Raw genomic sequence first — 57,165 nt, 5'->3', positions numbered from 1 at the left:
CCGTGCAATCGGCCGACGCCGTGAAGGTCATCACCGTGCGCACGACGGGCTTTGACGCCGTTGCCGCGCAAGGGGGATCGGCTACCGTGGAAGAGATCGCCGCTGTGGCCGATTCGGGCCTGTCCACGTTCGTGGGCCGCGAAGTCGCCAAGAGCGACCGTCCGGAACTGGCCGGCGCGCGCGTGGTGGTGTCGGGCGGCCGTGGTCTGGGCAGCGCCGAGAATTTCAAGATCCTGGATCCGCTGGCCGACAAGCTGGGTGCGGCGCTGGGCGCTTCGCGCGCTGCCGTGGACGCCGGCTATGCGCCGAACGACTGGCAAGTCGGTCAGACGGGCAAGATTGTTGCGCCGCAGCTTTACGTGGCGGTTGGTATCTCGGGCGCCATCCAGCATTTGGCGGGCATGAAGGATTCCAAGGTCATTGTCGCCATCAATAAAGATGCCGAAGCGCCGATTTTCGGCGTCGCGGATTATGGCCTGGTGGGCGATTTGTTCCAGGTCGTGCCTGAACTGACCAGCGCGTTGTAAACCGGCCGGTCACGCAATATCAAAAACCGCAGGCGATTGCCTGCGGTTTTTTTTCCCCTGATAATTTGCGTACGTTTGTCCCCGCAGTCGTATTTCTTTTGAATTTCCGAAAGATTCTGATAATGTGTTTCGCGCGCAGCAGGATTGTTGACGCACGTGCTCGACCTGTACAGAACGAAGGAGATTCGGGATGGAATGGTTCTTTGACACATTGCGGAAGTACCCTGAATTAGCGATCTTCCTGACCCTGGGATTGGGTTATTGGATCGGCGCCAAAAAGCTCTTCGGTTTTAATCTAGGCGCGGTAACGGGTACGTTGCTGGTGGGCGTGCTGGTCGGGCAACTCGACATCACCATCGCGCCAATTCTCAAGCAGGTGTTCTTCCTGCTTTTCCTCTTCGGTCTTGGCTACGGCGTCGGACCGCAATTCTTTCGCGGCATGAAAAGCGATGGCCTTCCCCAGGTCATCTTCGCGGTCATCATTTGCGTGATTTGCCTGCTGGTCACCTGGGCGACCGCCGTGGGCTTCGGCTTTGACGCCGGCACGGGTGCTGGCCTGCTGTCAGGGGCGCAGACTATTTCGGCGGTGATGGGCGTCGCCACCGACACGATCAACGGCCTGAGCGTGGACGCCGCGACCAAGAAGCAATGGATCGACAGCATTCCGGTCGCCTATGCCGTCTGCTACATCTTCGGCACGGTGGGCAGCGCGTGGCTGCTGGCCTCGCTGGGCCCGAAGCTGATGGGCGTGGACATCGTGAAGGAGTGCAAGGAATACGAAGCCAAGATGTCGGGGGCGTCGGATTCCATGGAACTGTCGGGCTACCGCAAGTTCACGGCGCGCGCGTATCGCCTGGACAATACCGAGCACGTGGGCAAGACGGTCGGCGATCTGGAGTCGAAGTTCGTCGAGGCCCGTGTCTTCGTCGAGCGGATCCGCCGCGGCGACCAGCTCCTGGACAATGACTCGGCCACCGTGCTGGAAGCGGGCGACGTCCTGTGCGTGACCGGCCGGCACGACGCGCTGGTCCTGCAGGCCTCCGGCATCATCGGCACCGAAGTCGAAGACCGCGACTTGCTGAGCCTGCCCGCCGAGGTCGTCGAAGTGGTGCTGACCAATAAGAACGTGGCCGGCAAGACCCTCAAGGAACTCGCCGAAAACGAGACCGTGCGCCAACTGGGCCGTGGCGTGTTCCTGCGCAAGGTCGTGCGCGGCGGCCACGAGATGCCGGTCAATTGGGGCCTGAAGCTGGACCGGGGCGACCGTCTTTTTGTGCTGGGCGCCAAGCGCGACGTTGAACGGGTGATAGACAAGCTGGGCTATGTCGACCGCGCCACCAACCAGACCGACATGGTGTTCGTGGGCTTCGGCATTTTGCTGGGCGGCCTGTTCGGTACCCTGGTGCTGACGGTCGGCGGCATTCCCATCACGCTGTCGACCTCGGGCGGCGCGCTGATCTCCGGCCTGATCTTCGGCTATCTGCGATCGGTGCATCCCACGTTCGGCCGCGTGCCGGAGCCTGTGCACTGGTTTCTGACATCGGTCGGGCTGACCGCGTTCGTGGCCGTGGTCGGCATCGTATCGGGACCAGGCTTCGTACAAGGCTTCCAGCAGCTTGGGGCCAAACTGTTCGTGGCCGGCATCATCGCGACCAGCGTGCCGATGATCCTCGGGGTGTATATCGCCCGCTACGTGTTCAAGTTCCATCCCGCCATCGTGCTGGGCGTCTGCGCAGGCGCCCGCACCACGACGGCTGCGATCGGCCAAATCACCGAAACGGCGAAAAGCCAGGTGCCCGCCCTGGGCTACACAGTGCCTTATGCGATCGGCAATACCCTGCTCATCATCTGGGGGATTGTCATTGTTTTGCTCATGACCTAGTGGGACGCCCGCCAAGCCACACGGCTTGCGGGCAGCACATCGGGGCGGCGGGCATGCCTGCCCGCGCCGCCCCGGCAAGCGCTTGTCAAAACGCAAACCAGGAGTACTGAATAATGGCTTCCACCACGCCCCTTACTGTCAGCCTGGCCTCGGCCCTGAAAACGACGCGATCTCGCCAGCGCGATCTGGAACAGTTGTCGCCCTTCGAATTGAAAGACTATCTGATCACGCTGGCCAAGGAAAACCAGCAGACCGCCGCGTTGACCATGTTGAACGCCGGCCGTGGTAATCCCAACTGGATCGCCACCGAGCCGCGCGACGCCTTCTTCCTGCTGGGCCAATTCGCCATGAAGGAAGCGCGCCGTGTGCGCGATGACGCCATCCTGGCGGGCATGCCGGCCAAGAAGGGCTGTGCCGACCGCCTGCGCAAATTCCTGTCCAAGCACAAGGGCGAGGACGGCTACGATTTCCTGGTGGGCGTGCTCGAGTACGGCGTGAAGATCAAGAGTTTCGATCCGGACGAGTGGATCCACGAGTTGACCGACAGCATCATCGGCGACAACTATCCCGTGCCGCCGCGTGCGCTGGTCCACATCGAACAGATCGTGCACGACTACCTGATCAAGGAAATGTGCGACGGCCGCCCACCCAAGGGCAAGTTCGACCTGTTCCCGGTCGAAGGCGGCACGGCCGCCATGTGCTACATCTTCGACTCGCTGATGCAGAACGGCCTGCTCAAACAGGGCGACACCATCGCGCTGTTCCTGCCGACCTTTACGCCTTATATCGAGATCGCTCACCTGGAGCGCTTCCAGTTCAAGATCGTCGCCATCAATGCCAGCAGCTTGCGCGCCGATGGCACGCACGACTGGCACTACCCGGCGTCCGAAATCGCCAAGCTGGAGAACCCGAAGATCAAGCTGGCCGTCACGGTGAACCCGAGCAATCCGCCTTCGGTCGCGTTCAGCCCGGTCGAGATGAAGCAGATCGTGCGCTTGATTCGCAAGAACCCGGACCTGGTGCTGGTGACCGACGACGTTTACGGCACCTTCGTGCCGAATTTCCGTTCGCTGATGGCCGAAGTGCCGCACAACACCATCTGCGTGTATTCCTTCTCGAAAAACTTCGGCTGCACGGGCTGGCGCCTGGGCGTGATCGCCACGCACGAGAAGAACACGATGGACCGCCGCATCGCCGAACTGCCGGCGTCATGGAAGCAGCGGCTGAACAAGCGCTACGGCGCCATGACGATGGAGCCCGAAAAGCTCAAGTTCATCGACCGCATGGTGGCCGACAGCCGCAACGTGGCGCTGAACCACACGGCAGGCCTGTCCTTGCCGCAGCAGGTGCAGATGGGCTTCTTCGCGTTGTCCCATTTGCTGGACCTGAAAGACGCCTACAAGCATCTGACCATGGAGATCGTGCGCGCCCGCCGCGACGCGCTGTGGAGCGGGTTGAGCATTCCGGTGCCGCCGGAAGATCCGATGCGCGGCTGGTACTACGTGGAACTGGACTTCATGGTCTGGGCCAAGGTCATGTATGGCGACGCCTTCTGCAAGTACATGACCAGCAACTACGAACCCGTGGACTTCCTGTTCCGTCTGGCCGAGAAGTCCGGCGTCGTGCTGATGGACGGGGGCGGATTCGGTGGGCCGCCGTGGTCGATCCGCATTTCGCTGGCCAACCTGGACGACGCCGACTACGCCAAGATCGGCAAGTACATGGTCGAATGCGCGACCGAGTACGTCGAGGCATGGAAGGCATCCGAGCTGGTGCGTTCGGGCCCGACGGCAGGCAAGGGCCAGACGGTGAAGGCCGGCGCCGCCAAGCGCGTGGCCAAGAAGGCCGTGAAAAAAGGAGCCAAGACGGCGGTCAAGAAGGCGGTGAAGCAAGCGGACACCGCAGCCAAATCGGCCAAGAAGTCTACGAAGTAGGCAACCACAGGGCGACCTGATCTTATGACATGTTCAGTCGGGTTTTTCAATAGCGTCCCCATCGCGGTTTTGTTTGTTACGGTGGGCTTGGGATACCTGATCGGCAAACTGAAGGTCGGGCCGATCCAGCTGGGCGGGGTGTGCGGAACGCTCATCGTTGCCCTGCTGATCGGCCAGACGGGTTGCCAGATGCGCGGCGACCTGAAAGAGGTTGCGTTCGCCCTGTTTATCTTTGCCATGGGCTACTCCGGTGGCCCGCAGTTCTTCGCCAACCTCAACCGGTCCAGCCTGCGCTACATCGTGCTGCCGATCATCGAGGCCCTGCTGGTGCTGACTATCGTGCTGGCGGCCGTGCCGTTGTTCGGCCTGGACGCCGGCACGGCGGCGGGCCTGGCGGCGGGGGCGGCCACGGAATCGGCCGTGGTGGGCACGGCGGCCGAGGCGCTCAAGCACCTGGGGCTGCCGGATGCCGAGGTGCAACGCATGGAGGCCAACATCGCCACGGCCTATACGCTGACCTATCTGGTGGGGTTGATCAGCATCGTCTTCTTCACCAGCCAAGTCGCGCCGGCGCTGTTGCGCATCAATCTGCGCGAGGCCTCCAAGGCCCTGGAGGAGAAACTGGGCGTGGCCTCGGGCGACGAGGAAGACGTCAATCTACCCACCTTGCCGCGGTTGGTGGGGCGTGCCCACGTGGTGAAAGACGCGGACGGCATGACCGTGGCCGATGTCGAAGCGCAACTGGGTGGGCGGACGGTGATCAGCCGCATCCTGCGCAATGGCGAGGCCGTCGACGCCACGCCGGAAGACACGCTGGCCACGGGCGACATCGTGGTGGTGCTGGGCGTGCGCCGCTTCGCGTTGCGGGCAGGGGCGGTGGTCGGCCCTGAAATCCAGCTGCCCGAGGCGCATGCGGAGGACCTGCAACTGAGCGAACTGGCGATCATCGTCAGCAAGAAGGCCATCAACGGACACACCGTGGGCGAATTGGCCAAGCGGCCCGGCGCCCGCCGCGCGCGCGGCGTCTTCGTCCAATCCATCGTGCGGTCCGGCCATGTGCTGCCGTTGACGCCCGCCACCGTCGTCCAGTATGGCGATCTGGTGACCCTGGTGGGCACCGAGCCGGAACTGTCGCAGGCCGGCGCGGCCCTGGGCAACGAATTGCGCCGCAGCGGCGTAACCGATCTGGTATTCCTGGCGTTCGGCATTCTGGCGGGCCTGATGATCGGCGCCTTGAGCGCGCGATTGTGGGGGATCCCGGTGTCCCTGGGCAGCGGCGGCGGCGCGCTGGTTAGCGGCCTGGTCTGCGGGTGGATCAACGCCAAGCGGCCCGCCATCGGCCATATGCCCGAGCATGGGGTGCAGCTGCTGAAGGACCTGGGCCTGGCGGTGTTTGTGGCGTGCGTGGGGTTGTCGGCGGGGCCCGAGGCGATATCGCTGATCCGCGAACACGGCGCCGTGCTGCCCTTGATCGGGTTGCTGGTATCGCTGGGGCCAGCTTGCCTGTCGCTATGGGTGGGCCACAAGATCCTGAAGATCGAGGGGCCGCTGCTGGTCGGCGCCATTGCCGGGCAACACGTCAGCACACCCGCGATCAGCGCCATTCTGGGGACCAGTGGCAGCTCCGTGCCGCTGTTGGGCTACACCGTGACTTACGCCATCGCCAACGTGCTGCTGCCGGTGCTGGGGCCGATCATCGTGTCATTGGCGTACCATCTGAGTTAGCGCCCGTCCGGCCACCCGCCGGGCGACGCGGCGCCTGTCACACCCCGACGCGCGCAATCAGACGCGCGTACCAAGAAACGCATCCGGCAGCCAGGCGCTTTGCGCCCGGCTGCCCCTTGCACACGGAGACACCATGCCTTACGTAACCCCGCTGCAGGACTTTCGCTTTGCCTTGAAAGAACTGGCCGGACTGGACGACATCCTGAAACTGCCCGGATTCGGCGACGTCACGCCTGACCTGGTGGACGCCATCCTGGAAGAGAACGGACGCTTCGTGGAGCAGGCGGTGGCCCCGTTGAACGTGTCCGGCGACACGCAGCCCCCCGTCTGGAAGGATGGGCAGGTGACGACGACGCCCGGGTATGCCCAGGGCTTCAAGGACTACGCGGCAGGCGGCTGGCAAGGCTTGCAACACCCCCAAGTCTGGGGGGGGCAGGGGCTGCCCAAGCTGGTGGCGGCGGCGCCCGGCGAGAACATCCAGGCGGCCAGTCTGGCGTTCTCGTTGTGCCCGATGCTGACCGACGGCGTGATCGAAGCCGTGCTGACCGTGGGGTCGGAGGCGCAGCGCAAGCAATACGTCCCCAACCTGATCGGCGGCAAATGGACCGGCACCATGAACCTGACCGAGCCCCAGGCCGGTTCGGACCTGGCCCAGGTCGCCACGCGCGCGGTCCGCCAGGACGACGGCAGTTTCCGCCTGTCGGGCCAGAAGATCTTCATCACCTACGGCGAGCACGACCTGGCCGAGAACATTATCCATCTGGTGCTGGCCCGCACGCCGGATGCGCCGGCGGGCGTGAAGGGCATATCGCTTTTCATCGTGCCCAAGTTCCTGGTCGAGGCCGACGGCAGCCTGGGCAAGCGCAATGACGTCTGGTGCGCTTCGCTGGAGCACAAATTGGGCATCCACGGCAGCCCCACGGCGGTGCTGCTGTACGGCGCCGGCAAGGGCGACGTGGGCGAGGGGGCGGTGGGCTATCTGGTCGGCGAATTGAACCGCGGCCTGGAATACATGTTCATCATGATGAACGCGGCGCGCTATTCCGTGGGGCAGCAGGGTATCGGCGTGTCCGAACGCGCTTACCAGCACGCGCTGGCATATGCGCGCGAACGCGTGCAGGGGCGTGCGGTGGAAGGATCGGCGGGGCCGGTGGCCATCGTGCGGCATCCCGACGTGCAGCGCATGCTGCTGACCATGAAAGCGCTGACGGAGGCCGCTCGCGCGGTGTCTTACGTGACGGCGGCGGCGCACGACAAGGGCACGCACCATCCCGATCCCGAGCAGCGGTCGCGCAACCGAGCATTCTACGAATACATGGTGCCCATCGTGAAGGGCTTCTCGACCGAGAGCGCGGTAGAGGTCGCATCCCTGGGCATCCAGGTGCACGGCGGCATGGGCTTCATCGAGGAAACCGGGGCGGCGCAGTACTACCGCGATGCCCGCATCCTGCCGATCTATGAAGGCACCACCGCGATCCAGGCCAACGACCTGGTCAGCCGCAAGACGCAGCGCGATGGCGGCGCTACCGCCTATGCCGCTATCGCCGCCATGCGCGAAACGCTGCGCGCGGTGGAAGCCGAGTCCACGCGCGCCGCCGCGGGGGAACGCGATGCGCTGCGCCTGCTGCGCGACAACCTGGACGGCGCGATCCAGGCCTACGAGGCGGGCGTGGGCTTCATTCTGGAACAGTCGGCCGCCAACATCCGCGCGGTCTACTCCAGCAGCGTCCCCTACCTGATGCTGGCCGGCGTGGTGCATGGCGGCTGGCAGATGGCGCGCGCGGTGCTGGTGTGCCGCAAGCACATTGCCGCCGGGTCCACTGACCCGTTCCACAAATCGAAGATCGCGACGGGATTGTTCTATGCCGCGCACATCCTGCCGCGCGCCTTGGCCCTGTCCGCCGCGGTGCGTTCCGGGGTGGTCGCAGAGGCCTGCGGCGCAGCTTCAGATATTGCATAAGGTTATATGGCTTGCGTATTTCCTCCGTCAAAGGTTTGATGGAAGAATCGCTTTACCCGCGGTACTCTCCGCATGAAACGACCTCCCGGCAGGCAGCGGTCGCGAGCCGCCGGCTCCCCAACTGAATCCGCATACAGGAGACACCATGAGTCATCTACGTCTGGGCGACACCGCCCCTGATTTCGAACAGGAATCCTCGGCTGGCCCTATCCGCTTCCACGAGTATCTGGGCAACAGCTGGGGGGTGCTCTTTTCGCATCCGGCCGACTTCACCCCCGTGTGCACGACTGAACTCGGTTACACCGCCAAGCTGGCGGATGAATTCGCCAAGCGCAACGTGAAGGTGCTGGCGCTGTCGGTGGACGGCACCGATTCCCACTCGAAGTGGATCGAGGACATCAACGACACGCAGTCGACCAAGGTCAATTTCCCGATCCTGGCCGACAAGGACCGCAAGGTCTCCGAGCTCTACGACATGATCCACCCCAACGCCAATGCCACCCTGACGGTGCGCTCGGTGTTCATCGTCGACCCGAACAAGAAGGTGCGCCTGATCATCACGTACCCGGCCAGCACCGGCCGCAACTTCAACGAGATCCTGCGCGTCATCGATTCGCTGCAGCTGACCGACAGCCACAGCGTGGCCACCCCGGTCAACTGGGAAGATGGCGATGACGTGATCATCGTTCCGTCCCTGCAGGACGAGGCCGTGATCAAGCAGAAATTCCCCAAGGGCTACAAAGCCGTGCGTCCGTATCTGCGCATTACGCCCCAGCCGAATAAGTAAATTCGGATTCCGGGGGGTAGCCCCGGCTTTCCGCAGGCGGTTTCCGACCGCCCGAACCGCCGCCTTCCCATAGGGGAACGCGGCGGTTTTTCATTGTTGGGACCCGCGTCCTATATGTCTGGGAGCGATGAGCAATCAAAAAATGATTCGTTCCGTTCAGAATGCGCTGCCCGCACACTTGCTTGCACATTGCCAAATACAGGGAGCAAGGGATGTCTTTCGGGAAAGCCGGTTGGTTGGCCGTTCTGGCGGCGGTGACAGTTTCGCTGGCGGCGGCCGCGCCGGCGCAGGCTCAACAAAAGCAGACGCTGCTGAACGTCTCGTACGATCCGACGCGCGAGCTGTACCGCGCCATCGATGACGCCTTCATCAAGCAATACAAAGAAAAGGCGAATGTCGACCTGACGATCCGCCAATCGCACGGGGGGTCCGGCCGCCAGGCGCGCTCGGTCATCGACGGGCTGGAAGCCGATGTGGTGACGCTGGCGCTGGCCTATGACATCGACGCCATCGCCGACCGTGGCCTGGTGCCCGAGAACTGGCAGACCCGCCTGCCGCAGAATAGCTCGCCCTATACCTCCACCATCGTCTTCCTGGTGCGCAAGGGCAACCCCAAGGCCATCAAGGACTGGGACGATCTGGTGAAGGAGGGCGTGCAGGTCATCACCCCGAATCCGAAGACCTCGGGCGGTGCGCGCTGGAACTATCTGGCCGCCTGGGCCTATGCGCTGGACAAGAACGGCGGCAGCGAAGAGAAGGCCCGCGCGTTCGTCGGCGACCTGCTCAAGCACGTGCCGGTGCTGGACACCGGCGCCCGCGGCGCCACCACGACCTTCGTCGAACGCGGCGTCGGCGATGTGCTGCTGGCCTGGGAGAACGAAGCCTTCCTGGCGCTTGAAGAACTGGGTCCGGACAAGTTCGACATCGTCGTGCCGTCGCTGTCCATCCTGGCCGAGCCGCCCGTGGCCATCGTGGACAAGATCGTGGACAAGAAGGGGACGCGCGCCGCGGCGCAGGCCTACCTGGAATTCCTGTACACGCCCGCCGCGCAGGAGATCATCGCGAAGAACTACTACCGTCCCATCGACAAGACGGTGGCCGCCAAATATGAAAGCAAGTTCCCCAAGGTCAAACTCGTCACGATCGACGACAAGATCTTCGGTGGCTGGCGAAAGGCGCAGAAGGACCACTTCAGCGACGGCGGCACGTTCGACCAGATCTATCTGCCGCAGAAAAAATAAACGGACAACGATCGGAAGATGGCCATGACCACTGCCTCGAACCCGGCGGCAAACGGCGCGCAAGCGCCTTTTGCCGTTCGGCGCAACAGCCCGGGCGTGCTGCCCGGATTCGGCATTTCCATGGGTTACGCGGTGCTGTACCTGAGCGTGCTGGTGCTGATCCCGCTGGCCGCATTGCCCCTGAAGAGCGCCGAGCTGGGGTGGCAGGGGTTCTGGGACGCCGTGACGGCGCCCCGGGTGCTGGCGTCGTATCAGCTGACCTTCGGCGCGTCGTTGCTGGCCGCGCTGGTGAACCTGGTATTCGGCACGGTGGTGGCCTGGGTGCTGGTGCGCTACCGCTTTCCCGGCAAGAAGATCCTGGATGCGCTGGTCGACCTGCCGTTCGCGCTGCCCACCGCCGTGGCCGGGATTGCGCTGACGGCGCTGTATTCCGAAAAAGGGTGGCTGGGCGCGCCGCTGTCCAAATGGTTCGACTTGAAGGTGGCGTTCACGCCACTGGGCATCGTGATCGCGTTGATCTTCATCGGCGTGCCGTTCGTGGTGCGTACCGTGCAGCCCGTGCTGGAAGACGTCGAGCGCGAAATCGAGGAGGCCGCGGCCAGCCTGGGGGCCAGCCGTTGGCAGACGATCCGCCGCGTGCTGCTGCCGACCATCCTGCCCGCGCTGATGACCGGCTTCGCCCTGGCGTTCGCGCGCGCGGTGGGGGAGTACGGATCGGTGGTCTTCATCGCCGGCAACATGCCCATGGTGTCTGAGATCACCCCGTTGCTGATCATTTCCAAACTGGAGCAGTTCGATTACGCCGGCGCCGCTGCCATCGCGACGGTGATGCTGGTGCTGTCTTTTGCGCTGCTGCTCGTCATCAACCTGCTGCAAGGCTGGCAGGCCCGCCGCAACCTGGGGAGGCTGGCATGAGCGCATCGGATCGTCCGCCACATCTGACCGAGCCGCGCTGGGTGCGCGGCATTTTGCTGTTCATCGCGCTGGGGTTCCTGGCGCTGTTCCTGCTGGTGCCCTTGGCGGCGGTTTTCGCCGAGGCGTTCAAGAAGGGCTGGGAACTGTACCTGGCCGCCATCGTCGAGCCCGATGCGCTGTCGGCGATCCGGCTGACCTTGCTGGTGGCCGCGATCGCGCTGCCGGTGAACCTGGTGTTCGGCGTGGCCGCCGCCTGGGCCATCACGAAGTTCCAGTTCCGGGGCAAGCAGTTCCTGATCACGCTGATCGATCTGCCGTTTTCAGTGTCGCCGGTGGTGGCCGGCCTGGTGTTCATCCTGCTGTTCGGCACGCAGGGCTGGCTGGGCGGCTGGTTGCAGGACCACGACTTCAAGATCGTCTACGCGGTGCCCGGCATCATCCTGGCCACGCTCTTCGTGACCTTCCCCTTCGTCGCGCGCGAACTGATTCCGTTGATGCAGGCGCAGGGCAGCGAGGAAGAGCAGGCCGCGCTGACGCTGGGCGCCAATGGCTGGCAGATTTTCTGGCGTGTGACGCTCCCCAACATCAAGTGGGGCCTGTTGTACGGCGCCATCCTGTGCAACGCGCGGGCCATGGGCGAGTTTGGAGCGGTGTCGGTCGTGTCCGGGCAGATACGGGGGCTGACCAACACGATGACCCTGCACGTCGAGATTCTTTACAACGAATACCAGTACTCCGCGGCGTTCGCGGTGGCCTCGCTGCTGGCGTTGCTGGCGCTGGTGACGCTGGTAGCCAAGAACGTGGTCGAGTGGCGCAACGCGCGCTTCCTGCGCGCTGCCGACCTGCCGGTCGAGTATCCCGGCGCGGCGGCGGCAACCCTCAATCCGGCCGTCGCCTGACGCGGCCGGTTCAGACGGAGACAAGCATGAGTATCGAAGTTCGAAATCTATCCAAGCAATTCGGCCAGTTCCGCGCGCTGAACGACGTGTCGCTGCACATCGAAACGGGCGAGCTGGTGGCGCTGCTGGGGCCGTCCGGATGCGGCAAGACCACGCTGCTGCGCATCATCGCCGGGCTGGAGGGGCCGGATTCCGGTAGTGTGCTGTTCGCCGGCGAGGACGCCACCTCGGTCGATGTGCGCCAACGCCAGGTCGGGTTCGTGTTCCAGCACTACGCGCTGTTCAAGCACATGACGGTGTTCGAGAACGTGGCTTTCGGATTGCGGGTCAAGCACCGGTCGCAGCGTCCTTCCGAAGACCAGATACAGCGCAAGGTGCATGAGTTGTTGACGCTGGTTCAGCTGGACTGGCTGGCTGATCGGTACCCGGCGCAATTGTCGGGCGGGCAACGGCAACGCATCGCGTTGGCGCGCGCGCTGGCCGTCGAGCCGCGGGTGCTGCTGCTGGACGAGCCCTTCGGCGCGCTGGATGCCAAGGTGCGCAAGGAACTGCGGCGCTGGCTGCGCCGGCTGCACGACGAACTGAACGTGGCCAGCGTGTTCGTGACGCATGATCAGGAAGAGGCGCTGGAAGTGGCCGACCGCGTCGTGCTGATGAACGCCGGCCGCATCGAACAGGTAGGCACGCCGCGCGACGTCTGGGAACAGCCGGCCACGCCGTTCGTCTACGGTTTCCTGGGCGACGTGAACCAGTTGCAGGGCGTGGCGGCGCGCGAGGTCTGGGAAGGCGCCGGCCTGTCGCTGCCCGCGCCCGGCTTGGCGCAAGCCGAAGCTCAGCGCGCGACCGCCTATGTGCGGCCGCACGAGTTCGACATCGAGCGCTATCGCGCGGGCGGCGAGGGCATTGCGGTGCGCCTGTCGCACGCCTATCTGGCCGGACCCAGTGCCTATCTGGAACTGGCCCGCGAGGATTCCGACGCCATCATCGAAGCCGAGGTGCCCGAATACCTGTACCGGGAATTGAACCTGCGCGACGGCGAGGTCCTGTTGGCGCGTCCCCGCCGCGCGCGTATTTTCGCGGTGCAGCCATGACGACGCTTGTCCCCCTTTCTCCTGATCTTTCCACCGGCCTTCCGGCGAACCTGGACGCGGCGCTGGCCCGTCGCTGGCGCGAGCTGGTCGACCGGCTGGCCGAAGTCCAGCGCCGCTACCCTGACGCGGCGCTCGCGTCCTCGCTGGCGGCCGAGGACATGGTGCTGACGCACGCCATCTACGATTCGGGCCTGGATCTGGAAGTTTTCTCGCTCGATACGGGCCGGCTGCATGCCGAAACCCTGGGCGTGCTGGACGCCGTGGACGCGCGCTACGGGCGCCGCGTTACGGTATACCGGCCCGATGCCGCCGCCGTCGACGCACACGTGGCCGCGCATGGCGCGTATGCCTTCTACGAAAGCGTCGACCTGCGCAAGGCCTGTTGCCAGATCCGCAAAGTCGAACCGCTCAAGCGCGCGCTGGCCGGACGCGGCGCGTGGATCACCGGCCAGCGCCGCCAGCAATCCACGACGCGCGGCGAACTGCCGCTGGAAGAGCGCGACGCCACCTTTGGCCTCCACAAGTTCAATCCGCTGGCCGAGTGGAGCGAAGAAGACGTCTGGGCCGTGATCCGCGCGCTGGACATCCCGTACAACCCGCTGCACGACCAGGGTTACCCGTCGATCGGGTGCGAGCCCTGTACGCGAGCGATCCGTCCGGGGGAAGACCTGCGGGCGGGGCGCTGGTGGTGGGAGTCGTCGGACTCCAAGGAATGCGGCCTGCATGCCGGCAACCGGGTCATCAGCGTCGTGCCACGCGGCGACTGATGCCAATCATGAATTCGAAATCTGTTTTAGGGGAATACCTATGTCTGCTGTGATCCAACGCAGCCACCTGGATTGGCTGGAATCGGAAGCGATATTCATCTTGCGCGAGGTCGCCGCTGAAAGCGAAAAACCCGTGCTGTTGTTCTCCGGGGGCAAGGATTCGGTGGTGCTGCTGCGCCTGGCCGAAAAGGCCTTCCGGCCGGGCCGCTTTCCGTTCCCGCTCATGCACATCGATACGGGGCACAACTTTGATGAAGTGATCGCCTTTCGCGACCGGCGGGCGGCCGAACTGGGCGAGACGCTGATCGTGCGCAGCGTGGAAGATTCGATCCAGCGCGGCAGCGTGGTGCTGCGGCGCGAAACCGATTCCCGCAACGCGGCCCAGGCAGTGACCTTGCTGGAGGCGATCGAGGAATTCGGCTTCGACGCCTGCATCGGCGGCGCGCGGCGCGACGAGGAAAAGGCGCGCGCCAAAGAACGCATTTTTTCGTTCCGCGATGAATTCGGCCAATGGGACCCCAAAGCCCAGCGTCCGGAACTGTGGAACCTGTTCAACACCCGCGTGCACCGCGGCGAGAACATGCGCGTCTTCCCGATCTCGAACTGGACCGAGCTGGACGTCTGGCAGTACATCCAGCGTGAACAGCTGGCGCTGCCGTCCATCTATTTCAGCCATGAACGCGAGGTGGTGCGCCGCAAGGGCCTGTTGGTGCCGGTTACGCGCCTGACGCCGCCGCAGGAAGGCGAGCAGGTCGAACGCCTGCCCGTGCGCTTTCGCACGGTGGGCGATATCTCGTGCACCTGCCCGGTGGCCTCCGATGCCGCCGACACCGTCGCCATCATCGCCGAGACGGCAGTGACCGACATCACCGAGCGCGGTGCCACGCGCATGGACGACCAGACTTCCGAGGCCTCGATGGAGCGCCGCAAGAAGGAAGGCTATTTCTGAATGCAGGACACGCCGGCTACGGCCGGCGGCAGGGGACGCAAATGAACGCACTGAACGACTCTTTTCTTTCCGGCGCCGGCAACGGCGTGCTGCGCCTGATCACGGCCGGTTCCGTCGACGACGGCAAATCCACTTTGATCGGCCGCCTGCTCTACGACAGCAAGGGCGTGTTCGCCGACCAGCTCGACGCGATCTCGCGCGCCAAGCACAAGCGCGTGGCCGGCGACGGGATCGATTTTTCGCTGCTGACCGACGGGCTGGAAGCCGAGCGGGAGCAGGGCATCACCATCGACGTGGCCTACCGCTACTTTTCCACGCCTGCGCGCAAATTCATCATCGCGGATGCACCGGGGCACGAACAGTACACGCGCAACATGGTCACAGGCGCATCGACGGCGGACGTTGCTGTCATCCTGATCGACGCCACGCGCGCCGCCGACGGCAAGCTGCTGGCGCAGACCAAGCGGCACAGCACCATCGCGCGCCTGCTGGGCATCCGCCATATCGTGGTGGCGGTGAACAAGATGGACTTGGTGGACTGGGACCGCGCCGTGTTCGAACGCATCCGCGAGGCCTACGCCGATCTGGCGGGCAAGCTGGGCATTGCGCATTTCGATGCGCTGCCGCTGTCGGCGCTCAATGGCGACAACGTCGTCACGCTGTCGCCGAAAACGCCATGGTACGAAGGGCAGCCGCTGCTGGCGCTGCTGGAGTCGCTGGACCTGGCCAGCGATGGCCGCGCGTTGCCGCTGCGCTTTCCCGTGCAATGGGTGGCGCGCCACGATGGCAACCGCAAGGAAGATTTCCGTGGCTACGCGGGCCGCGTGGCCAGCGGCGTGCTGCGCGCGGGCGATGCGGTCACGGTGCAGCCTTCGGGCGTGACGGCGGTGGTGCGTGAAGTGCGCGTCTTCGATCGCGTGCAGGAAGAAGCGGTGGCGGGGGATTCGGTGACGCTGGTGCTGGACCGCGATGTGGACGTGTCGCGCGGCGACGTGATCGTGCATTCGTCCTCGCCCGCCCAGGTCACGCGCGAGTTCGAGGCCGAGCTGTGCTGGCTGGACGCGCAGGCGTTGAATCCCGCGCGCAAGTATCTGCTGAAGTCCGGCACCCGCCTGACGTCGGCGAAGATCCGCGCCGTGCTCTCGCATCGTGACATCCACGAGTTGCAGGAAGTCGAAAACACCGAAGGCACCTTGCGCATGAACGACATCGGACGCGTGACATTCACCACGCGCGAAGCGCTGGCAGTCGATCGCTATGCCGATGTGCCGGCTACCGGCGCCTTCATCCTGATCGACGAAACCACGCATCAGACGGCGGCGGCGGGCATGTTGCGCTGACCCGCCGATGGGTTGGAAAACAACGGATTTTTCGCTCGGATTTTGTTGTTGTTTTTCTTCCAAATTCAATGCTGGTGCGGCTCTCCGGTCGATATCGCCTGATGAAATCGATTTGTTCAGACGGCGCCCGCGTCTTGCGGTAAAGTGGGGCTGTCTTACGAAAAGGTCTTTGGTGCTTGTCAAAACCACTGTGTTTTTGTACAGTAGTTTTTATGGCACGCACCGATCATTCTTTTCCCGCCGGTTCTGGGTCCCCGGCTGCCGCCCCCGCCGCCTTGCGCGGTCGGGGTGCGGTTACTAATGTTCGGCATCGCTTTCAGCGCGATGACCGCGTGCAGGTCGATGACGGCTGGTCCGCTTCCGGCTTGCCTGCCGATTACGTAGATTCCGTCCCCGAATTCTTGGCCGATGCGCCGTCCGGCGAACGGGTCATTCCGATCCTGCCGGATTCCCGCGTGGCGCCTGCCGCGCCCAAGACCACGGTCACGGCCGAAGAAGCGCGCAAGATGCTGTCGCGCAACGATTCGCCCGACATTCCCTTTGACGTCGCCGTCAATCCGTACCGGGGTTGTGAACATGGCTGCGTGTACTGTTATGCCCGGCCTACGCATTCCTACCTGGGGCTGTCCCCCGGGCTGGACTTCGAAACCCGGCTGGTTGCCAAGGCGAATGCGGTGCAGGCGCTGCGGGCGGAACTCAGCCGCCCCGGCTACCAGCCGTCACCCATCAACATCGGCTCCGCCACGGACGCCTACCAACCCATCGAACGCGAATGGCGGCTGACCCGTGGCCTGCTGGAGCTCATGCTGGAATCCCGGCATCCGGTCACGATCGTTACGAAGAACGCGCTGGTTGCCCGCGATGTAGACCTGCTGGCCGCGCTGGCCGAGCAGAAGCTCGTGGTGGTCTACATGAGCATCACCTCGCTGGATGCCGGCATGGCCCGCACGCTGGAGCCTCGCGCCGCCGCCCCCTGGCGCCGGCTGGAAACCGTGCGCACCCTGACTGACGCGGGCGTGCCCGTCGGCGTGCTGGTGGCGCCCGTCATCCCATTCATCAACGACGAATCCATGGAACACATTCTCCAGGAGTCCAAGGCGGCCGGCGCGCATTACGCCAGCTACACCGTCTTGCGCCTGCCCTGGGAGGTCAAAACCTTGTTCGAGGACTGGCTGAACGCCCATTTCCCGGATCGCGCCCAACGAGTGCTGCACCGCATTGAAGACCTGCGCAATGGCCGCCGCAACGACCCGAATTTCGGGTCGCGCATGCGCGGCACCGGCATCTGGGCGGACTTGCTGCGCCAACGGTTCGCGGTGGCCACCCGCAAGCTGGGCCTGAACCGCCATCGCCTTGCCCTGGACTGTGACCGTTTCCAGCCGCCCCTGGCCGCGAACGCGACACCGTCGCTGTTTGCCGCGGCCAAGGCTGACGCGCTCGCCGCGTCTTCTTCCGCCGCGTCTTCTTCCGATTTCCTATCCCCGGTTGGCGCGAAAGCGTCTTCAGGGGTCCCCTTTTCTGATGGGTTGCCTGCTGTCGGCGGCGCAGTGGGCCGCGGTACGCGCCAACTGCGTGCAATGGCTGCAGGCCAGTTGTCATTGTTCGACTGATTGCCGGTCGATGCCGCGGTGCCCGCCGCGGCATGGAATCGATTCTCCAAGGAGTTCCTATGAACACCGCTGATATTTCCGTTTTATCGGACGAGCTTGCCGTCACGCTGAACCCGTTGCGCCGCAGCGCGCATCGCGCCCGGGCGGCGTGCGCCAAATTGGCGGGCCTGGCGATGCCCTGGACCACGACCTCGGCTGACGCCCTGCCGCGCCATCGAGCACGTCCTGGCTCCATGCCCGCGCGTTGGCCGTTTCCGCCGGCGCCGGTCGAAGAGGGCGCCGCGGATCGCGGGGTGGTGCCGGCCCAGGCCCCGCCCCCCGTCGCAACGATTCGCCCCGTGGCACCGGTTGCCACCAGCGTGCTCCCGGCCTCCGTTGTGCGCGAGCGCAGCTTGGGCAACGCCACGGTCGAACCCGTGACGTCTCAGGTCACCATGAAGGCCATGGTGATCGATGTGGCGATGGTGTTGGCTTGGGGCGCAATCATCCCCGGTCTGATGTGGCTGGGCGCGGCCGCCGGATTCTAAGCGGCCGGGTGTTCAGCTCGGGGGTTCAACTGGAGCCCAGCAGGATGACGCCCGCCAGAATGGACAGGCAGCCGGCCAGACGTCCGGGTCCGACCTTCTCGCGCAGCAGGAACATGCCGGCCAAGGTGCCCAGCATCATGGACATTTCGCGCGCAGGGGCTACCAGGCTTAGCGGCGCGCCGTTGCGCAAGGCGTAGAGCACCAGGATGTAACCCAGCGGTGACAGCAGGCCCACGGCCAGCGCCAGGTGCCAGTGCCCGCGCATGGATTCCCAGGCTTGAGCACGGCGGCCCAGCATGTGGGGAGTCATCATGGCCGTGCGGGTGACACAGGTGAACCAGTCGAACAGCACCGGGCTGATCAGCAGGACCTTGACGCCGTAGGCGTCCACCACGGTGTAGGCGGCGATGAACAGGCCGATCACCACGCCCCAGCGTACGCCCACCCAGGCCTGCGCCTGCTTGAAGATGGTCAGCCGGCCCTGAGTCGCGATCAGCAACACGCCGACCACGACGCACAGCATGCCGATGATGCCGGTGCTGGTCGCGGGTTCACCCAGCAGCAGGAAGGCGCCTGTCGTCGAAAGCAGGGGGCCGGTGCCCCGGGCGATGGGGTACACCACGGACAAGTCGGCCACCTGATAGCCGCGCTGCAGGCACAGGCTGTAGCCCAGATGCAACAGGCTGGACGTCAGGATGGCGGCCACGACCGGCCAGGTCCACGTCATACCGTCGTGCATCAACACCCAGATCACCCAAGGCGCATACAGCACCGAGGCGCATAGTCCGTACGCGAAGACGAATGGGGCGCCCACCATGGCCGCTCGCTTGGCAAGCAGGTTCCACGTTGCGTGGGCCATTGCCGCCAGGACAACCAATAACAGGGACGTATACGACATGAGGGAACAGCGTCAGATGACGTGTTTGTTACAGAAGTGGCAAGGGTACAGCAAAGCCACCGGAAGGTCGCCATTCTACCCGACGCTCAAGCGAATTTTTGGTGTAGAATCATTGGTTTGCCAAATCTCATCCTCTGCTTGCGGTACGAGTATTGTGCGTTGACCCTCCGGGTTGCCGGCAATACACACGCGTAGTCAGCCCCGCGGCTTACCCCAGTGGTGCGCCTCGATGGTCCAGCTTCACGTGAACAACATCGAACGGCAAAAGTTTTAGTCCGCAAAGACATGATGATCTAGGAGTTCTAATGAACCTTATCGCTATCCTGGAACAGGAAGAAATTGCCCGTCTGACCGGCGGCCAAGCCAAGCCTGAATTTGCTCCTGGTGACACCGTCATCGTGAGCGTGAACGTCGTTGAAGGCACCCGCAAGCGCGTGCAGGCTTTCGAAGGCGTTGTCATTGCCAAGCGCAACCGCGGCCTGAACTCCGCGTTCACCGTGCGCAAGATTTCGTCGGGTGAAGCCGTGGAACGTACGTTCCAGCTGTACTCGCCGCAAATCGCCGGCATCGAAGTCAAGCGCCGCGGCGACGTGCGCCGCGCCAAGCTGTACTACCTGCGCAACCGCTCGGGCAAGTCGGCGCGTATCAAGGAAAAGCTGGTCAGCAAGCAAGCCCCGTCGGCTTGATCGCTTATCGGCACACGGCCCTACCAGTGTCGGACGTCCGCGCCATCCAGCGTTTCCGTCCGGCACAGGTTTCCGGGTTAAAAAGGCACCTGCGAGGGTGCCTTTTTCTTTTTGCAAAGCCGTATGTCTGATTCCTCGTATTCCGCGCGGCCTAGAAGGCCGCTTGCACGTCCCGGCTTCGATCCCGCGACGCAACCGTGGGTGGTGGCCAACGAGTCCTTGCCGGCCGTGCCCTCCAGCCTGCTGACCCCGGATTCCCTGCGGGGCACGCTCAGCCAACCGGCCACCTGGACGCTGGAGCTTTCTCGCGACAACGACCTGCGCTATCCAGGCCGCGAAGGCACGCCCGTGCCCGCCGCCGTGCTGATTCCGCTGGTCACCCGCGACAACGGTGTGCACATCATGCTGACCCAGCGGGCCGCGCACCTGCACGACCATGCCGGCCAGATCAGCTTTCCGGGCGGGCGCATCGAGACCAGCGATTCTACGCCGGTGGCCGCTGCCCTGCGCGAGGCGCAGGAAGAAACGGGACTGCCCTCCAACCATGTGGAAGTGCTGGGCAGCATGCCGCCTTACCTGACGGCGACGGGCTTTTCGATCATTCCGGTGGTGTCGCTGGTGCGCCCGGGGTTCGATCTGGCGCCCGACGCGTTCGAAGTGGCGGAAGTGTTCGAGGTGCCGCTGTCTTTCCTGATGGACCCCGCCAACCACCGCCTGTACGAAGCGCGGCTGGAGGACGGGCGGGTGCGCAACTACTACGGCATGCCTTACGGCGACCACTTCATCTGGGGCGCTACCGCTGGCATGCTGCGCAATCTCTACCACCTGCTGCGCAACGGGTTCCGGCCGCGCTGACGCCGCCGGCCCGCCGCGTCCAATGAAAAACGGCTCCTCTCGGGGCCGTTTTCATGCCAGGGCGACCGATATCAGGTCGTACTCAGGTCGTACTTATGGTGGGTCGCCCCTTACCGGGCCGCGGCTTGCATCGGCCTTCAATAGCGTTGCTGGCCAGCCAGGTTCTCTTCCAGGATGCGTTCGTAAAGCGCATAGCGCAGCGGATTGATCTCGCCCGCCTGCAGGGCCGCCAGGACGCCGCAGCCGGGCTCCTGCCGGTGCGTGCAGTTGTAGAAACGGCACGCTTCGATGGGCTTCGTGAATTCCGGGAACCCGCGGATGATGTCTTCGCGGGTCAGGTGCTGCAAACCGAAGGCCTGGAATCCGGGTGAATCGATCAGATCGCCGCCCGGCTCGGGCAGGTGATAGAGCCGCGTGCTGGTCGTGGTGTGCTTGCCCATGTCCAGCGCGGTGGAGTGTTCACGCGTGGCGGCGCCGGCGGTGGGTATCAGCGCGTTAAGCAGTGTGGATTTCCCCATGCCGCTTTGGCCCAGCAACAGGTTCGTGCGGCCCGCCAAGTGTGGCGCCAGCAGCGTATGGACCTTTTCGGGTTCCAGCGCGCTGAGTTCGATGACCGGTACGCCCAGCGCGGCGATCGGCGCCAACCGTGCGCGCGCAGCGGGCAATTCATCGGTCAGGTCGGTCTTGTTCAGGATGATGAGCGGCGAGATGCCTGCGCTCCAGGCGCCGGCAAGCGCGCGGCCCGTCAGATCATCCGAGAAGGTCGGCCGCACGGCGATCACGATCAGAAGCTGGTCCACGTTGGACGCAAACTGCTTGGAGCGCATGTCGTCCGAGCGGTACAGCAGATTGCTGCGGGGCAGGATGGTGTCGATGGCGCCTTCGTCGTTGCCCTGCGGCGTGATCTGGACGCGGTCGCCCACGGCGGCGCCGGCCTTCTTGCCGCGCGGAAAGCACTTGCGCACCGACCCGTCGACCAGTTCCACCGTGTAATGGCGCCCATGCGCCGCGATGATGCGGCCTTCGAGCCCGGTTTCTGCCACGGGGGCGCCGGCCGGCGCCGTATTGGGGGGTTTCCTGCTGCTGTTGTTGCGCGCGTTCATGCGGCGGACGCCATCAGGTGGCGGATGCGCTCGGCGGCGGGGGGGTGGCTATCGTAGAAGGCGGAGTGCACGGGATCGGGGGTCAGCGTAGAGGCGTTGTCGTCGTAGAGTTTGACCAGCGCGGAAACCAACCGTTCCGCGGAAGCTTGTTCGGCCGCGTAGCGGTCCGCTTCAAACTCGTTCCGGCGCGAAAACCGGCTGATCAAAGGCGTAAGAATGAAAGTGAAGACGGGCAGGACCAGGACGAACAGCAACAGCGCCATGGCGTCATTGCTGCCGCCCAGTTGCGGCAACACGCCCAGGCCCACGTAGAACCAGGGTTGCTGCGCGACCCAGCCCAAAATCGCGAAGAACACCAGTGTCACGGCAAACCCGATGATGATCTGTTTGGTGATGTGCCGTTTGGCGAAGTGGCCCAATTCGTGCGCCAGTACGGCTTCGATCTCGTCGCCGTTCAGCCGCGACAGCAAGGTGTCGAAGAACACGATGCGGCGCGACCGGCCGAATCCGGTGAAGTACGCGTTGCCATGGCCGGAGCGGCGCGATCCGTCCATCACGAACAAACCGTTGAGCGCAAAGCCGCAGCGCTTGGCCAGGCCTTGGATGCGCTCGGCCAGCGCCGGGTCGGTAAGCGGGGTGAATTTGTTGTAGAAGGGGGCGATGAAGCGGGGGTAGATGACCTGCATGGCCACGCTGAACGCCGACCAAAGCGCCCAGGCCCAGATCCACCAATACGTGCCTGCGCTACCCATGAGCCACAGCACGGCGGCGATCAAGGGCAGGCCGAGCAGCAACGCGAAGAACGCGTTTTTCGCGCAGTCGCTGATGAACAGTTCGGGTGTCATCCGGTTGAAGCCAAACCGGGCTTCCAGCCTGAACTGGCGCCATATCGCGAAGGGTAGTCCCAGCAGGCCCAGCAGCACGCCCATGACCGTCAGCAACAGCAACTGCCGCAGGAAGTCATTGCTGGTAAGCTGGCCTACCGCCTGGTCGATGAATTGCAGTCCGCCCAGCAGCGTCAGGCAAACCAGCACGATCGCGTCGAAGGTATGTTCAAGCATGCCCAGCTTGACCCGCGCCACCGTGTAATCTGCCGCGCGCTGGTGGCTGGCCAATCCGATTCGGTGTGAAAATTCGGCGGGCACCTGGTCGCGATTGCGCACGACGTGGCGGATCTGGCGTGTCGCCAGCCACATGCGCACGGCAATATCGGTCAGCAGGAAAGCAACGAACAGCAATGTGAACATGGGCGAAGCGGTCGGCTCAAGTAGGGATGTGCGAAAATCGCGCGTTTTATAGGCAAATTATATGGCTGTGAACGAAAATCGCCTGGTTTGGCTCGACATGGAAATGACGGGCCTGGAACCTGAGAAAGAACGCATCATCGAGGTGGCCGTCGTGGTGACGGAGCCTGATCTCACGGTCGTGGCCGAAGGCCCCGTGCTGGTGATCCATCAGCCCGACAGCCTGCTTGACGCCATGGACAACTGGAACAAATCCACGCACGGCAAGAGCGGCCTGATCGACAAGGTCAAGGCATCGACGGTGTCCGAGGCGCAGGCAGAGGATACGCTGTTGGCGTTTCTCGCGCAGCATGTGCCGGCCGGAAAATCGCCGTTGTGCGGCAATACCATCAGCCAGGACCGTCGCTTCATGTTTGCTTACATGCCGCGCCTGGAACAGTTCTTCCACTACCGCAACCTTGACGTCAGCACGTTGAAGGAACTGGCGCGCCGCTGGGCGCCGGCGGTGTACAAGGGCTTCGAGAAGAAAAGCCGCCACGAAGCGCTGGCGGATATCTACGAATCCATCGACGAACTCAAGTACTACCGCGAGCACTTCCTGAAGGTGTAAGCGGCGGGCCGGGCAGCGGCGTAAACTGGAAAAGGCCTGCTCTCTGGGTAAGGCCTATCTGCCGTGTCCTGTCCGCAGGGCAAGGCCCACTCGCCGCACTTTCGCCATGCCGTCCTACTCCGTCGCTCAGATTCGTCGCGCCGAACAGCTTGCCCTGGCCTCGGGCCGGGCGCTGATGCCATTGGCCGGCCGGGCCGCTGCCGAATTCATCGCCGCCCGCTTCCCCCCTGACCGTACCGTCCTGGCCCTGGCCGGCCCCGGCAACAACGGGGGCGATGCGCTGGAAGCCGCGACGCGCCTGCTCGCCCTGGGATATGCAGTACGCGTGCTGCTGCCCTCCGGTCCGGCCGGGTTGCCGCCGGACGCGGCCCGCGCCTGGGCAGGCTGGCATGCCGCCGGCGGCGAGACGCAGACGGCGCTTATGCCCGGAGCCGCCCCCGACGTCGTCATTGATGGCTTGTTCGGCATCGGCTTGAACCGCACATTGGACCCAGACTGGCAGGCGCTGGTCGATACGGTCAACGGGTGGAATGTGCCGGTGCTGGCGCTGGATGTGCCCAGCGGTATCGACGCCGACACCGGCGCGGCGCTGGGGCGGCCGATCCAGGCGCACTGGACGCTGTCCTTCATCGCCGCGACGTGCGGACTATCGCGCCCCGGGCCCGGCCAGATGGCCGCCGGTGAGCGTCATGTCGAGACGCTGGGTGTGACCTTGTCCGCGCCCGACTGAGGCGGAACGTTCAGGCGGGCCTTCCGCCGAAGCGCGCCGCAATGTCCCCCGCCAGCGCGCCAAAGCGTTCGTTGTCTTGTCCGGCCAACGCCTCCAGGTGCGCTTCCGACGCGTCGAACACCTTCCAGTAGATCCGCCCGCACAACTCGCGTGCAGCGTGGCCGGGCCAGTTGTCGGGCAGCATCGGGCCGGGCAGTTGCGGATCGTGCAGCACGATACGCCGCCAATTGTGCAGCAGCATGACGCGGATGACGAACGCCTCGGACGGAGAGGGCGCTTCTTCCAGCAGCTTTTCCAGCGGGCCGAAGTTCCGGGAGAACTGGCGGTATTGCTCGGCCACGTCGTCCAGGTTCCAGCATTGCGACGCCAGGCTGGCGATCGGCAGGCCGCCCGCGCCGGCCAGGTCGCGGGCCGATAGCACCAGCGCACGGTCCGGGATGCCCAGTTTTTCAAGGATGTCGTGCGCCGCGCGCGCCTCGGTGTGCGGATGGGCGAACAAGCCCGGCGCGATCATGCCGAAGCCTTCCCAGACCAGCTCGCGGCGCAATTCCGCCCGCTCGGCCAGGCCGTTGCCCGTGCGCGGCAGCGCCACCAGCGTCCATTCCCCGTTCCAGTCTTGCGCCGCGCCCTCGTAGATGCGCTGCGAGGCATGCGCGGTATGGCGCAGGCCTTGTTCGGAAATCAGGTAGAGGCTGCGGCGGCCATGGCGTTCGGATTGCAGCCAGTTCTGGGCGACCAGCCGGAATACGCTGGTGCGCAGCAGCCGTTCGTTGATGCCCAGCGGCGCCAGCAGCGCGATCAAGTCGCCCAGCCAGATGGCGCCGCCGTGGGGCGCGAGCGCGTCGCCCAGCAAGCTGACGCACAGGGATTTGGCGCGGGGCGGATCGCTTTTCAATAAGCGGGACAGGAAGCGGTCCAGGGGCGACTGAGGGTTTGCCATAAGGGGGGCCGCAAGCGGCCGATATCGGGATCCGCAATATGATACATAAATCCAATGTGATACAGATTTGAGTTTGACAATGGTTTTTTTGTATTAAATAATCCGCCTATGACATGACGGCACTGCGGAACGTTTGCTTTGCGTTTTCGCAAACCGTCTCTAGGAGACAAACATGTACGCTCAACTCGTCGAAACCGGCGTCAAGCAGGTCAAGACCGCGGACCAGCTTGAAGGCCGCGACCAGACGTTCCAGCGCCGCATTGACGACGGCGTGCGCATCGAGGCCAAGGACTGGATGCCGGACGCCTACCGCAAGACGCTGGTCCGCCAGATCTCGCAGCACGCGCATTCGGAAATCGTCGGGATGCTGCCCGAAGGCAACTGGATCACGCGCGCGCCGTCGCTCAAGCGCAAGGCGATCTTGCTGGCCAAGGTGCAGGACGAAGCCGGCCATGGGCTGTACCTGTATAGCGCCGCGGAAACGCTGGGCGTGTCGCGCGACGACCTGATCGACGACCTGCATGCCGGCCGCGCCAAGTACTCCAGCATCTTCAACTACCCCACCCTCAGCTGGGCTGACATCGGCATGATCGGCTGGCTGGTCGACGGCTCTGCCATCATCAACCAGATCCCGCTGTGCCGCTGCTCCTATGGCCCGTACGCCCGGGCCATGGTGCGCGTCTGTAAGGAAGAGTCCTTCCACCAGCGCCAGGGCTACGACCTGTTGATGCAGATGTGCCTGCACGGCACGCCGGAACAGAAGGCGATGGTCCAGGATTCGCTGAACCGCTGGTGGTGGCCCGCACTGATGATGTTCGGCCCGTCGGATGCCGACTCGCCCAACAGCGCCCAGTCCATGGCGTGGAAGATCAAGCTGTTCTCCAACGACGAACTGCGCCAGAAGATGGTGGACCAGACCGTGCCGCAGGCCGAATACCTGGGCCTGACCGTGCCGGATCCCGATCTGAAGTGGAACGCCGAGCGCGGCCACTACGACTTCGGCGAGATCGACTGGAGCGAGTTCTACGCGGTGCTCAAGGGCCACGGCCCTTGCAACCGGGAACGCCTGGCCGCGCGCGTCAAGGCGCACGAGGATGGCGCCTGGGTGCGTGACGCGCTCGTTGCCTACGCGGACAAGCAGGCGCAGCGCAAGGCCGCCTGATGAGTTCGACCTCGAAGCGCTGCGCGCGGCCCCGTCGAGGGGGCGCCGCTACGAACCGGCCAAGCCGGCTCCGCACGGCCGCGCCGCTCCGATAGCCGAGTTTCCAGGTTCACTCTTCTAACCATTGCAGATCAGGGCGCGCGGCGCGCGCCCGGTATTCCAAGGATATCCATCATGAGCAAAGACTGGCCTCTGTGGGAAGTGTTCATCCGCAGCCAGCACGGCCTGGCGCACAAACACGTCGGCAGCCTGCATGCGTCCGACGCCGAAATGGCGATCAACCACGCCCGCGACGTCTATACCCGCCGCAATGAAGGCCTGAGCATCTGGGTCGTGCGCGCCTCCGATATCTCGGCCAGCAGCCCCGGCGACAAGGAACCCCTGTTCGAACCGGCCAACAGCAAGGTCTACCGGCATCCCACGTTTTTCCCGATGCCCGAAGAAATCAAGCACATGTAAGGCGGCGGGGGAGACATGGACAAGACTCTGTTTGAATATCTGCTTCGCCTCGGCGATTCGTCGCTGATCCTGTCGCAGCGCCTGGGCGCCTGGACGGGCCACGGCCCCATCCTGGAAGAAGACCTGGCGCTGACCAACACCGCGCTGGACCTGCTGGGCCAGGCTCGCATGTGGCTGACGCTGGCCGGCGAAGTCGAAGGCGCAGGCCGCGACGAAGACGCGCTGGCCTACCACCGCGACGCGCACCAGTTCCACAACGTGCTGCTGGTCGAACGCGCCAACGGCAACTACGCCGACACCATGGCGCGTCAGTTCCTGTTCGACGTGTGGCACTACTTCCTCTTGCAGCGCCTCGCGCAATCTTCTGACGAACGCGTGGCCGGCATCGCCGCCAAGTCGATCAAGGAAGTGACGTATCACGTGCGGCGCTCGTCGGACCTGGTGGTCCGCCTGGGCGACGGCACGGCGGAAAGCCACGCCAAGATGCAGGTCGCCATCGATGACGCCTGGCGCTTCACCGGCGAACTGTTCGCTGATGACGCCGTGGATCAGGACGTGGCCTCCCGCGGCATCGGCTGTGAGCTGGCCGCCCTGCGCCAGCCTTGGCTGGCCCACGTGCGCGAAGTGCTGGAAGAAGCCACGCTGACCGTGCCGGACGAAACCGCCGCCAACCATCTGGCCTACCGCGGTGGACGCCAGGGCAAGCACACCGAAGAACTGGGCTACGTGCTGGCGGAAATGCAATACCTGCCGCGCGCCTATCCAGGAGCCACGTGGTGAACGCGCTGGCGCCCATTTCCGCCGACCAGGTCTACGCCTGGCTGCAGGAGGTCCCCGATCCGGAGATCCCCGTGCTGTCCGTGGTGGATCTGGGCGTGGTGCGGGACGTGTCCTGGGATGGCGAGGCCTGTGTCGTCGTCATCACGCCTACGTACTCCGGCTGTCCGGCCATGCGCGAGATCACGCAGGACATCCAGCGGACGCTGGCGCGCCACGGCATCGACGAGGTCCGTGTCGAAACCCGCCTGGCGCCCGCCTGGACGACAGACTGGATGAGCGAGAAGGGGCGTGAAGCGCTCAAGGGTTACGGCATCGCCGCGCCTGCCGAACGCGCCATCGACATCTCGGGCATCAGCCGCCGCGCCGCCACCCCCGCCATCGCATGCCCGCGCTGCGGTTCCCGCGACACGCGGATGGTCAGCAACTTCGGGTCCACGTCATGCAAGGCGCTGTACCGCTGCGTTGCGTGCCGCGAACCCTTCGACTATTTCAAGACTCACTGAGAGCGGTTTCGAGATGAGCCAGAACCAATTCCATTCGTTGAAGGTGGCCTCGGTGGCGCGCAACACGCGCGACGCCGTCGTCGTGACCTTCGACCTGCCCGATGCGCTGACCGAGGAATTCGCTTTCCTGCCCGGCCAGTACCTGACGCTGCGTACCCAGTTAAACGGCGAAGAGCTGCGCCGCTCGTACTCGATCTGTTCCGCGCCGCATGACAAGCTCTTGCGCGTGGCGATCAAGAAGGTGGACGAAGGTGCGTTCTCCTGCTGGGCCAACCAAGAGCTGCAACCGGGCCAGACGCTGGAAGTCATGGCGCCGGCGGGCAACTTCACGGTCGATTTTTCTCCCGAAAACAAGCGCCACTATGTGGCCTTCGCCGTGGGCAGCGGCATCACGCCGGTGTTCTCGCTGGTCAAGACCGCGCTGTCCACCGAGCCGGGCAGCAAGTTCACGCTGTTCTTCGGCAACCGCGCATCGTCGGCGGTGCTTTTCCGCGAAGAGATCGAAGACCTGAAGAACCTCTACATGGACCGCTTCTCGCTGGTCTACGTGATGAGCCGCGAGTCCCAGGACATCGAACTGTTCAACGGCCGCCTGGACGGCGACAAGGTCGATCAGCTGATGTCGGCCTGGATGAGCCCCGAAGATATCGATTACGCTTTTGTCTGTGGTCCGCAGACCATGACCGAAAGCGTGGTGGAGCGGCTGCAGGCCCGCGGCATTCCGAAGTCGAATATCAAGTTCGAGCTGTTCGGCGCGCCCAAGGGGCCGCGTGCGTTGCGCACTGGCCACGAGGCCCGTCAGGCGCCCGGCAAGGGACAGTGCGAAGTCACCGTGGTGCAGGACGGCCACAGCCGCAAGTTCGTCATTGAAAAGAATAAAGACAGCGTGCTGGATTCGGCGCTGGCGCAAGGGATCGAGTTGCCGTATTCGTGCAAGGGCGGAGTGTGTTCCACCTGCCGTTGCAAAGTGGTCGAAGGCGAGGTGGACATGGATGCCAACTTCGCCCTGGAAGACTACGAAGTTGCGCGCGGTTTCGTCCTGAGCTGCCAGAGCTTCCCGGTCAGCGACCGCCTGGTCATCGACTTCGACCAGGAAACCTGATCCGGCGCACGCCAGGCAGATATCCCTAATTCATTGGAGAGACACAGTGTCCCAGAAATTCTTCGAACGCCATCAGCCCCTGCTGGAACAATCCCTGGCGGCCGCCGCGCTGCGCGGCTACTGGAGCCCGTTTGCCGAATCGCCCAGCCCCCGCAACTATGGCGAGACCGCCAACGACGACGGCCGTGCCGCCTTCGAAGCGCTGCAAGGCAAGCCGTTCCCGCTGAACCTGCATGACGCCGACGGCACCGTGGGGGGAGAGAAATCCCCCTACGGCTTCGACCTGGGCATCACGTATCCGCACGTGCCCGTGGACAAGCTGATCGCCGCCTCCAAGCGCGCGCTGGAAGACTGGCGCCGCGCCGGCCCGCAGGCATGGGTGGGTGTGTCGCTGGAGATCCTGGCGCGCCTGAACAAGCTCAGCTTCGAGATCGCCTACGCGGTCCAGCACACCACCGGGCAGGGCTTCATGATGGCCTTCCAGGCCGGCGGTCCGCACGCGCAGGACCGCGGCTTCGAGGCCGTGACCTACGCGTGGCAGGAAATGTCGCGCATTCCGGGCGTGTCCATCTGGGAAAAGCCGCAAGGCAAGAACGACCCGATCCGCATGGAAAAGCAGTTCACCGTGGTGCCGCGCGGCGTCGCGCTGGTGATCGGCTGCTCGACTTTCCCGACCTGGAACGGCTACCCGGGCATGTTCGCCAGCCTGGCCACCGGCAACACCGTCATCGTGAAGCCGCACCCGGGCGCGATCCTGCCGCTGGCCATCACGGTCAAGGTGGCGCGCGAAGTGCTGCAGGAGGCGGGCTTCGATCCCGACGTCGTGCTGCTGGCCGCGCACGAAGCCGGCGACGACACCGCGCAGAAGCTGGCGCTGGACCCGGCGGTCAAGATCGTCGACTTCACGGGCAGCACCGCCAACGGCGACTGGCTGGAAAACAACGCCCGCCAGGCGCTGGTCTACACCGAGAAGGCCGGCGTCAACCAGGTCATCATCGATTCCACGGATGACTTGAAGGGCGTAGCGCGCAACCTGGCGTTCTCGCTGGCGTTGTATTCCGGCCAGATGTGCACGGCGCCGCAGAATATCTACGTTCCGCGCGACGGCATCAACACGCCGGAAGGCCGCCTCAGCTTCGACGACGTCGCCGCCGCCCTGGGCATGGCGCTGGAGAAGGTCAGTGCCGACGCCGCGCGCGCCGTTGAACTGACGGGCGCCATCCAGAACGAGGGCATCGTCGAACGCATCGAAAAGGCCCGCGCCCTGGGTCTGCCGGTCGTGGCCGAGAGCAAGACGCTCGTGCACCCGCAGTTCGAGAACGCCCGCGTGCGCACCCCGTTGCTGCTGCGCACGGAAGCCGGCAATGCCGCCATCAGCCAGGAATGGTTCGGCCCCATCGCTTTCGTGGTGGCCACCGACTCCACCGCGCACAGCATCCAGCTGGCGCGCGACAGCGTCGTCCAGCACGGCGCCCTGTCGCTGTCCGCCTACACGACGGATGCGCAGGTGGCCGAGCAGGTGCAGGACGCCGCCGAAGTGTCCGGCGTGTCGCTGTCGCTGAACCTGACGGGAGCGGTGTTCGTGAACCAGACTGCGGCTTTCAGCGACTTCCATGGTACCGGCGCCAATCCGGCCGCCAATGCGGCACTGTCCGACACGGCGTTCGTGTCGAACCGCTTCCGCGTGGTGCAAACCCGCCGTCATATTTAAGCCCCCCGAAGCGCTACGCGCTTGCCCCTCGAGGGGGCGCCGCTGCGGTCCGGCAAAGCCGGCTCCGCGCGGCCCGGATAGGGCGTTACCGATTACCTTTGATGCCAGTAGCGTGCCCGCAATGGATAACTGATATGAGCTACCAAGATATTCAATTCGACCTGTCCAACGGTATCGCGCGCCTGACGCTGAACCGCCCGGACAAGCTGAACAGTTTCACCGCCAACATGCATGGCGAAGTGGCCGACGCGTTGACGCGCGTTGAAACCGAAGGCGCGCGCGTGCTGGTCCTGACCGGCGCGGGCCGCGGCTTCTGCGCGGGGCAGGACTTGAGCGAGCGCAAGCCCGCCGAAGACGGCACGCCGCCCGATCTGGGCGAAACGGTCGACAAGTTCTACGGCCCGCTGGTGCGCCGCATCAACGCCTTGCCCCTGCCTGTCGTGGTGGGCGTGAACGGCGTGGCGGCGGGGGCGGGCGCCAACCTGGCGTTCGCCGGCGATATCGTCATTGCCAAGGCTTCAGCCAACTTCATCCAGTCGTTCTGCCGTCTGGGGCTGATCCCCGACACCGGCGGCACCTTCGTGCTGCCTCGCTTGGTCGGCCGCGCGCGCGCCATGGGGCTGGCGATGCTGGGCGACAAGCTCAGCGCCAAGCAGGCCGAAGAATGGGGCCTGATCTGGCAATGCGTGGCGGACGAGGAATTCGACGCCACCCTGGACCATCTGGCCCAGCACTTCTCCACGGCGCCCACCAAGGGTCTGGCATTCACCAAGCGGGCCATGCAGGCCAGCCTGGGCAACGACCTGTCCACGCAGCTGGACCTGGAACGCGACATGATGCGCGAACTGGGCCGCAGCGCCGATTACGCCGAAGGCGTGGCCGCCTTCCTCGGCAAGCGCGAACCGCAATTCAAGGGGCAATGATGAACGCGCACGTTCCCGCTGTTGAAGTGCCGGCTGATCCCCAGGAACTGGCTCAGGCCGTCGGTACCGTGATGTACGCAGGTGATGCGGCCTCGCAGGGCCTGGACATGAAGGTCGAGGAAATGGCGCCGGGCTATGCGCGCCTGACGATGCGCGTGCGCGCCGACATGCTGAACGGGCACAAGACCTGCCATGGCGGCTTCCTCTTCGCCCTGGCCGACAGCGCCTTCGCGTTTTCGTGCAATTCGCGCAATGTCAGCACGGTGGCGTCCGGTTGCACCATCGATTACCTGGCGCCGGGTTTCGAAGGCGATCTGCTGACCGCGGTGGCCCAGGAGCGGTCGCTGGCTGGCCGCACGGGCGTGTATGACGTGACGGTGACCAATCAGGACGGCCGCAATGTGGCGCTGTTCCGCGGGCGGTCTTATCGCATCAAAGGCCAGATCGTCGGCGTTCCCGCCGACGCGTAAGGCAACCTACCAAAGACAAGGCCGCCGGCAGGGCGGCGAGCGCCCGGGGCTCAGGCCCCCGTCGCCGCCCCGACCGGCGTAGCGAGAATTTCAGGAGAGAGATAACCATGTCCAACACCATGAGCAAGCCGGGGCTGGACCCCATCGAGCATGCCAGCGAGGATGAGCTGCGTGCGTTGCAGCTGGCGCGTCTGAAGTGGACGCTGAAGCATGCCTACGAGAACGTCGCGCACTACAAGAAGGCGTTCGATGACGCCGGCGTGCATCCAGACGATCTGAAGCAGCTGTCCGATATTTCGAAGTTCCCCTTCACGACGAAGAAGGAACTGCGCGATAACTATCCCTTCGGCATGTTCGCGGTTCCGCGTGACCGGATCTCGCGCATTCACGCGTCCAGCGGCACGACGGGCAAGCCGACGGTGGTGGGCTACACCAAGGGCGATCTGGACAACTGGGCCAATCTGGTGGCGCGTTCGATCCGTGCGGCCGGCGGCAAACCCGGCGACACCGTGCACGTGGCCTACGGCTACGGCTTGTTCACGGGCGGCCTGGGTGCCCATTACGGTGCCGAGCGCCTGGGGTGCACGGTCATCCCGATGTCGGGCGGGCAGACCGAAAAGCAGGTGCAACTGATCAGCGATTTCCGTCCGGACATCATCATGGTCACGCCCTCCTATTTCTGCAATATTCTGGAAGAACAGCGTCGCCAGGGCATTGATCCGCGTCAAAGTTCGTTGCGCATCGGCATCTTTGGCGCCGAGCCGTGGACAGGCCAGATGCGTGCCGACATCGAGACCGAAGCCGGCATCGACGCGGTCGACATCTACGGCCTGTCCGAAGTGATGGGTCCGGGCGTGGCCAGCGAATGCGTCGAGACCAAGGACGGTCCGGTGGTTTGGGAAGACCATTTTTACGCCGAGATCATCAATCCGGATACGGGCGAGCCCGTGGCCGATGGTGAACCTGGCGAACTGGTGTTCACGTCGCTGACCAAGGAAGCGATGCCCATCATCCGCTACCGCACGCGCGACCTGACCCGCCTGTTGCCGCCAACCGCGCGCAGCATGCGCCGCATTGGCAAGATCACCGGCCGCAGCGACGACATGCTGATCGTGCGCGGTGTGAACATGTTCCCGACGCAGGTCGAGGAGCTGGTCCTGAAGATCGCCCAGCTGGCGCCGCATTATCAACTGGTGCTGTCGCGTACGGGCAATATGGACGAGCTGGAGATCCTGACCGAGGTGCGAGCCGAGTTCTCGGGCCTGTCGGATGCCGAGCGCAATGACCTGGGCAAGCAGCTGCAGCATGCCGTGAAGACGCACATCGGCGTCAGCGCGCGTATTCAGGTGTCGGACTCCGGGCATGTGGAACGCACGCTTACCGGCAAGGCACGCCGCGTGATCGACAAGCGGCCGAAAGTGGTCTGATCCCCACGATCGGAGACAAGAAAGGCAGCCCTTGGGCTGCCTTTTTTTGTTCGCTTGCGGTCTTTACCGTTACGCCAGCGTCCGCACGATCCGCCGATACCAGAAGTGCAGCAGGGCGGCGGACAGGGCCAGCCCCACCATGGCCATCAGCCACATGCTGCCCGCGCCGACGGGGGAGCCTGGCACCAGGACGTTGCGGATGCCGTCCAGGCCGCCTTTGCCGGGGCCGAAGCCGAACCACCAGCCGCCGACCAGGCCCACGCCAGCCAGCGCCACCACCTGCAGCAGCAGCGGCACGACGGCGACCTTGTAGGCGCGCAGGAGGTAGGAATTGATGCACTGCATGGAATCGAACAGGTGGAACAGCGGCAGCACGGCCAGCAGGGTCGTGGCCACGGCCGCCACGCCGGCGTCATCGGTGTAGGCCGCCAGGATGAGCGGGCGGCCCACCAGCAGCACGGCCGCCGTCAGCAGCGCGCCGATCAGGCCCAGCGCCAGCCCGGCCATGCCGGTGCGATGGGCATGGGCCAGGTTGCCGGCGCCGATCGCCTGGGCGGTCAAGGCGGCGGTGGCCACCCCCAGCGCCATCGGCATCATGTAGCACAGCGCGGCCAGGTTCGACATGATCTGGTGCCCACCGGTCACGAATGTGCCTTCGCGGGCGACCAGCAAGGCCATGAACGTGAACGCCGACACTTCCACCAGGTACGAGCCGCCCATCGGGATGCCCAGGCGCAGCAGTTCCTTCAGCGTCTTCCAGTCGGGCTTGCCGATCCGCAGCTGGAAGCGGCGGTAGAAGCGGTCATGGGTGATCACCCACAGGCCCAGCCCCAGGCTCATCCACGACACCAGCGCGGTTGCCAGGCCGGCGCCGGTGGCGCCCATGGCGGGCAGGCCCAGCTTGCCGTAGATGAAGAGCCAGTTGAAGAAGGCCTTGAAGCCAATGGCCGACAGGTTGATGGCCATGACCAGTTTGGGGCGCGACACCGAGGTGCCCAGCGCATAAATGGTGCGAAACACCAGCGCGGCGGGCAGGGCAAGCGCCAGCGCCTGCAGGTAGGAGCCGATTCGCTCCCGTACCGCGGGCGCCACCTCGCCGGACATCGACAGCCAGACGTCCGGAAACAGCATCAGGATCGCGCCCACCCCCGACAGGCCCAGCGCCAGCCAGACGCCCTGGCCCCAACTGCGGCCGACTTCCAGGTTGTTGCCGGCGCCGTAGTGCTGGGCCAGGATAGGGATCAGGGCATGGACCACGCCCATCAGGCCGACGAAAACGGTGATGTAGATCGAGGCGGACAGGGCCATCGCAGCCAGGTCGCTGGCGCTGGAGTGGCCCGTCATCGCGGTGTCCAGCACGCCGAACGAGATGCCGGCCCATTGGCTGATCAGCACGGGCCAGGCCTGCTTGGCGATGCCGCGCAGGGTGGCGCCGAAGGTCATCGGCGCCGCGTTCACGGAACTCATCGGTTGGCGCCGACCCGAAGCAAGCGGAACACTTCCTGCCGGTCGGCGCGGCGGCCGCCCTGCCACAGCACGTCGGCGCCGTCGCTATAGGCGGCGGTGTTGTCGCGCAGGCTCTGGTTGCTGGTCTGTTGCAGGATCAGCGTGCACTTCGCGTCGAACGTGAAGGTCAGGTTGTTGAAGATCAGGAAAGATGCGCGCTGGCCGCTGCCCAGGCTCAGGCCGCGTACGCATTCTCCCGGCCGCGTGTTCTGTTCCAGTGCCTGGGCCAATTGTCCCGAGACTGTGCGATAGCTGCGGGCGTAGTCAACGGCGGGCTGCCACAGCAGCACCAGCAGGATCCACGTCACGGTCAAGCCGCCGGCCGATAGCACCGTGCCGCGCCATAGGGCTTGCGGACGCACGCGCAGGCGCCAGACGACCAGCGCAATCCAGGCCACGGTGAAGATGGCCGCCAGCGTAAATGCGGTCCAGGAAATCACGGGCTCATAGCCCGTTGTCTGGCGGGCGATGTTGCGCGATATCTGCGCCGGCCAGTTGAAGTGCAGTGCCACCCAGCCCAGCCAGGCGGTGGCGGCGGTCAGCGAAAAGCACATGACGGCGAACCAGTCCAGCGTGTTGACCACGCCGCGCCGCAGGGTCGGCAGCGAGAACGCGCCGAGCACGGCGCACGGCACCGCTAGCAACACATATTCTGAATCGGTCGCTTCATCCAGACCGAACAACACCAGGGCGGAACACGCCAGCAGCATCAGCGGCAGCCAGATGTGGGGCGCGTAGATCCAGGCGCGCCAGCGCCAGACGGCCAGAAGCGCCAGCGGCCAGGTCGGCCACAGGTACCAGGGCAGGTCGCGCAGCGTGCGGCCAATATCGTGCCAGGACGGCCACGCGAACGACGCCAGGTTCCAGGTCTTCCAGTTGCGGACCCAGTACTGGCTGCTTTCGCTGGCCGGGATCCACCAAGCCAGGATCAGCGCAACGGTCACCAGCACGGTCCAAGGCAGCCAGCGCTTGCACTTCCACAGTTGGCTGCGCGGATAGAACGCCAGCAGGGCGCCGATCATGATGGGCAGTGCGCCCACCCAGCCGCGGGTCAGGAAGCTGGCCGCCAGGGCAATCCCCAGCGTGGTGGTGCCGGTCACCGGACGGTCCACGCTGCGGGCCAGCGAATAGAAGGCCAGTGCCTGGCAGGCCATGATGGCCGGCACGACAGTGGTTTCGTGGGTGCGTTGCAGAATGCCTACCGTGGCCAGCAGCAGCAGCAGGGCGGCGTCCGCCAGCATGCGCCCGTAGTCGCGCGGGGCGGGCTCGCCGCCGAAGGGCAGGGCCAGCGGTTGGGCTTCCGCGCGGCGCCCCAGCAGGTAGGTGCCGTACCAGACGCTGGTCGCGGTGATGCCGAACCACAGCAGATTGGGCAGGCGTCCGGCCGTGATGTCGCCGACGAAAGGGCCGAACAGCCAGATACTGGCGGCGCCGACCCAGGTGATCAGCGGACCTTCCTCGGCATGCGCCAGAAGGCCGACTTGCGGCAGCAGCCAGGTGATGCCGCCTTCGCGGATCGCCGTGATCATGGTCGCCAATCCGACCGCATCGTCCGTCTTCCACGGGTCGCGCATGAACAGGCCGGCCACGATATAGGCCAGCGACAAGCCCAGCAGAATCAGTCTGGGGAGCTTCGCGGTAGCCACGGACGTGAGCCGGGCCGGAGTGGAAAGAGAAAGTGGGGACACGGGCGTTAATGTAACCGAGTGATCTGGTTGCGCCAGCCCCAGCACGTAACAGGCCGGCTAGGGGGAAAAAAAAGCAGCCCGGAGGCTGCCTTTTTGCTGCGACTCCCGGGGGAGCGACAGGATCAGGAAGCGGACTTGACCGTGCCAGCCGTACGGGCGAAGCGGGCGCGGAACTTTTCCACACGGCCGGTTTCGACGATACGCGTTTGGGCGCCCGTGTAGAACGGGTGCGATTCGGAGGTCACGTCGCACTTGAAGAGCGGGTACGTCTTGCCGTCGATCTCGACGGTTTCGCGCGTGTGCACGGTCGAACGGGTGATGAACTTGTTGCCCGTTTGCAGATCGGCGAAAACGACGTCGCGGTATTCGGGGTGAATGCCTTCTTTCATGGTGCTTTCCTAGGACTCGCGAGGAGTCTTTCTCAAAGTGTTAGGGTCGCCAGCCAGGACGCGCTAAACCATCCACAAGGAATGTCGGCGCAAGAACGCTAGCCACGTATCCGAAAAGTAACCCCAAATTCTAGCATGGGAAATTCCGGATGCGCCAGTCCGGAAGGCAGGCGCGGCCCGTTCCGCCTTCCTTCCTTTAATAAGGGGACGGGCTTCAGAGCTCGGTGCGCAGCTTCCAGATTTCGGGGAACAGCACCACGTCCAGCATGCGCCGCAGGTAATCGACACCGGACGTGCCGCCGGTGCCGCGCTTGAAGCCGATAACCCGCTCGACCGTCGTGACGTGGCGGAATCGCCACAGACGGAACGCGTCTTCCAGGTCGGTCAGCTTTTCGCCCAGCTGATACAGATCCCAATAGCGGTCGGTGTCGCGGTAGACGGCCAGCCAGGCCGCCTCGACGCCGGCCGAGGATTCATAGGGCTGCGTCCAATCCCGCTCCAGGCGATCGGCCGGCACGGCGACGCCGTGGCGGGCCAGCAGGCGCAGCGCTTCGTCATAGAGGGAAGGGGCCTCGTAGGCGGCGCGGACCTGGGCCAGCAGGTCTTCGCGGTGCGCGTGGGGCTTGAGCATCGCCGCGTTCTTGTTGCCCAGCAGGAATTCCACCTGGCGGTACTGATAGCTTTGGAAACCGCTGGAACGGGCCAGGTATGGGCGCAGTGCGGAATATTCGGGGGGCGTCATGGTGGCCAGCACGTCCCACGCGTGGACCAGCTGCTCCATGATCTTGCTGACGCGCGCCAGCATTTTGAAGGCGGGCTGCAGCCGGTCGGCGGCCACATTGGCGATGGCGGCGCGCAACTCGTGCAGCATCAGCTTCATCCAGAGTTCGCTGGTCTGGTGCTGGATGATGAACAGCATCTCGTTGTGCTCGGGCGACAGCGGGTGCTGCGCCCCCAGCAATTCGTCCAGATGCAGGTAGTCGCCGTAGGTCATGTCGCGCGCGAAATCCAGCTGCGCCTTTTCCTCTCGGACGATGTCTTCGGGGCGGTGCGGGCAGCTCATGCTTGGCCTCCCGGGCAGGGGGGGGCCGCACGGCGGGCGGATGCGGGCAACGCGCGCCAATGGGGCGCGTAGGGGGAAACAGATTTCATGGTCGTGCCTAGTCGAAAACGGGCAGCCGGCGCGGCCGGCCGCCCAATGGCCAGCGGACCAGCCTACAGTTCGCGCAGGACGGCGCGAACCGGGCTGGCATCAGCCTGGACCAGCGCCAACGGCAGGGCGATCAATTCGTAATCGCCTTCGGGCACGTCATCAAGCACCAGGTTTTCCAGTACCCGCATGTCGTGCCGCAATATCGTGTGGTGGCTGTCCAGGGTCTTGCTGGACGCGGGGTCGATGCTGGCGGTATCCAGACCGATCAGCATGACGCCGCGTTCGGCCAGCCATTCGATGGTCTGGGGGGCGTAGGCGGAGAAATCGTCCGTCCACCAGTCCTGGGCCGCATGCTTGGCCGTGCGCACCAGCACGCGGGGTGGCAGGTTCAGGGCCGCATGGGCCAGGTGGTCGGTGGTGATCAGCGGGCCGCAATCGATGGCGTGGATGACGCGGCAAGGACCCAGGAAGGGTTCCAGCGAAACCGCGCCAATGGCCGAAGCCCCGTTCTGATAGTGCAGCGGGGCATCCGCGTGCGCGCCGATATGCGGAGACAGTGTGATTTCACTGACATTGACCGGACAGCCGGGCGTAAGCGACCACTTCCATTGCTGGCGGTACGGCGTATCGCCGGGAAAGACAGGCGAAGCCGTGGAGACGGGAGGGGAAATATCCCACAGGCGTTTCATGGTGGCGGGAGCGGTCGGATGATGCCGGAACAGGTTAAAGCCTAAAGCAATTCAGGTTGGTAGTCTAACGAATTCCGGCACGCCGCGCTGCGGTTACAGGCCGCCAAGTTCGGCCATGGAGACGACCGTCGAACCCGCGACGATCAGGTGGTCCAGCAGTTTGATGTCCACCAGCGCCAGGGCCTGTTTCAACTGTGATGTGAAGCCGCGGTCGGCGGCGCTGGCTTCGGCCAGGCCCGAGGGGTGGTTGTGGGCCACGATCAGGGCCGCGGCATGGTGGCGCAGGGCTTCGCGGACGACCTCGCGTGGGTAGACCGAGGCCTGGGAAAGCGTGCCCCGCGCCAGTTCGCCCGTGGCGATGACGCGCAATTGGTTGTCCAGATACAGGGCGATGCAGTGCTCGACCCGGCGATGCCCCAGCGCCGTCATGCAATATTGTTTCACTTGGCCGGGATGGCGCAGGGTGTCGCTGTGGGTCAGGTCTTCTTCGATGGTCCGGCGCGCCAGCTCCAGCAGGGCGGCAAGCGTGCAGGATTTGGCCGCCCCCAGGCCGGATACGGTCATCAATTCCTCCGGTGTGGCGCCCAGCAGGCCCCGCAGACCCGAAAAACGCTCCAGCAAGCGGTAGGACAAATCCATCACGTTCAGCCCGGGAATGCCGGTCCGCAGGGCGATGGCAAGCAGTTCCGCGTCCTGGAGCGCGCCGGCCCCGTGGCGCAGCAACCGCTCCCGGGGACGCTCGTGTTTCGACAGCCGCACAGACAATTTCATAAGAGGCTCTAAAATCAGGGTTTATCCAATATCTATACGGTGGCAGATCTTGAGCATCGCCTCTAACGAAGTGAACGTTTTTGTCCGTCAGGATTCCTACCTAACGCTGCACTACCGGATCACGCTGGCTTCCGGGCCGGGCAAGGATTCGGTATTCGCCGATACCTTCGACGGGCGTCCCGGCACGCTGCAGATGGGCGGGGGGCAGTGGGCGCCCGGTCTGGAGGCTGCGTTGATCGGCCACGCGGAAGGCGAGCGGTTCAGCGTCACGCTGGAGCCGGCCGACGCCTATGGCGACCGCAACCCCGAACTGATTCAGCGCGTCACGCGCGCGATGCTCGCCGAGCACGCGGGGGCGAATGCCGGTTTTGAGCCGGGCGACCTGGTGGAATTCACCGCGCCCAACGGCGGCCGCTATTCGGGCGTCCTGAAAGAAATCAACGACGAGTCGGCGCTGTTCGACTTTAACCACCCGCTTGCGGGCATCAGCTTGCGCGTGGACGTGGCGCTGCTGGGAGTCCTTTGATATGAGCAAGGCCGTAACCGCCTCGGGCGCCGAAGTTCTGCTGGCGCAGCCGCGCGGCTTCTGTGCCGGCGTGGACCGCGCCATCGATATCGTCGAACGCGCGATCGAATTGCATGGCGCGCCGATCTACGTGCGCCACGAGATCGTCCATAACCGCTATGTGGTGGAAGACCTGCGCGCCAAGGGCGCGATCTTCATCGATGAGCTGGACGACGCGCCTACGGGCTCGATCGTCGTGTTCTCGGCGCATGGCGTGTCCAAGGCCGTGCGTGCCGAAGCGGAGTCCCGCGGCCTGCAAGTGTTCGACGCCACCTGCCCGCTGGTCACCAAGGTCCATATCGAAGTGGCCCGCATGCGCGCCGCCGGCCGCGAGATCATCATGATCGGTCACAAAGGCCATCCCGAAGTCGAAGGCACGCTTGGCCAGGCGCAAGGCGGCATGTACCTGGTCGAGACCGTGGAAGACGTGGCCGGGCTGGACGTGGTCAACCCGGAAAACCTGGCTTACGTGACGCAGACGACCTTGTCGGTGGATGACGCGGCGGCGGTATCGAAGGCGCTGAAGGCGCGCTTTCCCACGATCGTCGAACCCAAGAAAAGCGATATCTGCTACGCCACGCAGAACCGCCAGGATGCGGTCAAGGTGATGGCGCCCGATTGCGATCTGGTGCTGGTCGTGGGTAGCCCCAACAGCTCGAATTCCAACCGGCTGCGTGAAGTGGCCGAGCGCAAGGGCGTGGCGTCCTACCTGATCGACGGCGCCGACTCCATCGACCCCGCGTGGCTGGTCGACCGCAAGCGCATCGGCGTGACGGCGGGCGCGTCCGCTCCCGAAGTCCTGGTGCAGCAGGTGATTGACCGGGTCAAGGAATTGGGCGCGGTGTCGGTGCGCACGATGCCGGGCCTGGAGGAGAATGTGGCGTTTCCGCTTCCCAAGGGCTTGTCGCGCAAGGCTGCGCAGACCGAGTCGCTGGAATAGCGCGGGGCGGGATGCACCGCTGAAAAAAAACAGGCGCCGCTCGGGTGGCGCCATCAGTACATCGAGGAGACTTCATGCAGTTGTACAGCTATTTCCGCAGCTCGGCCGCGTACCGCGTACGCATCGCCCTGAACCTGAAAGGCCTGTCGTACGAATACCTGCCTGTGCATCTGCTGAAGGACGGCGGGCAGCAGCTGTCGGAAGGGTATCGCAAGATGAACCCGACGGCGCTGGTGCCCACGCTGATCGATGGCGACGCCGTCATCGGGCAGTCGCTTGCCATCATCGAGTACCTGGAAGAAACGCATCCCCAGGCGCCGCTGCTGCCGGCCGACGCCATTGGCCGCGCCCGCGTGCGCGATCTGGCGCTGGGCATCGCCTGCGACACGCACCCGCTGAACAATCTGCGCGTGCTGAAGTACCTGAAGCACACGCTCGGCGTGGACGAGGCTGCCAAGAACGCCTGGTATAAGCATTGGGTGCATCAGGGGCTGGAAGCGCTGGAAGCGCAACTGGCTCGGTCCGGTGCCACGGGCCGCTTCTGCCACGGCGATACGCCGACCATCGCCGACCTGTGCCTGGTGCCGCAAGTGGCCAACGCGCAGCGCTTCGAGTGCGACTTGTCCGCGATGCCCAACGTCGTGCGCATCGATGCGGCCTGCCGCGAACTGCCGGCCTTCGCGGATGCCGCGCCGGGCAAGCAGCCCGACGCGGAGTAACGCCAGCGGATCGGCTTAGCCGATCTGCACCGGCACGAAGATCTTGTCTTCGCCGCGCTGGACCAGCAGGGCAACGGTCTTGCCCGCCTTGGACAGCGCTTCCTTCACTTGCCCGACGTTGTGCACGGGCACGCCATTCAAGGACAGCAGCACGTCGCCCGGCTCGATGCCCGCCTTGGCGGCCGGACCAGCGGCACGCTCGATCAGCAAGCCTTCGGTGCCCGACGCCTGCTGTTCCTGCGGGCTTAGCGGGCGCAGGGCCAGGCCCAGTTGGCCGCGCTGCACGTCCTGCTCACCCGCCGACGCTTGCGTCTTGTCCTTGGGGATGCCGCCCAGCGTGGCCACCAGTTCCTTGGGACCGCCGGCGCGCCACACGTCCATCTTGATCTTTTCTCCCGGCGAGGAAAGCGTGATCAGGGATGCCAGATCGCCCGAGGACACGATGGTCTTGCCGTCGATCTTCCGGACCACGTCGCCGGGTTGCAGGCCGGCCTTGTCGGCGGCGCTGCCCTTTTCGACGCTGGACACCAGTGCGCCCGATGGCGACTCCAGCTTGAAGGAGTTGGCCAGGTCCTGGTTCACTTCCTGCACCGTCACGCCCAGCCGGGCATGCTGCACCTTACCGTGCTCCAGGATCTGGTCTTTGATCTTGTAGGCCACATCGATGGGGATGGAGAACGACAGGCCCTGGAAGCCGCCGGTGCGGCTGTAGATCTGGGAATTGATGCCCACGACTTCGCCGCGGTCGTTGAACAGCGGGCCGCCCGAATTGCCGGGGTTGACCGCCACGTCCGTCTGGATGAAGGGGACCGACGTGTCGTCGGGCAGCGACCGGCCCTTGGCGCTGACGATGCCTGCGGTCGCGGTGTTTTCCAGGCCGTACGGCGAACCGATGGCCAGCACCCATTCACCCACCTGCAGCTGGTTCACGTCGCCGACTTTGACGACGGGCAGGTCCTTGGCGTCGATCTTGAGCACGGCCACGTCCGTCTGCGGGTCCGCGCCCAGCACCTTGGCCTTGTATTCGCGGCGGTCCGTCAGCTTGACGGTGACTTCGCGGGCGTCTTGCACGACGTGGGCGTTGGTCAGGATGATGCCGTCGTTGCTGATGATGAAGCCGGAACCTTCCCCGCGCATCGGCACTTCGCGCGCGGGCATACGGCCGCGGGATCCGGGGATCTGGCCGAAGAATTGGGCGAAGGGATCATCGTCGTCGGCGGACACCTTGCGGGTGCCGCTGACGCTGATGTTGACGACGGCGGGCCCGAAATCGCGGGTGATCTGCGCGAAATTGGGCGGGCTTGAGGTATTGATCGTCTGGGGGGCGGTTGCGACGGACGGCGCGTTGGCCGCCATCGATACGCTGCCGCTCACGGCGGTTGCGCCGGCGCCGCCAATGGCGCCAGCGGCCAGCAGCGCCAGCACCAGGCGCGAGGGGGTCAGTTGCGAGGTCTTCATGTCGGCTCCTGCGTTCATGTTTGAGGACATGGCGCTATCTTCGGGCCTGACACTTAGGTGAATCTTAAATCGCGGGGATCAATGGGGGCGGGGGAACACCACGCGGGCGCGCAGGCCGTGGCCGCCCGGCGCGTCTTCCAGAAATATCTCTGCGCCGTGGCGCTCGGCGATGGCGCGGGCGATCGACAGCCCCAGGCCGCTGCCATGCTGCGTGTTGCCCTCGGCGCGGTAGAAGCGGTCGAATACGCGCTCGCGTTCGCCCGGCGGGATGCCAGGGCCTTCGTCGTCGATCGCGAACGAGGCCGTGTCCGCCGACTGTTCCAGGCGCAGGCGGATGTGCTTGCCCTCGGGCGTATGCTTGACCGCGTTGTCCAGCAGGTTGCGCGCCAGCAGCACCAGCGCGTCGCGATGTCCTTGAAGCCAGGCGTCGGTCGCCCCTTCCATGTCGATGCCGATCGACTTGGCGTTGGCTTGCGGCAGTGTTTCGGAAAGCGCTTGGCGCAAGACGTCGGCCAGGTCCACCGGACCGGCAGGCGAGGGCTCCGCCGCGCTTTCGTGGCGCGCCATGGACAGCAACTGTTCGACCAGGCGGGTGGCGCGGTCGATGCCGGCCGCCAGCCGCTGCTCGGCCAGTTGGCGGCTGTCGGCGTCGCCGGCGCGTTGCAAGGCCTGCAACTGCAGGCGCAGCGCGGCCAGCGGCGAACGCAGCTCATGCGCCGCATCGCCCACGAATTGCTTCTGTTGGGCGAATGCGCCTCGCATCCGTTCCAGCAGCAGATTCAGTTCCTGGATCAGCGGCTGGATCTCGTCGGGCAGGCCCTGCACGTTGACGGGCGACAGGTCCTCGGGCTGACGCGCCGCCACCTGGGCGCGGGCGCGCTTGACTGGACGCAGCGACCAACTGACCACGCACCAGATGATCAGCATCAGCAAGGGGGCCGCGGCCGCGATGGGGGCGATGGTGCGCAGGGCAAGCGCGCGCGCCATGTTCTTGCGCACGTCCATATCCTGGGCTACCTGGATGACCTGGAACGGCGTGGCCAGCGAATACACGCGGTAGGTGATGCCCTCCATCCGGACGTCGGAAAAGCCCAGCACGATCTGGTCGGGCAAGGGGCGGCGCGACCGCGAATTGAACACGCGCAGGCCGTCCGGGGTCCATATCTGGATGATCAGGTCATCGGCGACGGGCGAGCCCGCCCCGCGCGCATGGGTGGGGCCAGTCCGGAGCAGCCCGTCGCCGGTGCCCAGCGACAGGGCGGTGCGTTGCAGCAGGGAATCAAAGATATCGTCGGCCTGCGCCAGCGTGCTGCGGTAGGCGACTGCGCCTTGCACCAGCGCGCCGACGGCAATGGCGGCCAGCAGGAAGAAAAGCAGGCGGGCTCTCAGCGAGTAGCTAAGCCGGATGCTCATGTTTTGGGAATGACATAGCCGACGCCTCTGACGTTCTGGATCAGGTCCGGACCCAGTTTCTTGCGCAGGCCATGAATATAAACCTCAACGGCGTTGCTGCTGACGCTGTCTTTCCAGCTGTAGAGCTTTTCTTCCAGTTGGGCGCGCGAAAAGATCATGCCCGGGCGGGCGATCAGGGGCTCCAGCACCGCCCACTCCCGCGCGGTCAGGGCGACCGGAGTGCCGTCCACCATGGCCGCGTGCGATTGTGGGTCGATGGTAATGCCGTCGTGTTCGAAAACCGGCTCGGCGCGGCCGGCGCTGCGGCGGATCAGGGCGCGCATGCGGGCCAGGAGTTCGTCCACGTCATAGGGTTTGACGATGTAGTCGTCCGCGCCCGCGTCCAATCCGGCGATGCGGTCGCTGACGGCGTCGCGCGCGGTGGCGATCAATACCGGCGTGCGGTCCTTGCGGGTGCGCAGGTCGCGCAGCAAGGTCAGGCCATCGCGTTTGGGCAGGCCCAGGTCTAGCAGGATCAGGTCATAGGTGTCGGTGCGCAGTGCCAGTTCCGCGGCGTTGCCGTCCTTGACCCAGTCGACGGCGTAGTGCTCCGCGCGCAGGCAGTCCAATACGCTTTCACCGATCATGATGTCGTCTTCGACGAGTAGGATGCGCATGGTGGTCTTCGCTAGATGTTGACGGAAAATCCAGCAAGTTGGACGCGCGGCAGGCGGATGGAGTTCCCGTGATCGGGGCGCCAGCAAGAGCGGAGGAGAGCGGAAATGAAAAAAGCAGCCCGAGAGGGCTGCTTTTTGAATTTGGTGCCGGCAATAGGAGTCGAACCTACGACCTTCGCATTACGAATGCGCTGCTCTACCAACTGAGCTATGCCGGCAAGACCATTTGCTTTGATTCTTGCGTGCCGGTGTTGAATTCGGCAATGCTGAACGACAAGCAAAACATCTTCGTTCTTCCCAGTTCGCTGCCCTGTTTATGGGGCCTGATCTGGAAAGACCGAAATCATATCAGAGTTTTTTCGCGATGGGAAATAAACAGCCCAAAAAAACTAAGAAAAAACGCGATTTGCATGCGTAAAAAATTTAGGTCATAATTGCGTTCTTGGCAGATCCCCGATAGCTCAGTCGGTAGAGCGACGGACTGTTAATCCGCAGGTCGCTGGTTCGAGCCCAGCTCGGGGAGCCAAAAGAATTCAGTACCGACAGTTCAGTGCGCCAGCACCGAACACGCAAGGGTCATTCACGAAAGTGGGTGGCCCTTTTTGTTTTCCGCGATGTCTTCTGCGAGACCCATGTTCTTCACATGGTTCTCTTGCCGCCCGGGTTCCTGAGGCGGTTTCAGCTATTCCTTGATTGCCAGACGCCAGGGCTCCATCAGGCTCGTCGGGTGGTTGTTGTTTGCGCTTCAAATGTTATGTAATAACATTCTAATTTTGGAGCAAAGCCATGATGCAGATAAGCGGAGCGGGCTCGTTGCGCGACGGGCGCTTGCCGGTAACGGTGCTGTCGGGATTTTTGGGGGCGGGCAAGACGACGTTGCTCAACCATGTGTTGAACAATCGCGAGGGTCGCCGGGTGGCGGTCATTGTCAACGACATGTCTGACGTCAATATCGACGCCCGCCTGGTGCGCGAGGGCGGGGCCGCGCTGTCGCGCGCCGACGAAAAGCTGGTTGAGATGAGCAATGGCTGCATCTGCTGTACGCTTCGCGAAGACCTGCTGGTCGAGATCCGCCGCCTGGCCGCCGAGGGACGTTTCGACTACCTGTTGATCGAATCGACCGGGATCTCCGAGCCCTTGCCCGTCGCCGAGACCTTTACCTTCCGTGACGAAGCGGGCGTCAGTCTGGGCGACGTCGCCCGGCTGGACACGATGGTCACCGTAGTGGATGCTTTCAACTTCTTGCGGGACTACGCCAGTGAGGATCTTTTGGCGGCGCGCGGCGAGGTCCTTGGGGACGAGGATGCGCGCACGGTCGTGGATCTGTTGATCGAGCAGGTGGAATTTTGCGATGTCATGGTCTTGAACAAGACCGATCTGGTGGAGCCGGGCGAACTGGCTCGCCTGGAAGCGATGTTGGGCCAGTTGAATCCGCGTGCGCATATCATTCGCAGCGAGTTCGGCCAGGTGCCGATGGCAAGCGTGCTGGATACGGGACGGTTTGATTTCGAAGCTGCCGCTCAGGCGCCGGGCTGGCTGAAGACGCTACGCGGCGAGCACATCCCGGAGAGCCAGGAGTACGGCATTGGCAGTTTTGTGTTTCGCGCCAAGCGCCCCTTCCATCCGCAACGCTTCTGGGATTGTATTCATCAGGAGTGGCCGGGCGTGGTGCGGTCGAAGGGCTATTTCTGGCTGGTGACCCGTCCGGCGTTCGCGGCCTCCTGGTCGCAGGCGGGGGCGATCCTGCGGCATGGCGCGGCGGGCTATTGGTGGGCGGCCATGCCGCGCGAGCAGTGGCCCGAGGATGCGGAGTCGCGGGCGGCAATCGTGTCGGAATGGGATCCGGTCTATGGCGACCGATGCCAGGAATTGGTGCTGATTGGCATCGGCATGGATGAGGCGGTGCTGCGGGCGCGCTTGCAGGCCTGCCTGATGACGCAGGAAGAAATGACTCGGCCGGCCAGCGAGCTGGCTGCGCTGGCGGATCCGTTCCCGGTGTGGGGGCGGCCGCAACATCCGGGGTAGCGCCCGTTGGACAGGTGGGTATGGACGAGGACAAGCGCATCGGCGTGACTGTGGTTTCGGGGTTTCTGGGCAGCGGCAAGACCACGCTGCTCAACCGTTTGCTGCACGAGCCGGCGTACGCCGACGCACTGGTCATCGTCAACGAATATGGCGACGTCGGGGTCGACCATCATCTGGTGCGCCTGGCGCCGGCGAACGTCGTGCTGATCGAAGGCGGTTGCCTCTGCTGTGTCGTCAGTGGCGCCGTGGTGGATACACTGCGCGACCTTTTCATGCTGGCGCTTGGCCGCCGGATCAAGCCGTTTCGCCACGTGCTGATTGAAACCAGCGGGTTGGCGGACCCCGCGTCGATCCTGTTCATGCTCAAACACGACCGGTTCCTGGCTGAGCGTTACGCATACCGAGGCGCGATCGTGGTAGTGGATGTTCAGCACGGCGAGGGCCAATTGGCATCGCAACCTGAAGCAGCACGGCAATTGGCGTTGGCCGATACCGTCGTGCTCAGCAAATCGGATTTGGCGGACGCGGCGCAATTGCGGCGGGTGGAACAGGCGGTCATTGCCATCAATCCTGGTGCGCAGCGTTGCGTCCAGCGCCAGGATGCGCCTTTGGCTGGCGTGCTGCGAGACGGCTCCGACGGGCTGGCGCGCCGGGATGGTGTCGCGCTGGCGAACTGGCTCCAGGCGTTCGCGCGTCCGGTCGCTGACCGCCACGCCCAGGTCGCCAGCTTTTCCCTGCTCTTGTCGTCGCCGCTGGGCCGGGCTGCCTTCCTGGCGGGCGTGTCGCGCATCCAGGAGCGCTTCGGTCAGGGGCTGTTGCGGATGAAGGGGCTGGTGTGCTTTGAGGGCGAGGCGCTGCCATGCGAGGTGCATGGCGTCCATGGCGAGCTTTACCCGCTGCGCGCGCTGTCGCAATGGCCCGGCGACGACCGGGCATCGCATTTGGTCTATATCCTGCGCGGGCTGGACGTCGACAGCGTGCGCGTCGAGGTCTCCCGGGCGCTGGGCCAGTTGCCCGCCTGAGTGCCGTCGTCCCGGCCGCTGAATCCTCGTGTCGCTATTTCTGCACGGATGTTGCACGGAAATACGGTATAACCGGTACGGTCTGATGCAAGAACCGAGACAATCATGGATCGTCTGAAAGCCATGCAGGTGTTCGTCGAAGTCGCCGACCGGGGGAGCCTGTCGGCGGCGGCGGTCCATTTGGATATGTCGCGAGCGATGGTGTCGCGGTATCTGGCCGAAATGGAACAGTGGGTTGGGGTGCGTTTGCTGCACCGCACGACGCGCCGGCTCAGCCTCACGCCTGCCGGGGCGGAAACCTTGCCGCGATGCCGGCAGATGCTGGACATGGTGGGCGATCTGCGCAGTGCGGTGTCCACGCCCGAAGATACCCCGCGCGGCCTGCTGCGCATCACGACCAGCATGTCCTTTGGGTCAAGGCATCTGGCCAGCGCGGTCACCGATTACGTCAAGCAGCACCCTGGCACCTCCGTGGATCTGATGCTGGTCGAGCGCGCCGTCAATCTGGTGGAAGAGCGGGTGGACTTGGCGGTGCGGATCACCAATGATCTGGATCCCAACCTGATCGCCCGAAAATTGGCTGTCTGCCGCTCGGTGGTGTGCGCGTCGCCCGAATACCTGGCGCGTGAAGGGGTGCCCGCGCGCGTCGAAGATCTGTCCTTGCGCAACTGCCTGACGCATTCCTATTTCGGCAAAAGCCTGTGGCGTTTCGAGCGCGACGGCCAGCCCGTGGATGTGCCGGTCAGCGGGAATATCAGCGCCAATGAGGTTTCCGTGTTGTCGCGCGCCGCGCTGGAGGGGGCGGGCATCGCCATGCTGCCAACTTACTACGCGGCCGAATATGTCGCCGCGGGGCGCCTGAAGCCCATTTTGCCGCAGTGCAAGCCGCAGGAACTGGGAATTTACGGCGTCTACGCCTCGCGCCGCCAGATGCCGCTGATCTTGCGTTCGATGCTGGATTTTCTGGTGGAGCGGCTGGGTTCCGCGCCCTGGGATAAGCCTGCTGCGGCGCCCTCCATGCCGCCTGTGGCGACGTCCTGACCCGCAGCCTTGCGGGCGCCTGGGCTTGAGGGCCGCGGTTATGGCGGTATAATTTGGGTGTTGCTTTGGCGTGCGGGCCGTGTTTTATCCCGGATTTTTGCCAGCAAACCATTATGCGGCGGGCCAATGTCCGCTAGCATGTAGACGTCGAAAACATCTAAGAATCGTAAGGCCGGCCAAGGGTTGGTCATCGCATCACGAAGCCGGTCTTTGTGTGCGCGAGGGGGCGCGTGGGGTTCAGGGGTGGCGGCCAGCCACAATGCCGAATCCAATGCGTGACGATCCAGGTCTTGATACTGATCGCGGCAGGAAACAGTCGCCGGGTGCCGGCGTATCCCGCAGGCTTGTGTTGGCGAGTAATGCCAGCTTTTCCAGAATTTGCTTAAGGCGTCTGCCGTGATGGAAATCGGGCAGGCATATTGCCCTATCTTGAATGGTGCGGCCGTTTCGGCGCATGGCCATGGCGCGATCCATCATGCATGGCAGTCAACCCAGGAATGTTTTGAACACTACGCAAACCAATGTCGCCTGTCGCGAGCCCGCTTTTGCCGGGGTCTTGCTGGTGGGCGCGGGCGTGGCGTTCGCGGGTTCTGTCGCGGGTTCCGTCGCGGGTTCCGCTTTGCCGGCACAAATGATTTTGCAGGCAAAAATGATTTTGCGGGCACAAATGATTTTGCGGGCACAAATGAAAAAGGCCCGGCGCATTCGCCAGGCCTTCGTCAATTTGGTTGCGGGGGCAGGATTTGAACCTACGACCTTCGGGTTATGAGCCCGACGAGCTGCCAGACTGCTCCACCCCGCGTCTGAGAAAAGAATATTAACCTTATTTTCAACCTAGCGCAAGTTAGCCCTTTTTGAATTTGAATGTCGATGAACGATAGCGAGGCAATACTCGTGCTGGAAACCGCGCTGCTATGCGCGGTGCAGCCGATGCAACTGTCCGATATGCGCAAGCTATTCGGGGACGATGAACAATTCGACAACAGCAAGCTGCGCGGGCTGTTGGAGACGTTGCAGAGCAATTGGGCCGATGGCGGCCTGGAGCTGGTGCAACTGGCAAGCGGATGGCGTTTCCAAAGCCGCCCGCACATGCAGCGCTACCTGGAGCGGCTGAGCCCTGAAAAGCCGCCCAAGTATTCGCGCGCCGTCATGGAGACGCTGGCCATCGTGGCCTGGCGCCAGCCGGTCACGCGCGGCGACATCGAGGATATCCGCGGGGTCACCGTGTCTTCGCAAATCGTGAAAGCGCTGGAGGACCGGGGGTGGATCGAGGTCATCGGGCATCGCGATGCGCCTGGCCGTCCCGCCCTGTTCGGCACCACGCGCCAATTCCTGGACGATCTGGGCTTGAGGGCGCTAGACGAACTTCCGCCGCTGGAATCGGCGCAAGCCGCTGCGGCGCTGGCAGGGTTGGACCTGGGTGAAGTGCAGCAGCTGACGGGCGAGGGCGCTGCGCCCGAGGACGCGTCTGCGCCGGAAGGTGGCGCCGCGATGGCCGAAGGTGAAATCGGCGGTGAAATCGGCGGTGAAATCGCTGGGGTGCAGGGTGAAATCGCCGTTGAAGCGCCGGATGGCGTGGACGAAAATGACAATGTCCCGGTTGCGGAATTGTCTGTTTCGGAACACGATGTACCCATAGCCCCGAGCGATAGCGTAGAATCCGTCGTTTCGCGCACAGAAGAAGGCGCGGATCCCGCAGACGAACCCACCGTCCGGGAGCAAGCCGAAGGCTTGTCCAATACGCCGACCCCGTCCGGTTTTCCCGACGAAGGGGCTGGCAACGACATTTCCGATATGGCCGCCGACGTCACAGAGGCCGGTGCTGCAAAGGAAAGTGTCGAGAACGCAAAACACGCGGAACCGACCGAACCGATTGACGAGACCGATCACGCAGCGCCTGGCGCCGCCGGGCATGAGCCCGCCATCGGCCTTGACGAGCATGTTCGGCCCGACCCCGATGCCGCCTCCGCGGCGCCGGGCGAGGCAGATCCGGAGCGGCCTCGCGCCGGCCGTGAGTCGGCGTCCCCTGATGATGACGAGCCTGCCTCTGGCAGGCCTACCCAAGTTTGAAATTCGGAGCTGTCCCAGTGACAACGAATACAGCAATGCAGGACGACAATCCCCGTTCGGATGACACCGTTTCCAACGGTCAGCCGGACGCTTCCGCCGCGCGCGAGCCGGCAGCCGAAGGTGAAGCGGGCGCCCGTGGGCGCGGGCGCAAGCTGAGGACGCCGTTCCGCCGCCGGCGCGGCGACGCGACGGCCGAGCAGGCGCCTGCCTCCGAAGGCCAGCAGCCTGTGGCGGCCGCAGCTCCGGTCGAGTCGCCAGATTCCCGTGGCGGCGAGCAGGAAGCCGAGCAGGCCCTGTCGTACCTGGACTCGGCGGACCGCATGGAGCAGCGCCTGGGCAAGTACCTGAACAGCGATTCGGTCATGCCCAAGCTGCATAAAGTGCTGGCCGACGCCGGTATCGGTTCGCGCCGGGAAATGGAAGAGTTGATCGTCGCGGGCCGGGTGTCGGTCAATGGCGAGCCGGCCCACATCGGCCAGCGCGTGGCGCCGAATGATCAGGTCCGCGTCAACGGCAAGCCCATCATGCGCGTGAATACCAAGAAGCCGCCGCGCGTGATCCTGTATCACAAGCCGGCCGGCGAAATCGTCAGCCACGACGATCCGGGTGGCCGTGCCAGCGTCTTTGCGCGCTTGCCCAAGCTGCGTACGGGTAAGTGGCTGTCGGTGGGGCGCCTGGACTTGAATACCGAAGGTCTGCTGATTTTCACGACCTCGGGCGATATGGCCAACCGCATCATGCATCCGCGCTACGGCACCGAACGCGAATACGCGGTCCGTGTGCTGGGTGAAATGGACGAGGCGCAGCGCCAATCGCTGGTCGACGGGATTGAGCTGGAAGACGGCCTGGCCGCTTTCGGCGCGCTGGACTACCTGGGTGGCGACGGCAGCAATCGCTGGTATCGCGTGACCTTGCAGGAAGGCCGCAACCGCGAAGTCCGCCGCATGTTCGAAGCCGTGGGTGTCACGGTCAGCCGCCTGATCCGCACCCGTTTCGGCGATGTGGTGCTGCCGCGCACCCTGCGGCGCGGCCGCTGGGAAGAATTGGATGGTTCGCTCGTCACCGCCCTGATGGTCCAACTGGGACTGTTGCGTGAAGACGACGAATCCGGTGGCAACCGTCGCCGCTCGAAACAACCGCAATCGCATGACAGTGCCTTGCCTCCGGGTTTCGGCACCATGGATCGCAATGGCATGAACGGCGCTCGCATCGGTCGCCGCGGCAAGTTGCAGGGCGGTCGTCTGGGCAGTGCTGGCCAAACGGCCGCGTGTCCGTCGGACCCGTTCGGCACTGGTTTGATGATTGCAGGCGGCTATGCCAACGGTCATCCGTTGGCGGCCGAAGGCGCGGGTGGCAATCGCAAGGGCGGCAAGCCCGGCGGCGGCCGTTCGGCGGCACCGGCAGGCGGTGGCCGGCCGGGTGGAAAGCCTGGCGGCAAGCCCGGTGGCAAACCGGGCGGCAAGCCTCGCGGTCCGCGGTCGGCGGCGGCCAATGGCCCGTCGAGTCCCGTGGCGTCGGCGGATGCTATCGGCAATGTGGCCGAGGCGCCCGTGGGTGGTGGTGGCCGCAAGCCTTCCGGCCGTAAGCCGGGTGGCGGCAAGCCGGCCGGCGCGGGCGGCAATAGCCGTGGCGGCAAGCCGGCGGGTTCCGGTCGTGGGGGCAACAAGGCCGAAGGCTCGCCGCGTGCGGCGGGAAGTGGCGCTGGCAACAACAAGGGACCAGGCGCGGGCGGCAAGCCGCGCCCCCCCCGCAGCGCCTCGTCGTCGTCCTCGCCCCGTGGCGATGATTGGCAGCCGCGTGGCGCGTCGGCCCACGAATCGCGCCTTGGCGTGATGGGCGGGCGTGGCCGTCAGGGCCGATAAGCGCTATCAGGCGGCGTGCTGGGCGCGCCGCCGGGTCCGATGTGTCCCATATAAACGTAAGCCCGTGACGAATCAGGCGTTTTTCCGGTTTATCTGGTAAAATCAATGGTTTTCATGGCTTCGCGTCATTGCTTTTTGCCCGGCAGCCTGTCTGGCAGCGGCACTTGGCGTGGCTGCAAAGCAGTGGCACCGCAGCAGGCCAAGCAAATAGCTTGGCAAATAGGCTCGGCAAATAGGCTTAGCAGGTGGGCTCGGCAAATAAGCTTGGCAAATGAGTCGGGCGGTTAGCAAGAGCGGTTGGCAAGAGCAGTTGGCATCGGAGTTGCGCCAAGTGCCGTCGGGCCCGGATTGACGGGTTGGGGCGGGGCTGTGTGGGGGAAACCCGTGGCGCAAACCACAAATTAGGTCGCAATATAGGGCGCTGCCCAGCATTGCTCCTTACGTGCAGTAGGGAAGCGGCTGGGCTCTGCGCAATATCGGTGGGCTGGGCGTGCAGCCCATTTTTTTTGAGTATATGGCTGATTTATTCGCATTGACCGAAGAGGCTTTGGCCGGCATGGACCTCGAACTCGTAGACGTCGAGCGTGCCGCCCTGGGCCTTTTGCGCGTGACGATCGATCGGGTCGGCGGTGTGCGCATCGAAGACTGTGAGCAGGTGTCTCGCCAATTGTCGCGGGTGTTTGAAGTCGAAAACATCGACTACAAGCGGCTGGAAGTCGGTTCGCCGGGCATTGACCGCCCGCTGCGCAACGAGAACGAGTTCCGCCGTTTCGCAGGCGAGCGCATCGAAATCAAGCTGCGCGAGGCATTAGACGGACGTAAGGTCTTCTCCGGCACGCTGACTGTGCCTGAAGACGACGCCGCTGCCTCGGACGCTGCTGCTGGCATGCACAAGACCGTGTTCGGTCTCGAATTTGAGGCAAAAAAGAACGATGTCCAGGTTTTGAATTTCACGGTCGATGACATCGAACGTGCAAAACTGGATCCCGTTCTGGATTTCAAGGGCAAAAAGCGATGAGTCGCGAAATTCTTCTGTTGGTCGATGCCTTGGCGCGTGAAAAGAACGTCACGCGCGACGTCGTGTTCGGTGCGCTGGAAAGTGCGCTGGCCTCGGCCATGAAAAAGCGCTTCAAGGATGATGCGGACATTCGTGTCGCCATCGATAGGGAAACCGGCGATCACGAGGGCTTCCGCCGTTGGCTGGTCGTGCCTGACGAAGCCGGGCTGCAAGAACCCGATAAGCAGGAAATGCTGTCGGATGCGGTGGAAATCGTCCCTGGCATCCAGGAAGGCGAATACATCGAAGAGCCGCTTGAGCCCATCGAATTCGGCCGTATCGGCGCGCAGGCGGCCAAGCAGGCCATTCTGCAAAAGATCCGTGACGCCGAGCGCGAACAGGTGCTGAACGACTTCCTGGACCGTGGCGAAACCATCGTGTCCGGCACGATCAAGCGCATGGACAAGGGTGACGCCATCGTCGAAACCGGCAAAATCGAAGCGCGCCTGCCGCGTTCCGAAATGATCCCGAAGGAAAACCTCCGGGTGGCCGACCGCGTCCGCGCCTTCGTGTTGCGTGTTGACCACGCCGCGCGTGGCCAGCAGGTGATCCTGTCGCGTACCTCGCCCGAGTTCATCCGCCAGCTGTTCGAGAACGAAGTTCCGGAAATCGAACAAGGCCTGCTGGAGATCAAGGCCGCCGCCCGCGATGCTGGCGTGCGTGCGAAGATCGCCGTGGTGGCTTACGATAAGCGTATCGACCCCATCGGCACGTGTGTGGGCATGCGCGGTTCGCGTGTGACCGCGGTCCGCAACGAGTTGGGTGGCGAGCAGGTCGATATCGTGCTGTGGTCGGAAGACCCCGCGCAGTTTGTCATTGGCGCCCTGGCGCCGGCCAACGTCGAATCGATCGTCGTTGATGAAGACAAGCATGCGATGGATGTCGTCGTCGACGAAGAGAACCTGCCCAAGGCCATCGGCGCCAAGGGCCAGAACGTGCGTCTGGCGTCCGAACTGACTGGCTGGCAGATCAACATCATGACGCCGGAAGAAAGCCTGAATCGCCAGGAAGTCGAGCGGTCGGGTCTGCGCGCCACGTTCATGAGCAAGCTGGACGTCGACGAGGAAGTCGCTGACATCCTGATCGACGAAGGTTTCACCGGTATCGAGGAAATCGCTTACGTGCCCATGCAAGAGTTGCTGGAAATCGAAGCGTTTGACGAAGACACCATCAATGAATTGCGCGCCCGTGCCCGCAATGCGCTGTTGACTGAGGCGATTGCCCAGGAAGAGCGCCTTGAGACCGCACAGGATTTGCTTGAACTCGAAGGCATGACGCAGGAATTGGCCAGCAAGCTGGCCGAGCGTCAAGTGCATACGCGTGATGATCTGGCCGAATTGGCAACGGACGAACTGGCGGAAATCGCCGGTTTGACCGAGCAGGAAGCCAGCGACCTCATCATGCGTGCCCGCGCCCATTGGTTCGACGAAGAATAACCAAAAGGACACGGGTCTGCGGTGGGTAGTGCAGGTTTCATCCACCGCAAGTTCACGTTGTTTGTAATAGCTGCATATAGGGAAGAGAGAGCCTAATGTCGAGTAACACCGTCGCCCAGTTCGCTACCGAGCTGAAAATGCCTGCCAATGTGCTGCTGGATCAGCTGCGCTCGGCTGGCGTTGACCTCAAATCGGTTGACGATTCCGTCACCGACAGCGACAAGGCGAAATTGCTCGAATCGCTGCGTCGCGCCCACGGCGCGACCGAAGGCAAGAAGATCACCCTGACGCGCCGCCAAACGTCCGAAATCCGGCAGGCTGACGCCACCGGCCGTTCGCGCACGATTCAGGTCGAAGTGCGCAAGAAGCGCGTGTTCGTCAAGCGTGATCCCTCCGAAATCGCCCTGGAACAGGCCGCGTCCGCGCGCGCCGAAGATGAAGCCTCCGTCGAAGACGAGCAGCAGGTGTCCGCGCCGGCTGCACCCGAGGCTCCTGCCGTGGTCGAGCCCCGCGAGGCCACTCCCGTCCAGGCAGAGGCTCCGGCCCCGGTCCAGGCGGAAGAGCCCGTTGTTGTAGAAGCGCCCGCGCCGGTTGAAGCGCCCGCGCCTGTTGAATCCGTCGCGGCCGAAGTGCCCGCCCCCGTCGAGGCGCAAGCCCCCGAAGTCCAGGCCCAGCCTGAACCCGAACTGACGCCGGCGCCTGCTCCTGCCGAGCCCGTGGCCGAAGAGGCCAAGCCCGAAGTTAAGACTGAATCCACCGAGCCCCAGGCTGAAGAGGCCAAGCCGGAACCCGTTGTGCTAGCTAATAAGTCAGAAACATCTTCCTCCCAGGCCAACGCGCCTGTCGCCCAGGCTCAGCCTGCTGCGAAGTCCGAACCCGTCAAATCCGCCGCGCCCGCGCCGGCCGCGCCTGCCGCCAGGGTAGGCAACCGCGCCGACAACCGCCGCC

The 57,165-nt window shown here is 64.5% G+C and carries 52 protein-coding genes and 3 tRNA genes (1 of these 55 only partly in view); 40 read left to right on the top strand and 15 right to left on the bottom strand.

Going from position 1 to position 57,165, the window contains the following annotated elements; all coding sequences use genetic code 11:
- The 15 genes from HG262_RS10830 to HG262_RS10760 all read left to right on the top strand — a co-directional run.
- Positions 1–527, top strand: the 3' portion of a protein-coding gene (locus HG262_RS10830; protein ID WP_169271020.1) for an electron transfer flavoprotein subunit alpha/FixB family protein. Its footprint begins 403 nt before the window's first position; the window shows 527 of its 930 coding nt (coding positions 404–930); its start codon lies beyond the left edge, outside the window; it ends in the stop codon at positions 525–527.
- Between the two features lie 190 nt (positions 528–717).
- Complete coding sequence (gene aspT, locus HG262_RS10825; RefSeq protein ID WP_169271019.1) at positions 718–2,409, top strand: aspartate-alanine antiporter; 1,692 nt, start codon at positions 718–720, stop codon at positions 2,407–2,409.
- 113 nt (positions 2,410–2,522) lie between these two features.
- Positions 2,523–4,343 (top strand): bifunctional aspartate transaminase/aspartate 4-decarboxylase, encoded by a 1,821-nt coding sequence (locus HG262_RS10820; RefSeq protein ID WP_169271018.1) that lies wholly within the window; start codon positions 2,523–2,525, stop codon positions 4,341–4,343.
- A gap of 24 nt (positions 4,344–4,367) precedes the next feature.
- The gene (gene aspT, locus HG262_RS10815; protein WP_169271017.1) at positions 4,368–6,068 is read left to right on the top strand and encodes an aspartate-alanine antiporter; all 1,701 of its coding nucleotides are present in this window, start codon (positions 4,368–4,370) and stop codon (positions 6,066–6,068) included.
- A 133-nt stretch (positions 6,069–6,201) separates the two neighbouring features.
- Positions 6,202–8,028, top strand: coding sequence for an acyl-CoA dehydrogenase (locus HG262_RS10810; protein ID WP_169271016.1), 1,827 nt, complete (start codon positions 6,202–6,204; stop codon positions 8,026–8,028).
- Positions 8,029–8,173: 145 nt separating this feature from the next.
- A complete protein-coding gene (locus tag HG262_RS10805; RefSeq protein ID WP_006225129.1) occupies positions 8,174–8,815 on the top strand; it encodes a peroxiredoxin in 642 nt (213 codons plus the stop codon).
- Between the two features lie 212 nt (positions 8,816–9,027).
- Positions 9,028–10,056, top strand: coding sequence for a sulfate ABC transporter substrate-binding protein (locus HG262_RS10800; RefSeq protein WP_248293323.1), 1,029 nt, complete (start codon positions 9,028–9,030; stop codon positions 10,054–10,056).
- 18 nt (positions 10,057–10,074) lie between these two features.
- Positions 10,075–10,971, top strand: coding sequence for a sulfate ABC transporter permease subunit CysT (cysT, locus tag HG262_RS10795; RefSeq protein ID WP_169271015.1), 897 nt, complete (start codon positions 10,075–10,077; stop codon positions 10,969–10,971).
- Entirely contained in the window at positions 10,968–11,870 is a 903-nt protein-coding gene (gene cysW, locus HG262_RS10790) for a sulfate ABC transporter permease subunit CysW (protein ID WP_169271014.1), read from the top strand. Before cysT ends, cysW begins: the two co-directional genes overlap by 4 nt.
- A 26-nt stretch (positions 11,871–11,896) precedes the next feature.
- Complete coding sequence (locus tag HG262_RS10785; protein WP_169271013.1) at positions 11,897–12,961, top strand: sulfate ABC transporter ATP-binding protein; 1,065 nt, start codon at positions 11,897–11,899, stop codon at positions 12,959–12,961.
- A complete protein-coding gene (locus HG262_RS10780) occupies positions 12,958–13,728 on the top strand; it encodes a phosphoadenylyl-sulfate reductase (RefSeq protein ID WP_169271012.1) in 771 nt (256 codons plus the stop codon). The genes HG262_RS10785 and HG262_RS10780 overlap by 4 nt, the downstream gene beginning before the upstream one ends.
- Positions 13,729–13,768: 40 nt before the next feature.
- The gene (cysD, locus tag HG262_RS10775; protein ID WP_169271011.1) at positions 13,769–14,677 is read left to right on the top strand and encodes a sulfate adenylyltransferase subunit CysD; all 909 of its coding nucleotides are present in this window, start codon (positions 13,769–13,771) and stop codon (positions 14,675–14,677) included.
- A 41-nt stretch (positions 14,678–14,718) separates the two neighbouring features.
- Positions 14,719–16,017 carry a GTP-binding protein gene (locus tag HG262_RS10770; protein WP_169271010.1) on the top strand — a complete coding sequence of 433 codons (1,299 nt, stop codon included), beginning with the start codon at positions 14,719–14,721 and terminating at the stop codon, positions 16,015–16,017.
- Between the two features lie 212 nt (positions 16,018–16,229).
- Positions 16,230–17,627 (top strand): PA0069 family radical SAM protein, encoded by a 1,398-nt coding sequence (locus tag HG262_RS10765; RefSeq protein ID WP_169271009.1) that lies wholly within the window; start codon positions 16,230–16,232, stop codon positions 17,625–17,627.
- A gap of 59 nt (positions 17,628–17,686) precedes the next feature.
- Complete coding sequence (locus tag HG262_RS10760; protein ID WP_169271008.1) at positions 17,687–18,154, top strand: hypothetical protein; 468 nt, start codon at positions 17,687–17,689, stop codon at positions 18,152–18,154.
- A 25-nt stretch (positions 18,155–18,179) separates the two neighbouring features.
- Here the strand turns inward: HG262_RS10760 and HG262_RS10755 are convergent, their stop codons facing one another.
- Positions 18,180–19,052: a DMT family transporter gene (locus HG262_RS10755; protein ID WP_169271007.1), complete on the bottom strand. Its 873-nt coding sequence runs from the start codon at positions 19,050–19,052 to the stop codon at positions 18,180–18,182.
- A 305-nt stretch (positions 19,053–19,357) separates the two neighbouring features.
- Here HG262_RS10755 and rplS point away from each other — a divergent pair, with 305 nt between their 5' ends.
- Complete coding sequence (rplS, locus tag HG262_RS10750) at positions 19,358–19,738, top strand: 50S ribosomal protein L19 (protein WP_169271006.1); 381 nt, start codon at positions 19,358–19,360, stop codon at positions 19,736–19,738.
- A 123-nt stretch (positions 19,739–19,861) separates the two neighbouring features.
- Positions 19,862–20,593, top strand: coding sequence for a CoA pyrophosphatase (locus HG262_RS10745; protein ID WP_169271005.1), 732 nt, complete (start codon positions 19,862–19,864; stop codon positions 20,591–20,593).
- Positions 20,594–20,730: 137 nt separating this feature from the next.
- Here HG262_RS10745 and rsgA read toward each other — a convergent pair whose 3' ends face one another.
- Positions 20,731–21,696: a ribosome small subunit-dependent GTPase A gene (gene rsgA, locus HG262_RS10740; RefSeq protein ID WP_248293322.1), complete on the bottom strand. Its 966-nt coding sequence runs from the start codon at positions 21,694–21,696 to the stop codon at positions 20,731–20,733.
- Positions 21,693–22,943 (bottom strand): M48 family metallopeptidase, encoded by a 1,251-nt coding sequence (locus HG262_RS10735; protein WP_169271004.1) that lies wholly within the window; start codon positions 22,941–22,943, stop codon positions 21,693–21,695. Before HG262_RS10735 ends, rsgA begins: the two co-directional genes overlap by 4 nt.
- 61 nt (positions 22,944–23,004) lie before the next feature.
- Between HG262_RS10735 and orn the strand changes: the two genes are divergently transcribed.
- Together orn and HG262_RS10725 are read left to right on the top strand one after the other, a co-directional pair.
- Positions 23,005–23,550: an oligoribonuclease gene (orn, locus tag HG262_RS10730; protein WP_006225115.1), complete on the top strand. Its 546-nt coding sequence runs from the start codon at positions 23,005–23,007 to the stop codon at positions 23,548–23,550.
- Positions 23,551–23,656: 106 nt separating this feature from the next.
- The gene (locus HG262_RS10725; RefSeq protein WP_169271003.1) at positions 23,657–24,280 is read left to right on the top strand and encodes an NAD(P)H-hydrate epimerase; all 624 of its coding nucleotides are present in this window, start codon (positions 23,657–23,659) and stop codon (positions 24,278–24,280) included.
- Positions 24,281–24,290: 10 nt separating this feature from the next.
- On the opposite strand, the gene paaX is transcribed toward HG262_RS10725, so the two are convergent.
- Entirely contained in the window at positions 24,291–25,220 is a 930-nt protein-coding gene (gene paaX, locus HG262_RS10720; RefSeq protein WP_169271002.1) for a phenylacetic acid degradation operon negative regulatory protein PaaX, read from the bottom strand.
- A 172-nt stretch (positions 25,221–25,392) separates the two neighbouring features.
- Between paaX and paaA the strand changes: the two genes are divergently transcribed.
- The 9 genes from paaA to paaK all read left to right on the top strand — a co-directional run bounded on the left by paaA (position 25,393) and on the right by paaK (position 33,757).
- Positions 25,393–26,382, top strand: a complete 990-nt coding sequence (gene paaA / locus HG262_RS10715) for a 1,2-phenylacetyl-CoA epoxidase subunit PaaA (protein WP_169271001.1) — start codon at positions 25,393–25,395, stop codon at positions 26,380–26,382.
- A 174-nt stretch (positions 26,383–26,556) separates the two neighbouring features.
- Positions 26,557–26,841, top strand: a complete 285-nt coding sequence (gene paaB / locus HG262_RS10710; RefSeq protein ID WP_006225111.1) for a 1,2-phenylacetyl-CoA epoxidase subunit PaaB — start codon at positions 26,557–26,559, stop codon at positions 26,839–26,841.
- Positions 26,842–26,856: 15 nt separating this feature from the next.
- Positions 26,857–27,621, top strand: coding sequence for a 1,2-phenylacetyl-CoA epoxidase subunit PaaC (gene paaC, locus HG262_RS10705; protein WP_169271000.1), 765 nt, complete (start codon positions 26,857–26,859; stop codon positions 27,619–27,621).
- A complete protein-coding gene (gene paaD / locus HG262_RS10700) occupies positions 27,618–28,124 on the top strand; it encodes a 1,2-phenylacetyl-CoA epoxidase subunit PaaD (RefSeq protein WP_169270999.1) in 507 nt (168 codons plus the stop codon). The genes paaC and paaD overlap by 4 nt, the downstream gene beginning before the upstream one ends.
- A gap of 13 nt (positions 28,125–28,137) precedes the next feature.
- Positions 28,138–29,226, top strand: a complete 1,089-nt coding sequence (gene paaE, locus HG262_RS10695; protein ID WP_169270998.1) for a 1,2-phenylacetyl-CoA epoxidase subunit PaaE — start codon at positions 28,138–28,140, stop codon at positions 29,224–29,226.
- A 46-nt stretch (positions 29,227–29,272) separates the two neighbouring features.
- On the top strand, positions 29,273–30,937 hold the full coding sequence (gene paaN / locus HG262_RS10690) for a phenylacetic acid degradation protein PaaN (RefSeq protein WP_169270997.1): 1,665 nt from the start codon (positions 29,273–29,275) through the stop codon (positions 30,935–30,937).
- Between the two features lie 134 nt (positions 30,938–31,071).
- Positions 31,072–31,860, top strand: a complete 789-nt coding sequence (gene paaG / locus HG262_RS10685) for a 2-(1,2-epoxy-1,2-dihydrophenyl)acetyl-CoA isomerase PaaG (protein ID WP_169270996.1) — start codon at positions 31,072–31,074, stop codon at positions 31,858–31,860.
- Positions 31,860–32,330, top strand: a complete 471-nt coding sequence (paaI, locus tag HG262_RS10680; protein WP_169270995.1) for a hydroxyphenylacetyl-CoA thioesterase PaaI — start codon at positions 31,860–31,862, stop codon at positions 32,328–32,330. The genes paaG and paaI overlap by 1 nt, the downstream gene beginning before the upstream one ends.
- A gap of 107 nt (positions 32,331–32,437) precedes the next feature.
- Positions 32,438–33,757 carry a phenylacetate--CoA ligase PaaK gene (gene paaK, locus HG262_RS10675; RefSeq protein WP_169270994.1) on the top strand — a complete coding sequence of 440 codons (1,320 nt, stop codon included), beginning with the start codon at positions 32,438–32,440 and terminating at the stop codon, positions 33,755–33,757.
- 69 nt (positions 33,758–33,826) lie between these two features.
- On the opposite strand, the gene HG262_RS10670 is transcribed toward paaK, so the two are convergent.
- From HG262_RS10670 to radC, 6 genes are all read right to left on the bottom strand, one after another.
- The gene (locus tag HG262_RS10670) at positions 33,827–35,224 is read right to left on the bottom strand and encodes an MATE family efflux transporter (RefSeq protein ID WP_169270993.1); all 1,398 of its coding nucleotides are present in this window, start codon (positions 35,222–35,224) and stop codon (positions 33,827–33,829) included.
- Positions 35,221–36,951, bottom strand: coding sequence for a glycosyltransferase (locus HG262_RS10665; protein ID WP_169270992.1), 1,731 nt, complete (start codon positions 36,949–36,951; stop codon positions 35,221–35,223). The genes HG262_RS10670 and HG262_RS10665 overlap by 4 nt, the downstream gene beginning before the upstream one ends.
- Positions 36,952–37,073: 122 nt before the next feature.
- Entirely contained in the window at positions 37,074–37,340 is a 267-nt protein-coding gene (locus HG262_RS10660; protein WP_006225101.1) for a type B 50S ribosomal protein L31, read from the bottom strand.
- 214 nt (positions 37,341–37,554) lie between these two features.
- Positions 37,555–38,403, bottom strand: coding sequence for a tryptophan 2,3-dioxygenase (gene kynA, locus HG262_RS10655; RefSeq protein ID WP_169270991.1), 849 nt, complete (start codon positions 38,401–38,403; stop codon positions 37,555–37,557).
- 152 nt (positions 38,404–38,555) lie between these two features.
- Complete coding sequence (gene kynB / locus HG262_RS10650; protein ID WP_169270990.1) at positions 38,556–39,182, bottom strand: arylformamidase; 627 nt, start codon at positions 39,180–39,182, stop codon at positions 38,556–38,558.
- Positions 39,183–39,275: 93 nt separating this feature from the next.
- Complete coding sequence (gene radC, locus HG262_RS10645) at positions 39,276–39,953, bottom strand: DNA repair protein RadC (protein WP_169270989.1); 678 nt, start codon at positions 39,951–39,953, stop codon at positions 39,276–39,278.
- A gap of 49 nt (positions 39,954–40,002) precedes the next feature.
- On the opposite strand from radC, the gene HG262_RS10640 reads away from it, so the two are divergent.
- The 3 genes from HG262_RS10640 (at position 40,003) to maiA (ending at position 42,177) form a co-directional block, all read left to right on the top strand.
- Positions 40,003–40,479 carry an FKBP-type peptidyl-prolyl cis-trans isomerase gene (locus HG262_RS10640; protein WP_169270988.1) on the top strand — a complete coding sequence of 159 codons (477 nt, stop codon included), beginning with the start codon at positions 40,003–40,005 and terminating at the stop codon, positions 40,477–40,479.
- Position 40,480: 1 nt separating this feature from the next.
- Positions 40,481–41,458: a 4-hydroxy-3-methylbut-2-enyl diphosphate reductase gene (ispH, locus tag HG262_RS10635; RefSeq protein WP_169270987.1), complete on the top strand. Its 978-nt coding sequence runs from the start codon at positions 40,481–40,483 to the stop codon at positions 41,456–41,458.
- A gap of 74 nt (positions 41,459–41,532) precedes the next feature.
- Positions 41,533–42,177 carry a maleylacetoacetate isomerase gene (maiA, locus tag HG262_RS10630; protein ID WP_169270986.1) on the top strand — a complete coding sequence of 215 codons (645 nt, stop codon included), beginning with the start codon at positions 41,533–41,535 and terminating at the stop codon, positions 42,175–42,177.
- Positions 42,178–42,192: 15 nt separating this feature from the next.
- Here the strand turns inward: maiA and HG262_RS10625 are convergent, their stop codons facing one another.
- From HG262_RS10625 to HG262_RS10610, 4 genes are all read right to left on the bottom strand, one after another.
- Complete coding sequence (locus HG262_RS10625) at positions 42,193–43,635, bottom strand: DegQ family serine endoprotease (RefSeq protein WP_169270985.1); 1,443 nt, start codon at positions 43,633–43,635, stop codon at positions 42,193–42,195.
- 78 nt (positions 43,636–43,713) lie between these two features.
- Complete coding sequence (locus tag HG262_RS10620) at positions 43,714–45,048, bottom strand: ATP-binding protein (RefSeq protein WP_169270984.1); 1,335 nt, start codon at positions 45,046–45,048, stop codon at positions 43,714–43,716.
- Positions 45,045–45,704, bottom strand: coding sequence for a response regulator (locus tag HG262_RS10615; protein ID WP_169270983.1), 660 nt, complete (start codon positions 45,702–45,704; stop codon positions 45,045–45,047). The genes HG262_RS10620 and HG262_RS10615 overlap by 4 nt, the downstream gene beginning before the upstream one ends.
- A 142-nt stretch (positions 45,705–45,846) precedes the next feature.
- A tRNA-Thr gene (locus HG262_RS10610) sits at positions 45,847–45,922 on the bottom strand.
- 232 nt (positions 45,923–46,154) lie between these two features.
- On the opposite strand from HG262_RS10610, the gene HG262_RS10605 reads away from it, so the two are divergent.
- The 4 genes from HG262_RS10605 (at position 46,155) to HG262_RS10590 (ending at position 49,792) form a co-directional block, all read left to right on the top strand.
- Positions 46,155–46,230, top strand: a tRNA-Asn gene (locus tag HG262_RS10605).
- Between the two features lie 287 nt (positions 46,231–46,517).
- Positions 46,518–47,729, top strand: a complete 1,212-nt coding sequence (gene zigA / locus HG262_RS10600; protein ID WP_248293321.1) for a zinc metallochaperone GTPase ZigA — start codon at positions 46,518–46,520, stop codon at positions 47,727–47,729.
- A 20-nt stretch (positions 47,730–47,749) separates the two neighbouring features.
- The gene (locus tag HG262_RS10595) at positions 47,750–48,751 is read left to right on the top strand and encodes a GTP-binding protein (protein WP_169270982.1); all 1,002 of its coding nucleotides are present in this window, start codon (positions 47,750–47,752) and stop codon (positions 48,749–48,751) included.
- Between the two features lie 105 nt (positions 48,752–48,856).
- The gene (locus HG262_RS10590; RefSeq protein ID WP_211187151.1) at positions 48,857–49,792 is read left to right on the top strand and encodes a LysR family transcriptional regulator; all 936 of its coding nucleotides are present in this window, start codon (positions 48,857–48,859) and stop codon (positions 49,790–49,792) included.
- A gap of 725 nt (positions 49,793–50,517) precedes the next feature.
- On the opposite strand, the gene HG262_RS10585 is transcribed toward HG262_RS10590, so the two are convergent.
- Positions 50,518–50,594: transfer RNA gene (locus HG262_RS10585), tRNA-Met, on the bottom strand.
- A 62-nt stretch (positions 50,595–50,656) separates the two neighbouring features.
- Here HG262_RS10585 and scpB point away from each other — a divergent pair.
- From scpB to HG262_RS10560, 5 genes are all read left to right on the top strand, one after another.
- Positions 50,657–51,862, top strand: a complete 1,206-nt coding sequence (gene scpB, locus HG262_RS10580; protein ID WP_169270981.1) for an SMC-Scp complex subunit ScpB — start codon at positions 50,657–50,659, stop codon at positions 51,860–51,862.
- 35 nt (positions 51,863–51,897) lie between these two features.
- A complete protein-coding gene (locus HG262_RS10575; RefSeq protein ID WP_169270980.1) occupies positions 51,898–53,724 on the top strand; it encodes a pseudouridine synthase in 1,827 nt (608 codons plus the stop codon).
- Between the two features lie 514 nt (positions 53,725–54,238).
- Positions 54,239–54,742 carry a ribosome maturation factor RimP gene (gene rimP / locus HG262_RS10570; protein ID WP_169270979.1) on the top strand — a complete coding sequence of 168 codons (504 nt, stop codon included), beginning with the start codon at positions 54,239–54,241 and terminating at the stop codon, positions 54,740–54,742.
- Positions 54,739–56,217 (top strand): transcription termination factor NusA, encoded by a 1,479-nt coding sequence (nusA, locus tag HG262_RS10565; RefSeq protein WP_169270978.1) that lies wholly within the window; start codon positions 54,739–54,741, stop codon positions 56,215–56,217. The genes rimP and nusA overlap by 4 nt, the downstream gene beginning before the upstream one ends.
- 95 nt (positions 56,218–56,312) lie before the next feature.
- Positions 56,313–57,165 (top strand): translation initiation factor IF-2 associated domain-containing protein (locus tag HG262_RS10560; RefSeq protein ID WP_248293320.1); only part of this gene is annotated, 853 nt, incomplete at its 3' end.

Origin of the sequence: Achromobacter sp. Bel, assembly GCF_012928505.1 — a bacterium.
Taxonomy (GTDB): domain Bacteria; phylum Pseudomonadota; class Gammaproteobacteria; order Burkholderiales; family Burkholderiaceae_B; genus Achromobacter.
Note: the sequence above shows the minus strand (reverse complement) of the source record. Positions and strands in the feature narration are given on the sequence as shown.

Coding starts and splice junctions, on each gene's coding strand:
- aspT (WP_169271019.1), top strand. CDS start 718: ATGGAATGGTTCTTTGACACATTGCGGAAGTACCCTGAATTAGCGATC.
- HG262_RS10820 (WP_169271018.1), top strand. CDS start 2,523: ATGGCTTCCACCACGCCCCTTACTGTCAGCCTGGCCTCGGCCCTGAAA.
- aspT (WP_169271017.1), top strand. CDS start 4,368: ATGACATGTTCAGTCGGGTTTTTCAATAGCGTCCCCATCGCGGTTTTG.
- HG262_RS10810 (WP_169271016.1), top strand. CDS start 6,202: ATGCCTTACGTAACCCCGCTGCAGGACTTTCGCTTTGCCTTGAAAGAA.
- HG262_RS10805 (WP_006225129.1), top strand. CDS start 8,174: ATGAGTCATCTACGTCTGGGCGACACCGCCCCTGATTTCGAACAGGAA.
- HG262_RS10800 (WP_248293323.1), top strand. CDS start 9,028: ATGTCTTTCGGGAAAGCCGGTTGGTTGGCCGTTCTGGCGGCGGTGACA.
- cysT (WP_169271015.1), top strand. CDS start 10,075: ATGGCCATGACCACTGCCTCGAACCCGGCGGCAAACGGCGCGCAAGCG.
- cysW (WP_169271014.1), top strand. CDS start 10,968: ATGAGCGCATCGGATCGTCCGCCACATCTGACCGAGCCGCGCTGGGTG.
- HG262_RS10785 (WP_169271013.1), top strand. CDS start 11,897: ATGAGTATCGAAGTTCGAAATCTATCCAAGCAATTCGGCCAGTTCCGC.
- HG262_RS10780 (WP_169271012.1), top strand. CDS start 12,958: ATGACGACGCTTGTCCCCCTTTCTCCTGATCTTTCCACCGGCCTTCCG.
- cysD (WP_169271011.1), top strand. CDS start 13,769: ATGTCTGCTGTGATCCAACGCAGCCACCTGGATTGGCTGGAATCGGAA.
- HG262_RS10770 (WP_169271010.1), top strand. CDS start 14,719: ATGAACGCACTGAACGACTCTTTTCTTTCCGGCGCCGGCAACGGCGTG.
- HG262_RS10765 (WP_169271009.1), top strand. CDS start 16,230: ATGGCACGCACCGATCATTCTTTTCCCGCCGGTTCTGGGTCCCCGGCT.
- HG262_RS10760 (WP_169271008.1), top strand. CDS start 17,687: ATGAACACCGCTGATATTTCCGTTTTATCGGACGAGCTTGCCGTCACG.
- HG262_RS10755 (WP_169271007.1), bottom strand. CDS start 19,052: ATGTCGTATACGTCCCTGTTATTGGTTGTCCTGGCGGCAATGGCCCAC.
- rplS (WP_169271006.1), top strand. CDS start 19,358: ATGAACCTTATCGCTATCCTGGAACAGGAAGAAATTGCCCGTCTGACC.
- HG262_RS10745 (WP_169271005.1), top strand. CDS start 19,862: ATGTCTGATTCCTCGTATTCCGCGCGGCCTAGAAGGCCGCTTGCACGT.
- rsgA (WP_248293322.1), bottom strand. CDS start 21,696: ATGAACGCGCGCAACAACAGCAGCAGGAAACCCCCCAATACGGCGCCG.
- HG262_RS10735 (WP_169271004.1), bottom strand. CDS start 22,943: ATGTTCACATTGCTGTTCGTTGCTTTCCTGCTGACCGATATTGCCGTG.
- orn (WP_006225115.1), top strand. CDS start 23,005: ATGGCTGTGAACGAAAATCGCCTGGTTTGGCTCGACATGGAAATGACG.
- HG262_RS10725 (WP_169271003.1), top strand. CDS start 23,657: ATGCCGTCCTACTCCGTCGCTCAGATTCGTCGCGCCGAACAGCTTGCC.
- paaX (WP_169271002.1), bottom strand. CDS start 25,220: ATGGCAAACCCTCAGTCGCCCCTGGACCGCTTCCTGTCCCGCTTATTG.
- paaA (WP_169271001.1), top strand. CDS start 25,393: ATGTACGCTCAACTCGTCGAAACCGGCGTCAAGCAGGTCAAGACCGCG.
- paaB (WP_006225111.1), top strand. CDS start 26,557: ATGAGCAAAGACTGGCCTCTGTGGGAAGTGTTCATCCGCAGCCAGCAC.
- paaC (WP_169271000.1), top strand. CDS start 26,857: ATGGACAAGACTCTGTTTGAATATCTGCTTCGCCTCGGCGATTCGTCG.
- paaE (WP_169270998.1), top strand. CDS start 28,138: ATGAGCCAGAACCAATTCCATTCGTTGAAGGTGGCCTCGGTGGCGCGC.
- paaG (WP_169270996.1), top strand. CDS start 31,072: ATGAGCTACCAAGATATTCAATTCGACCTGTCCAACGGTATCGCGCGC.
- paaI (WP_169270995.1), top strand. CDS start 31,860: ATGAACGCGCACGTTCCCGCTGTTGAAGTGCCGGCTGATCCCCAGGAA.
- paaK (WP_169270994.1), top strand. CDS start 32,438: ATGTCCAACACCATGAGCAAGCCGGGGCTGGACCCCATCGAGCATGCC.
- HG262_RS10670 (WP_169270993.1), bottom strand. CDS start 35,224: ATGAGTTCCGTGAACGCGGCGCCGATGACCTTCGGCGCCACCCTGCGC.
- HG262_RS10660 (WP_006225101.1), bottom strand. CDS start 37,340: ATGAAAGAAGGCATTCACCCCGAATACCGCGACGTCGTTTTCGCCGAT.
- kynA (WP_169270991.1), bottom strand. CDS start 38,403: ATGAGCTGCCCGCACCGCCCCGAAGACATCGTCCGAGAGGAAAAGGCG.
- kynB (WP_169270990.1), bottom strand. CDS start 39,182: ATGAAACGCCTGTGGGATATTTCCCCTCCCGTCTCCACGGCTTCGCCT.
- radC (WP_169270989.1), bottom strand. CDS start 39,953: ATGAAATTGTCTGTGCGGCTGTCGAAACACGAGCGTCCCCGGGAGCGG.
- ispH (WP_169270987.1), top strand. CDS start 40,481: ATGAGCAAGGCCGTAACCGCCTCGGGCGCCGAAGTTCTGCTGGCGCAG.
- maiA (WP_169270986.1), top strand. CDS start 41,533: ATGCAGTTGTACAGCTATTTCCGCAGCTCGGCCGCGTACCGCGTACGC.
- HG262_RS10625 (WP_169270985.1), bottom strand. CDS start 43,635: ATGAAGACCTCGCAACTGACCCCCTCGCGCCTGGTGCTGGCGCTGCTG.
- HG262_RS10620 (WP_169270984.1), bottom strand. CDS start 45,048: ATGAGCATCCGGCTTAGCTACTCGCTGAGAGCCCGCCTGCTTTTCTTC.
- HG262_RS10615 (WP_169270983.1), bottom strand. CDS start 45,704: ATGCGCATCCTACTCGTCGAAGACGACATCATGATCGGTGAAAGCGTA.
- HG262_RS10595 (WP_169270982.1), top strand. CDS start 47,750: ATGGACGAGGACAAGCGCATCGGCGTGACTGTGGTTTCGGGGTTTCTG.
- HG262_RS10590 (WP_211187151.1), top strand. CDS start 48,857: ATGGATCGTCTGAAAGCCATGCAGGTGTTCGTCGAAGTCGCCGACCGG.
- scpB (WP_169270981.1), top strand. CDS start 50,657: ATGTCGATGAACGATAGCGAGGCAATACTCGTGCTGGAAACCGCGCTG.
- HG262_RS10575 (WP_169270980.1), top strand. CDS start 51,898: ATGCAGGACGACAATCCCCGTTCGGATGACACCGTTTCCAACGGTCAG.
- rimP (WP_169270979.1), top strand. CDS start 54,239: ATGGCTGATTTATTCGCATTGACCGAAGAGGCTTTGGCCGGCATGGAC.
- nusA (WP_169270978.1), top strand. CDS start 54,739: ATGAGTCGCGAAATTCTTCTGTTGGTCGATGCCTTGGCGCGTGAAAAG.